62 protein-coding genes (2 of these 62 cut by a window edge) are annotated in these 57,671 nt (G+C 36.7%); 28 read left to right on the top strand and 34 right to left on the bottom strand.

The genetic code is table 11. The features are described 5' to 3' along the window. The 3 genes in view from EPR_RS04740 to EPR_RS04730 are tightly spaced (at most 9 nt apart) and all read right to left on the bottom strand, a layout consistent with a single transcriptional unit that may run on beyond the window. On the bottom strand, positions 1–310 hold the beginning of the coding sequence (locus EPR_RS04740) for a sensor histidine kinase (protein ID WP_200762119.1). It extends 842 nt beyond the left edge of the window; 310 of the gene's 1,152 nt are visible here — the first part of the coding sequence; its start codon is at positions 308–310; its stop codon lies beyond the left edge, outside the window. Continuing rightward, entirely contained in the window at positions 297–953 is a 657-nt protein-coding gene (locus EPR_RS04735; RefSeq protein ID WP_200762118.1) for a response regulator transcription factor, read from the bottom strand. Before EPR_RS04735 ends, EPR_RS04740 begins: the two co-directional genes overlap by 14 nt. 9 nt (positions 954–962) lie before the next feature. Next, the gene (locus EPR_RS04730; RefSeq protein ID WP_200762117.1) at positions 963–3,017 is read right to left on the bottom strand and encodes a copper-translocating P-type ATPase; all 2,055 of its coding nucleotides are present in this window, start codon (positions 3,015–3,017) and stop codon (positions 963–965) included. A 125-nt stretch (positions 3,018–3,142) separates the two neighbouring features. Here EPR_RS04730 and EPR_RS04725 point away from each other — a divergent pair, with 125 nt between their 5' ends. Continuing rightward, complete coding sequence (locus EPR_RS04725) at positions 3,143–4,204, top strand: SO_0444 family Cu/Zn efflux transporter (protein WP_200762116.1); 1,062 nt, start codon at positions 3,143–3,145, stop codon at positions 4,202–4,204. A gap of 11 nt (positions 4,205–4,215) precedes the next feature. On the opposite strand, the gene EPR_RS04720 is transcribed toward EPR_RS04725, so the two are convergent. The 4 genes from EPR_RS04720 to EPR_RS04705 all read right to left on the bottom strand — a co-directional run bounded on the left by EPR_RS04720 (position 4,216) and on the right by EPR_RS04705 (position 6,817). After that, positions 4,216–4,962 carry an OmpA/MotB family protein gene (locus EPR_RS04720; protein WP_200762115.1) on the bottom strand — a complete coding sequence of 249 codons (747 nt, stop codon included), beginning with the start codon at positions 4,960–4,962 and terminating at the stop codon, positions 4,216–4,218. 8 nt (positions 4,963–4,970) lie between these two features. Continuing rightward, positions 4,971–5,672, bottom strand: coding sequence for an OmpA/MotB family protein (locus EPR_RS04715; protein ID WP_200762114.1), 702 nt, complete (start codon positions 5,670–5,672; stop codon positions 4,971–4,973). Positions 5,673–5,681: 9 nt separating this feature from the next. Next, positions 5,682–6,434 carry a motility protein A gene (locus EPR_RS04710; RefSeq protein ID WP_200762113.1) on the bottom strand — a complete coding sequence of 251 codons (753 nt, stop codon included), beginning with the start codon at positions 6,432–6,434 and terminating at the stop codon, positions 5,682–5,684. Between the two features lie 107 nt (positions 6,435–6,541). Next, entirely contained in the window at positions 6,542–6,817 is a 276-nt protein-coding gene (locus tag EPR_RS04705) for a hypothetical protein (RefSeq protein ID WP_200762112.1), read from the bottom strand. An 85-nt stretch (positions 6,818–6,902) separates the two neighbouring features. On the opposite strand from EPR_RS04705, the gene EPR_RS04700 reads away from it, so the two are divergent. Next, the gene (locus tag EPR_RS04700; RefSeq protein ID WP_200764116.1) at positions 6,903–7,106 is read left to right on the top strand and encodes a hypothetical protein; all 204 of its coding nucleotides are present in this window, start codon (positions 6,903–6,905) and stop codon (positions 7,104–7,106) included. Here EPR_RS04700 and EPR_RS04695 read toward each other — a convergent pair. Together EPR_RS04695 and dksA are read right to left on the bottom strand one after the other, a co-directional pair. Continuing rightward, positions 7,090–7,605, bottom strand: coding sequence for a type 1 glutamine amidotransferase domain-containing protein (locus EPR_RS04695; protein WP_200764115.1), 516 nt, complete (start codon positions 7,603–7,605; stop codon positions 7,090–7,092). The genes EPR_RS04700 and EPR_RS04695 overlap by 17 nt on opposite strands. Beyond that, the gene (dksA, locus tag EPR_RS04690; protein ID WP_234697182.1) at positions 7,605–7,955 is read right to left on the bottom strand and encodes an RNA polymerase-binding protein DksA; all 351 of its coding nucleotides are present in this window, start codon (positions 7,953–7,955) and stop codon (positions 7,605–7,607) included. The genes EPR_RS04695 and dksA overlap by 1 nt, the downstream gene beginning before the upstream one ends. A 122-nt stretch (positions 7,956–8,077) precedes the next feature. Here dksA and EPR_RS04685 point away from each other — a divergent pair, with 122 nt between their 5' ends. After that, complete coding sequence (locus tag EPR_RS04685) at positions 8,078–8,524, top strand: GatB/YqeY domain-containing protein (RefSeq protein ID WP_234697181.1); 447 nt, start codon at positions 8,078–8,080, stop codon at positions 8,522–8,524. A 65-nt stretch (positions 8,525–8,589) separates the two neighbouring features. On the opposite strand, the gene trpC is transcribed toward EPR_RS04685, so the two are convergent. The 4 genes from trpC to EPR_RS04665 are packed head-to-tail and all read right to left on the bottom strand — an operon-like array spanning position 8,590 to position 11,733. Continuing rightward, complete coding sequence (trpC, locus tag EPR_RS04680) at positions 8,590–9,375, bottom strand: indole-3-glycerol phosphate synthase TrpC (protein WP_200764114.1); 786 nt, start codon at positions 9,373–9,375, stop codon at positions 8,590–8,592. 14 nt (positions 9,376–9,389) lie between these two features. Then, positions 9,390–10,670, bottom strand: coding sequence for a tetratricopeptide repeat protein (locus tag EPR_RS04675; protein WP_200764113.1), 1,281 nt, complete (start codon positions 10,668–10,670; stop codon positions 9,390–9,392). Then, entirely contained in the window at positions 10,670–11,053 is a 384-nt protein-coding gene (locus EPR_RS04670; RefSeq protein WP_200764112.1) for a YkgJ family cysteine cluster protein, read from the bottom strand. Before EPR_RS04670 ends, EPR_RS04675 begins: the two co-directional genes overlap by 1 nt. After that, entirely contained in the window at positions 11,041–11,733 is a 693-nt protein-coding gene (locus EPR_RS04665) for a tRNA1(Val) (adenine(37)-N6)-methyltransferase (protein WP_267905527.1), read from the bottom strand. The genes EPR_RS04670 and EPR_RS04665 overlap by 13 nt, the downstream gene beginning before the upstream one ends. Positions 11,734–11,816: 83 nt before the next feature. Between EPR_RS04665 and kdsB the strand changes: the two genes are divergently transcribed. Continuing rightward, on the top strand, positions 11,817–12,533 hold the full coding sequence (gene kdsB / locus EPR_RS04660; protein ID WP_200764110.1) for a 3-deoxy-manno-octulosonate cytidylyltransferase: 717 nt from the start codon (positions 11,817–11,819) through the stop codon (positions 12,531–12,533). 27 nt (positions 12,534–12,560) lie between these two features. Here the strand turns inward: kdsB and EPR_RS04655 are convergent, their stop codons facing one another. Genes EPR_RS04655 through rsmD form a run of 3 tightly spaced genes read right to left on the bottom strand, consistent with a single transcriptional unit; the run spans position 12,561 to position 14,827 of the window. Beyond that, positions 12,561–13,406 carry an aspartoacylase gene (locus tag EPR_RS04655; protein WP_200764109.1) on the bottom strand — a complete coding sequence of 282 codons (846 nt, stop codon included), beginning with the start codon at positions 13,404–13,406 and terminating at the stop codon, positions 12,561–12,563. Positions 13,407–13,416: 10 nt separating this feature from the next. Next, complete coding sequence (locus EPR_RS04650; protein ID WP_420827470.1) at positions 13,417–14,217, bottom strand: ABC transporter permease; 801 nt, start codon at positions 14,215–14,217, stop codon at positions 13,417–13,419. A gap of 28 nt (positions 14,218–14,245) precedes the next feature. After that, positions 14,246–14,827, bottom strand: coding sequence for a 16S rRNA (guanine(966)-N(2))-methyltransferase RsmD (gene rsmD / locus EPR_RS04645; RefSeq protein ID WP_200764107.1), 582 nt, complete (start codon positions 14,825–14,827; stop codon positions 14,246–14,248). A gap of 88 nt (positions 14,828–14,915) precedes the next feature. On the opposite strand from rsmD, the gene EPR_RS04640 reads away from it, so the two are divergent. After that, positions 14,916–16,130, top strand: a complete 1,215-nt coding sequence (locus EPR_RS04640) for an argininosuccinate synthase (protein WP_200764106.1) — start codon at positions 14,916–14,918, stop codon at positions 16,128–16,130. Positions 16,131–16,162: 32 nt separating this feature from the next. Here EPR_RS04640 and EPR_RS04635 read toward each other — a convergent pair whose 3' ends face one another. Beyond that, a complete protein-coding gene (locus tag EPR_RS04635) occupies positions 16,163–16,771 on the bottom strand; it encodes a DUF502 domain-containing protein (protein WP_200764105.1) in 609 nt (202 codons plus the stop codon). Positions 16,772–16,838: 67 nt separating this feature from the next. Between EPR_RS04635 and EPR_RS04630 the strand changes: the two genes are divergently transcribed. The 14 genes from EPR_RS04630 (at position 16,839) to EPR_RS04565 (ending at position 30,280) form a co-directional block, all read left to right on the top strand. Then, positions 16,839–17,570, top strand: coding sequence for a ferredoxin-thioredoxin reductase catalytic domain-containing protein (locus EPR_RS04630; protein ID WP_200764104.1), 732 nt, complete (start codon positions 16,839–16,841; stop codon positions 17,568–17,570). A gap of 18 nt (positions 17,571–17,588) precedes the next feature. Continuing rightward, entirely contained in the window at positions 17,589–18,035 is a 447-nt protein-coding gene (rplI, locus tag EPR_RS04625; protein WP_200764103.1) for a 50S ribosomal protein L9, read from the top strand. Continuing rightward, a complete protein-coding gene (gene hslV, locus EPR_RS04620; RefSeq protein ID WP_200764102.1) occupies positions 18,036–18,572 on the top strand; it encodes an ATP-dependent protease subunit HslV in 537 nt (178 codons plus the stop codon). Then, positions 18,572–19,903 carry an HslU--HslV peptidase ATPase subunit gene (gene hslU / locus EPR_RS04615; protein WP_200764101.1) on the top strand — a complete coding sequence of 444 codons (1,332 nt, stop codon included), beginning with the start codon at positions 18,572–18,574 and terminating at the stop codon, positions 19,901–19,903. Before hslV ends, hslU begins: the two co-directional genes overlap by 1 nt. Then, positions 19,900–20,808 carry a GTPase Era gene (gene era / locus EPR_RS04610; RefSeq protein WP_234697180.1) on the top strand — a complete coding sequence of 303 codons (909 nt, stop codon included), beginning with the start codon at positions 19,900–19,902 and terminating at the stop codon, positions 20,806–20,808. Before hslU ends, era begins: the two co-directional genes overlap by 4 nt. Positions 20,809–21,018: 210 nt before the next feature. Next, on the top strand, positions 21,019–22,548 hold the full coding sequence (locus EPR_RS04605; protein WP_200764100.1) for a hypothetical protein: 1,530 nt from the start codon (positions 21,019–21,021) through the stop codon (positions 22,546–22,548). Further along, positions 22,545–23,186, top strand: coding sequence for a type 4a pilus biogenesis protein PilO (gene pilO, locus EPR_RS04600; RefSeq protein ID WP_200764099.1), 642 nt, complete (start codon positions 22,545–22,547; stop codon positions 23,184–23,186). Before EPR_RS04605 ends, pilO begins: the two co-directional genes overlap by 4 nt. Further along, entirely contained in the window at positions 23,168–23,581 is a 414-nt protein-coding gene (locus EPR_RS04595) for a hypothetical protein (RefSeq protein ID WP_200764098.1), read from the top strand. Before pilO ends, EPR_RS04595 begins: the two co-directional genes overlap by 19 nt. 21 nt (positions 23,582–23,602) lie before the next feature. Further along, on the top strand, positions 23,603–25,069 hold the full coding sequence (gene mshL / locus EPR_RS04590) for a pilus (MSHA type) biogenesis protein MshL (RefSeq protein WP_200764097.1): 1,467 nt from the start codon (positions 23,603–23,605) through the stop codon (positions 25,067–25,069). Continuing rightward, positions 25,059–25,877 carry an ATP-binding protein gene (locus EPR_RS04585; protein WP_200764096.1) on the top strand — a complete coding sequence of 273 codons (819 nt, stop codon included), beginning with the start codon at positions 25,059–25,061 and terminating at the stop codon, positions 25,875–25,877. The genes mshL and EPR_RS04585 overlap by 11 nt, the downstream gene beginning before the upstream one ends. Beyond that, positions 25,870–26,724 carry a CDC27 family protein gene (locus tag EPR_RS04580; RefSeq protein ID WP_200764095.1) on the top strand — a complete coding sequence of 285 codons (855 nt, stop codon included), beginning with the start codon at positions 25,870–25,872 and terminating at the stop codon, positions 26,722–26,724. Before EPR_RS04585 ends, EPR_RS04580 begins: the two co-directional genes overlap by 8 nt. Continuing rightward, the gene (locus EPR_RS04575; protein WP_200764094.1) at positions 26,721–27,275 is read left to right on the top strand and encodes a hypothetical protein; all 555 of its coding nucleotides are present in this window, start codon (positions 26,721–26,723) and stop codon (positions 27,273–27,275) included. The genes EPR_RS04580 and EPR_RS04575 overlap by 4 nt, the downstream gene beginning before the upstream one ends. A 27-nt stretch (positions 27,276–27,302) precedes the next feature. Continuing rightward, positions 27,303–29,039, top strand: coding sequence for a GspE/PulE family protein (locus tag EPR_RS04570; protein ID WP_234697179.1), 1,737 nt, complete (start codon positions 27,303–27,305; stop codon positions 29,037–29,039). Then, the gene (locus tag EPR_RS04565; protein ID WP_200764093.1) at positions 29,036–30,280 is read left to right on the top strand and encodes a type II secretion system F family protein; all 1,245 of its coding nucleotides are present in this window, start codon (positions 29,036–29,038) and stop codon (positions 30,278–30,280) included. Before EPR_RS04570 ends, EPR_RS04565 begins: the two co-directional genes overlap by 4 nt. Positions 30,281–30,305: 25 nt before the next feature. Here EPR_RS04565 and EPR_RS04560 read toward each other — a convergent pair whose 3' ends face one another. Next, positions 30,306–32,324, bottom strand: a complete 2,019-nt coding sequence (locus tag EPR_RS04560) for an ATP-dependent helicase (protein ID WP_200764092.1) — start codon at positions 32,322–32,324, stop codon at positions 30,306–30,308. A 143-nt stretch (positions 32,325–32,467) separates the two neighbouring features. Here EPR_RS04560 and EPR_RS04555 point away from each other — a divergent pair, with 143 nt between their 5' ends. Next, positions 32,468–35,098 (top strand): valine--tRNA ligase, encoded by a 2,631-nt coding sequence (locus tag EPR_RS04555; RefSeq protein ID WP_200764091.1) that lies wholly within the window; start codon positions 32,468–32,470, stop codon positions 35,096–35,098. Between the two features lie 146 nt (positions 35,099–35,244). Then, the gene (locus EPR_RS04550; protein WP_200764090.1) at positions 35,245–36,723 is read left to right on the top strand and encodes a SulP family inorganic anion transporter; all 1,479 of its coding nucleotides are present in this window, start codon (positions 35,245–35,247) and stop codon (positions 36,721–36,723) included. A gap of 28 nt (positions 36,724–36,751) precedes the next feature. Here the strand turns inward: EPR_RS04550 and EPR_RS04545 are convergent, their stop codons facing one another. Beyond that, positions 36,752–38,293, bottom strand: coding sequence for an ATP-binding protein (locus EPR_RS04545; protein WP_200764089.1), 1,542 nt, complete (start codon positions 38,291–38,293; stop codon positions 36,752–36,754). 98 nt (positions 38,294–38,391) lie between these two features. On the opposite strand from EPR_RS04545, the gene EPR_RS04540 reads away from it, so the two are divergent. Then, on the top strand, positions 38,392–39,087 hold the full coding sequence (locus EPR_RS04540; RefSeq protein WP_200764088.1) for a dUTP diphosphatase: 696 nt from the start codon (positions 38,392–38,394) through the stop codon (positions 39,085–39,087). Between the two features lie 83 nt (positions 39,088–39,170). Here the strand turns inward: EPR_RS04540 and EPR_RS04535 are convergent, their stop codons facing one another. The 9 genes from EPR_RS04535 to EPR_RS04495 form a co-directional block, all read right to left on the bottom strand. Beyond that, on the bottom strand, positions 39,171–39,335 hold the full coding sequence (locus EPR_RS04535; protein WP_200764087.1) for a hypothetical protein: 165 nt from the start codon (positions 39,333–39,335) through the stop codon (positions 39,171–39,173). Between the two features lie 2 nt (positions 39,336–39,337). Further along, positions 39,338–39,538, bottom strand: a complete 201-nt coding sequence (locus EPR_RS04530; protein WP_200764086.1) for a hypothetical protein — start codon at positions 39,536–39,538, stop codon at positions 39,338–39,340. A 44-nt stretch (positions 39,539–39,582) separates the two neighbouring features. After that, positions 39,583–40,110 carry a molybdopterin adenylyltransferase gene (gene mog, locus EPR_RS04525; protein WP_200764085.1) on the bottom strand — a complete coding sequence of 176 codons (528 nt, stop codon included), beginning with the start codon at positions 40,108–40,110 and terminating at the stop codon, positions 39,583–39,585. Between the two features lie 21 nt (positions 40,111–40,131). Continuing rightward, complete coding sequence (gene bioV, locus EPR_RS04520; protein ID WP_200764084.1) at positions 40,132–40,650, bottom strand: pimelyl-ACP methyl ester esterase BioV; 519 nt, start codon at positions 40,648–40,650, stop codon at positions 40,132–40,134. Beyond that, complete coding sequence (locus EPR_RS04515) at positions 40,637–42,310, bottom strand: AAA family ATPase (RefSeq protein WP_200764083.1); 1,674 nt, start codon at positions 42,308–42,310, stop codon at positions 40,637–40,639. Before EPR_RS04515 ends, bioV begins: the two co-directional genes overlap by 14 nt. Beyond that, a complete protein-coding gene (mtaB, locus tag EPR_RS04510; RefSeq protein ID WP_200764082.1) occupies positions 42,273–43,511 on the bottom strand; it encodes a tRNA (N(6)-L-threonylcarbamoyladenosine(37)-C(2))-methylthiotransferase MtaB in 1,239 nt (412 codons plus the stop codon). The genes EPR_RS04515 and mtaB overlap by 38 nt, the downstream gene beginning before the upstream one ends. A 6-nt stretch (positions 43,512–43,517) precedes the next feature. Continuing rightward, a complete protein-coding gene (locus EPR_RS04505) occupies positions 43,518–45,155 on the bottom strand; it encodes a mechanosensitive ion channel domain-containing protein (protein ID WP_234697178.1) in 1,638 nt (545 codons plus the stop codon). Beyond that, positions 45,155–46,207 carry a 3-dehydroquinate synthase gene (gene aroB, locus EPR_RS04500; protein WP_200764081.1) on the bottom strand — a complete coding sequence of 351 codons (1,053 nt, stop codon included), beginning with the start codon at positions 46,205–46,207 and terminating at the stop codon, positions 45,155–45,157. Before aroB ends, EPR_RS04505 begins: the two co-directional genes overlap by 1 nt. Before the next feature lie 74 nt (positions 46,208–46,281). Continuing rightward, on the bottom strand, positions 46,282–47,688 hold the full coding sequence (locus EPR_RS04495; RefSeq protein WP_200764080.1) for a COG3400 family protein: 1,407 nt from the start codon (positions 47,686–47,688) through the stop codon (positions 46,282–46,284). A gap of 69 nt (positions 47,689–47,757) precedes the next feature. Here EPR_RS04495 and tgt point away from each other — a divergent pair, with 69 nt between their 5' ends. Further along, a complete protein-coding gene (gene tgt, locus EPR_RS04490) occupies positions 47,758–48,882 on the top strand; it encodes a tRNA guanosine(34) transglycosylase Tgt (protein ID WP_200764079.1) in 1,125 nt (374 codons plus the stop codon). A gap of 6 nt (positions 48,883–48,888) precedes the next feature. Here tgt and EPR_RS04485 read toward each other — a convergent pair whose 3' ends face one another. Then, positions 48,889–49,725 (bottom strand): GW dipeptide domain-containing protein, encoded by an 837-nt coding sequence (locus tag EPR_RS04485; RefSeq protein WP_200764078.1) that lies wholly within the window; start codon positions 49,723–49,725, stop codon positions 48,889–48,891. A gap of 218 nt (positions 49,726–49,943) precedes the next feature. Between EPR_RS04485 and EPR_RS04480 the strand changes: the two genes are divergently transcribed. Both EPR_RS04480 and pdxA read left to right on the top strand, forming a co-directional pair. Further along, positions 49,944–50,726, top strand: coding sequence for a pyridoxine 5'-phosphate synthase (locus EPR_RS04480; protein ID WP_200764077.1), 783 nt, complete (start codon positions 49,944–49,946; stop codon positions 50,724–50,726). A 74-nt stretch (positions 50,727–50,800) separates the two neighbouring features. Further along, positions 50,801–51,733 carry a 4-hydroxythreonine-4-phosphate dehydrogenase gene (gene pdxA / locus EPR_RS04475; RefSeq protein WP_200764076.1) on the top strand — a complete coding sequence of 311 codons (933 nt, stop codon included), beginning with the start codon at positions 50,801–50,803 and terminating at the stop codon, positions 51,731–51,733. Between the two features lie 34 nt (positions 51,734–51,767). Here the strand turns inward: pdxA and EPR_RS04470 are convergent, their stop codons facing one another. Next, positions 51,768–52,073, bottom strand: a complete 306-nt coding sequence (locus EPR_RS04470) for an MTH1187 family thiamine-binding protein (protein WP_200764075.1) — start codon at positions 52,071–52,073, stop codon at positions 51,768–51,770. 12 nt (positions 52,074–52,085) lie between these two features. Continuing rightward, a complete protein-coding gene (locus EPR_RS04465; RefSeq protein WP_200764074.1) occupies positions 52,086–52,919 on the bottom strand; it encodes a fructosamine kinase family protein in 834 nt (277 codons plus the stop codon). Positions 52,920–53,002: 83 nt separating this feature from the next. Between EPR_RS04465 and EPR_RS04460 the strand changes: the two genes are divergently transcribed. From EPR_RS04460 to EPR_RS04450, 3 genes are read left to right on the top strand one after another with little or no spacing between them, the layout of a single operon-like run. Beyond that, positions 53,003–54,133: an aminotransferase class I/II-fold pyridoxal phosphate-dependent enzyme gene (locus tag EPR_RS04460; protein ID WP_200764073.1), complete on the top strand. Its 1,131-nt coding sequence runs from the start codon at positions 53,003–53,005 to the stop codon at positions 54,131–54,133. Positions 54,134–54,191: 58 nt separating this feature from the next. Beyond that, positions 54,192–54,461, top strand: coding sequence for a hypothetical protein (locus EPR_RS04455; RefSeq protein ID WP_200764072.1), 270 nt, complete (start codon positions 54,192–54,194; stop codon positions 54,459–54,461). A gap of 53 nt (positions 54,462–54,514) precedes the next feature. Continuing rightward, positions 54,515–55,720, top strand: a complete 1,206-nt coding sequence (locus tag EPR_RS04450; RefSeq protein ID WP_200764071.1) for a hypothetical protein — start codon at positions 54,515–54,517, stop codon at positions 55,718–55,720. A 13-nt stretch (positions 55,721–55,733) separates the two neighbouring features. On the opposite strand, the gene EPR_RS04445 is transcribed toward EPR_RS04450, so the two are convergent. From EPR_RS04445 to EPR_RS04435, 3 genes are all read right to left on the bottom strand, one after another. Beyond that, entirely contained in the window at positions 55,734–56,528 is a 795-nt protein-coding gene (locus EPR_RS04445) for a hypothetical protein (RefSeq protein WP_200764070.1), read from the bottom strand. Positions 56,529–56,561: 33 nt separating this feature from the next. Further along, positions 56,562–57,059 (bottom strand): HIT family protein, encoded by a 498-nt coding sequence (locus tag EPR_RS04440; protein WP_200764069.1) that lies wholly within the window; start codon positions 57,057–57,059, stop codon positions 56,562–56,564. A 75-nt stretch (positions 57,060–57,134) separates the two neighbouring features. Further along, a protein-coding gene (locus tag EPR_RS04435; RefSeq protein WP_200764068.1) for a TRAP transporter large permease crosses the window boundary here: on the bottom strand, positions 57,135–57,671 show its final stretch. Its footprint extends 756 nt past the window's final position; the window shows 537 of its 1,293 coding nt (coding positions 757–1,293); the start codon falls outside the window, past its right edge — the gene reads right to left on this strand; the stop codon is at positions 57,135–57,137.

The following is a 57,671-nucleotide window of genomic DNA, read 5'->3' as shown; positions in this document are numbered from 1 at the left end:
ATAAATTTTTTGTAACATCAATTTCATCATATTTTTTGCCGTTTAATATGTCCTTTTTTTCACTGTCTAGCAGAAGAAGTTTGAAGTTTTTGTTTTCGGGAAGTTTCAGATGTTCGTTTTGCATCTGTGCTCTGATCACCGCAGATGCAGCCATAGAGGCAAAACTTCTCATATGAGCCTCTTTCAAAGATTTGAGCGTCTGCTCTTCGTATTTGTAAAAAAACCATGCCACAAGGCCCAAAAGCAATATGGTGGAGCCTACATATATGATAAGAAAATTCAGAAGAGACTTTTTTTCATATGCATTCAAACAGATATCCTGCTTTTTTTATCGTTTTTATTCTCTCTGGTCCCAATATCTTTCTCAGATTTTTTATATAGACTCTTATCGTTGCTTCGCTGGGAGCTTCATCGTAACCCCATATATTGTATGCCAACTCTTCATAAGAGATGGTTTTGCCGCGGTTTTTCGCAAAATATGAGAGTATCTGCGCCTCTTTCGGAGAGAGGTGATAGGAGCTTTTCTTTTTGATAATACTATTTGTTTCAGGATAAAAATATGTCTCTTCGCCGATTTTTATCTCTTCGTTTTTTTGATTTGTACCCAGATGGTAAGAGATTCTTGCGTCAAGCTCTTCAAGTTCGAAGGGTTTTTTTATATAGTCGTTTGCTCCTATTTCAAAAGCATATTTCAGTTCTTTGCTGCTTTGTAAAGATGTTATAAAAATTGCCGGTGTGCGATTTTTTATCTGCCTGAAAGTTTTTAGAAATTCAAAACCGCTGCAACCGGGCATATTCACATCCAGCAAAAAAAGGTCGAATGCCTCTTTTGAAGCGGCATCCACTGCTGTATCTCCGTCATAACAGACTTTGACAAAAAAACCTCTTTTTTTTAGATGTTCTTCAAGGATATCGGCAAGTATCACATCATCTTCTGCTATCAATACTTTCATAGTAAAATATTATACCAGTTTTGCCGCTGATTTTAATGTCTGAGTGTTGATTGCCACAATTATAGTACTAAGTGACATCAATATCGCTCCGAAAGCGGGAGTGATAACAATACCCCATGGCATTAGTATACCGGCTGCAAGCGGAATGGCCACTATGTTGTATCCCGCTGCCCACCATAGGTTTTGAACCATTTTCCTGTATGTTATTTTCGAAAGCGTTATGGCGTTGTAAACATCCAGAGGATTGCTTTTTACAAGTATGATATCTGCACTCTCTATCGCTACGTCAGTTCCTGCTCCTATGGCCATACCTACATCAGCCGCAGCCAAAGCGGGGGCGTCATTTATACCGTCACCCACCATTGCTATTTTATAACCCTCTTTTTTCAATGAATTTACAATTTTCGCTTTTTCATGGGGAAGGACCTGTGCATATACTTTGTCAATTTTTAGTATATTTGCCACATATTCCGCCGCTTCTTTGCTGTCTCCGGTTATCATGACTGTTTTTATTCCCAGGGCTTTGAGTTTTTCAATAGCTGTTTTAGCCTCCTCTCTTACATTGTCGCTCAATATAAAAGCACCTGCAAGCCTATCGTTTATAACAAAAAATATAACAGTTTTGCCGGCTTTCATCTCCTCTAAAGTCTCCAAGTCTTTGATTTCGATACCAAGTTCTTTCAGATATGAAGGACTGGCAGCAACGATATCTTCGCCATTTATGCGTGCTTTTGCTCCTTTTCCGGGAATCGCCTCAAACTGTTCGGCTTCGTATTTTTTTGCACCCTTTTCTGCACAATATTTTGTTATCGCTTTTGCGATAGAGTGTTCGGAGTTTCTTTCTAGGGCTTTGGCATATGAGAAAAGTTTTTCTTCCTCTATAAAAGATATCGCTTTTTCCACTTTTAATTTTCCTTCAGTCAATGTTCCTGTTTTGTCAAATACGACAAAATCAAGATCTTTTGCTTTTTCAAATGCCTCTTTATCTCTTATCAGAATCCCTTTTTTGGCAGAAATCGATGTGGAAAAAGCAACGACCAGCGGAACGGCAAGACCGAGTGCGTGAGGGCAAGCTATAACAAGTACCGTTACTGCCCTTTCAACTGCAACCGCAACGGAATCGATGGAAATCCATACCACAAAAGTTATAGCCGCGGCGGCAGTTGCAGCATAAAAGAGCAGACCTGCTGCTCTGTTTGCGAAATCCTGTGTTCTGGACCGGCTTTTTTGAGCCTCTTTAACAAGCTCTATCACCTGCGAAAGATATGTATCTTTCCCTGTCTTTTCGATCCTGACGACAATGGCTCCCTCCTGATTGACCGCACCGCCAACCACTTTGTCCCCTTCTTTTTTGAAAACCGGCTTTGATTCACCGGTCAGCATCGATTCGTCGAAAGTACTTGAGCCTTTTACGATAATGCCGTCACTTGGAATTTTTTCTCCCGGTTTTACCAGAACAAGGTCTCCCGGTCTGAGATCTTTGATATCAATTTCCACAATTTTTTCATCTTTTTCTATTTTATGAGCGCTCATCGGCATAATCTTTGCAAGTGCTTCAAGCGCTCTGGATGCGCCTATTATACTTTTCGCCTCTATCCAGTGCCCCAAAAGCATGATATCTACAAGAGTGGAGAGTTCCCAAAAAAAATCTTTGCCTCCAAGAAAAACAGAAGATATAAAGGAGTAAAAATATGCAACACTTGTTGCCATAGCTATAAGCAGCATCATTCCCGGCTCTTTTTTCTTTATCTCTGCAACAGCACCTGCCAAAAAAGGCCAGCCTCCGTAAAAATATATAATCGATGAAAAAAATATAATCGTCTCTTTTTGAAAAGGATAGACAAATTCAAACCCTAGCAGTTTTTGTATCATCTCTGAGGAGAGAAGTACAGGGATAGTTAATATCAAAGAGATCCAAAATCTTTTTTTGAACATCTCTATATGGGAAGTATGGTCGTGTGAATCGTGTCCTGTATCTCCTTTATGCTCTTCATGTTTGTGTTCTTTATGCATATCTTTGTGGTTATGTTTATGGATATGCTCATGATTTTTTTCCCTTTTCATACTCTCCTCCTTGAAAGATGTTATCTTCTTTCTTTTTCATATTTCATATTAACAGTGTAATGTGTATATAACGTGTAGAGATAAGGTTTGAAATTTTCTGTATAATTTAAAAAAGGTGACTTGTTATGCAATATCTAGAAAAATTTTTCGAAAATTTCATATCTCTTGCCGATGCCATGTCGATATATATTCTGGTAGGACTTTTTGCAGCAGGTATTTTGCATGAGTTGATTCCGGAAAATTTCGTAAAAAAACATCTAGGTTCAAAAGATACGGCTTCAGTCCTTAAAGCATCGCTTTTTGGGATTCCTCTGCCTCTTTGTTCTTGCAGTGTAATTCCTTTTATATCGGCTTTGAAAAAAGAGGGAGCATCAAAAGGGGCTATTCAAAGTTTTCTTATCTCTACCCCTATTACCGGTATTGATTCTATCCTGGCAACCTATGGAATTTTCGGATTTCTTTTTACAATATACAGAGTGATCACCTCTTTGATTGTTGCATTGGCTGCGGGTATTATTGATATTTTTATAGAAAAAGAAAATCCACAGCAATCTGAACAAAAACCTGTTTTTACTGTTGAAAAACCTACCAGTCAAAGCTGCTGCTCGGGATGTGAAGATACAAAAATCCAAAAAAAATTCTCTTTTGCCGATGCTTTCAAATACGGTTTCAAAACACTCTTTTCAGATATTGCAAAACCGCTTTTCTGGGGGCTGGTTTTGGGAGCTCTTATAGCCTCTTTCATACCTGAAAACCTGTCAGAATTTTTGAAAGAAAATATCATTCTCAGTTATATAGTAGCACTGATCATATCTCTTCCTATGTATGTCTGTGCGACAGCTTCACTTCCCATAGCCGCGTCTTTGATACTTGCAGGAGTAAGTCCGGGAGCGGCTTTCGTTTTTCTGAGCGCCGGCCCTGCAACAAACAGTGTCACTATCGGTGTAGTATATAAACTTCTCGGCAAAAAATCTCTTCTTGTTTATCTGGGAACTATAATAGCCGGAAGCATCGTTTTTGGCATAGTATTTGACTGGTTTTTCTATCAAAGCGGTATGAGTATTGAAAATTTTGTACATATGAATGAAGAAGCGGGACTTATGAGTCGTATAGCCACTGTAATTTTGCTTGTTATGATATTCAAAAGTTTTTTCAAAAAGAGCAAAGCTGCATGCTGCAGTAGCTAAATTTATCTATTTTACTTTTCAAATTTTTCGGTTTTATGAATTTTTTCTTTCATCTCTTCCTCAGAAGGGGGCTTGTCTGTCTTAACCTGGATATAAAGTTCTACCCTGTTGTTTCTTCTTTGAAGCATAGGATGTTTCCATTTGTACAAAGGTTTGCTGTTTCCGTATCCCATAACAGAAAACATTGAGGGATCGACGCCTTTTGAGATGAAATATTCGATAACTGCTGTTGCTCTTTTCAAGGAGAGTTCCCATGCATCCTTGACACCTGCGATTTTTTTTCCTTTTTCAGATATATCGCAATGACCTTCCACCCTTATTTCTATATTTTCTTTTTCTTCTTTCTCAATTGCTTTGAGTATTTGCGCTATCTGGTTCAATGCCTGTTTTGCTTTTGGAGTCAGTTTTACGGAATCGGGCTCGAAAACTATATCGTCAAAAAGTCTTATAAGGGCATACTCTTTAGTAGCAACTATCTGATATGCGGATACCGGTAGCAGTTTTTTTATCCTTTTCTTTATCTTTAAAACCATATCGGTAGTAAAAGGTACAATAGGACGTATTACAGATATCTGCTGAGGTGCGAATTTTGGATTTTCTCCCTGGAAATAAGAGAGAAATTTCATGGCTTTTGTAACATCGACAGTAGACATGGCATAAAGAAGAATAAAAAATGTAAGAAGGAGTGACATCAAGTCGCTGAAGCTTACAAGCCAGCCCGGTATGGTTTTACACTCTTCCTTTTTTCTTCTTGCCAAAACTGCTCCTATACTGAAAGATTGACTATAAACTCTATTCTTCTATTCTTTGCTCTTCCCTCTTTTGTATCGTTGGGCGCTATAGGGTCATATTCTGCCCTGCCCTTTGCCGCAAGAGCATTCGGATTATATCCGCATTTGATAAAAAGTCTAAGTATCTGTACTGCTCTTGCGGCAGAAAGCTCCCAGTTGTTTTTAAATCTTTTTGTATGAATAGGAATATTATCGGTGTGCCCTTCTATAATAACCGGAAGAGAGGTTTCTTTCATTTTTTCACAAAATGTCATGATATAAGGAATCACATCTTTGTACGGCATATCGCTACCTGGCGGAAATATTCTGTCGGAAAAGAGTCTAAGTCTGATTGATGAGCCATGAGAAACAACTTCAGCTTTCAGGCCTGCCCGCTCCAACATCTCTTTAATTTCGTTTAACTTTTTCTGTATTGCTTTTTTCTTTTTTATTTTGGGGTACATTTTAGGCAAATTGAGCTCTATCTTTTTACCTTTGATGATATTTTCTTCGTGTGTAAGAGTCCTGCCGCCAAAGGCTTCCGTGATACCCCGGATGGATTGATAGAATTTTTCAAGCGATATTGTACTCATAGAATAAAGAAGTATAAAAAAGGTAAGAAGAAGAGACATAAGGTCCCCGAAGCTCACAAGCCAGCCCGGTATAGACTTACACTCTTCTTTTTTTTTCCTAGCCATAATATTTCTTTACACTTCTACACCATACAAAGCAGCAAGTTTCTGCTGCAAAGAATTGGGATTTAATCCCTTTTCAATTGCCTGAGCCGTTATCAAATAGGACTCTTTGTACATAAGCTGGAGTTCTTTGTAATATTTAAGCTTTTTTACAATCGGTATACAAAGAATATTGGCCAAAATAGCTCCGTAAAGAGTCGTAATCATAGCAACAGCCATACCGGGTCCGAGTGCCGCAGGGTCACTAAGATTTTGAAGCATTTGAATAAGACCTATAAGTGTACCTATCATTCCCAGAGCCGGAAAGAGCTCTCCCAAAGCATCCCATACATTGACTTCTGTAGTGAGCTGCTGATCAATCTGCGCAAGGGCATTTTCGGCATTGGACTGAATCTCTTCAATATCCTGTCCGTCTATAAGCATTCTCATGATATCGCCTAAGAGCCTATCTTTTTCATAATATTTGTCTATTTCTGCTTCCAAAGAAAGTATACCCTCTTTTCGGGCTTTTTTCATAGTAGACACCAAGAACTCTATAGTTTCAAGGGGTTCTGGAAGTCCGGGTTTGAAAGCTTTGCCTATAGCCTTTACCCCGCTCATAAACTCCTTCATCGGAAAGCTTGCCAAAGCCGCAGCCAAACCTCCTCCTACAACGATTAGCAGAGACGGTGCGTTCACGAAAGCCATCGGACTTCCTCCGATAACTATCGAAATGGCTATCAATAAAAATGCACCGCCTATACCTATAAGAGTGGCTATATCCATATACCATCCTGTAGTTCAAGAATTAAAAAAAGATTTTGAGAAATAATAGAATATATTTCATAAAATATATCTTACTTACTGTATTATCGGTATTAGTGAAATTTTTTTTAGTTTTGGATATTTGATAATTTTTCAAATATCAGTTCCATATCATGTACCATCTCATCAAAGTTTTCATATCTTATATCAAGAGTGGGTTTTGATTCCGATTTAAAATAAAAAATAAGAGAAAAACCAGAAATTTCGACACTGTCAATGTGAGATTCTGCCCATTCTAATGAGATGGGAGATATTTCACCCTCTTCTGTTTTTACCAAAGCGGCGGGGTATACTCTTGAAATTTCTGAAACATCGATACTTTTGTCTTTAATTACTATCTTCATAATTTATATCGCTTTTTTACTGGGATTTTATCACAATTACAGGTAATCAAACATAAAATTAATAAAACTCATAAAAGGATTGCAAATGAGATTGCCTCTGATTATTACTTATGAACAAAGAGATCCTGTAAATCTCACCAGAGTAGAAAGTATCACTTTAAAAGGCGATACTATACTATTTCATTTTACGCAAAGAAGTATTGAATGGTTTTTCGAGTCTAAAGATGAAGCAGAAGCGATCTATAAAATTATTTTGGAAAGTTATGTAAAATCTATTGAGTACGAATAGCAATTGTTTTCAAAAAAGCTTTCATAAACTCAGGAAGAGCCGATGGCCCGGAGCCTGTAACAACATTTTTATCTATTTCTACAGGAACACCGGTATAAAATACACCGCTATTTATCATCTCTTTTTTAATGGTGTGATATCCGGTAGCTTTTCTGTTTTTTAAAATTCCTGCCGCGACAAGAACCAACGGGCCGTGGCATATTGCGCCGATAGGTTTATTGGCGCCGTCACATTTTACTATCAAATCTAATACATTTTTATCATTTCTAAGTTTTTCCGGTGCATAGCCTCCGGGGATAAATACAGCGTCGATCATATTTAATTTTACTTGGGATATTTTTAACTGGGTTTTTACACAAAAACCGTGTTTTGATGTATACTCTTTTTTTTCTTTGCCCGCAACAAGAACATTATATCCTTCCTCAAGAAACCTGTAAAAAGGATAGATGAACTCTCTTTCATCAAAAAGATCGTCTACGAGTATTGCTATTTTTGTCACTATTTTTTCGGCTCTTTTTCAACTATTTCTCTGCATACTATGCAATATTTTGCGTGAGGCTTGACTTTTAGTCTCAAGATTCTTATAGGTTCACCGCACATTTCGCAAGTTCCATAAGTGCCCTCTTTTATCTTTTTAAAACTTGCCTCAATCTCCTTGAGCTCTTCGTATTGCTGCTCATTTATCGCCTGGTCTATCATATTGTCCGTACACAAAGCAGCATAGTCGCCGTCATCGTTGACTTCCATATTTTTCAACTCTTCCAGCTCTGAAGCTGTCTCTTTTATATTCTTTTCGATCTGTTTTTTTCTCTCTTCGAGAAGTTTTTTAAAGTATTCCACTTCCAACATTTTCTACCCCGCATTTTTTCGGAAAATTCTACCATAATTTTCTTTTATATGTTGTAATCATATGTACAAATTTTATTCACATTTTGATATAATCTTCCTAATTTAAGTTTGAAGGAGAGGTTTTGAGCGAACTAAAAAAGAGGCTTCAGGAAGATTTGAAACAGGCAATGAGAGAAAAAGATCAGTTTAAAAGAGATACTATCAGATTTTTGATGAGTGCAATCAAACAGGTTGAAGTTGATGAAAGAAAGGAGCTGACAGACGAGGATATACAAAAAATTATTCAAAAGTCTATTAAACAGAGAGAGGATGCGGCCGGTCAGTATAAAGAAGCCGGAAGAATGGATCTGTATGAGAAAGAGACAAAAGAGGCTGAACTGCTCAAAAGCTATCTTCCGAAACAATTAAGTGACGAAGAGCTTGAAATTGAATTGAAAAGGATTATAGAAGAAGTCGGTGCAACATCAATCAAAGATATGGGGAAAATCATGGGAAAAGCTACTAAAGAGCTTGCAGGACGTGCCGACGGAAAAAGAATAAATGCAATAGTAAGAAAAATTTTGGGTTAGTTTTTTGTTAAAATAGCCAACACCTTCTAAACAGCAATGTGTGTTCAGAAGGTTCAATAGATAGATTATCCGTTTTTGATTTTTTTTACCGCTTCCGCAATGTCATCCTGTCTCATAAAATGTTCTCCGATCAAAAACGCATCAACACCTATTTTATGCAGCTCTTTAACCTGTTCATGAGTCTGAATACCGCTTTCAGCGACAATAATCTTACCTTTCGGTATAAGAGGTACAAGTTTTTCAGATAATGAGAGATCTATCTCGAAAGTTTCGAGATTTCTATGGTTGATTCCTATAATATTGGCTCCGGCAAAAATCGCTTTTATCAGATCTTTTTTATCATGTATCTCCACTAAAGCTTCCATACCCAAATGCCAGGTATATTCGAGTAGTTCTTTGAGCTCTTTTCTGCTCAGCGCCTTTGCTATAAGTAGGACAAAATCCGCTCCGTATACCAGAGCTTCTACAAGTTGGTATTTGTCTATTATAAAATCTTTTCTCAGAAGCGGCATAGGCACATACCTTCTTATCTGAGTAAGATATTCTATGTCTCCTTGAAAAAAATGCGGTTCAGTCAAAACAGATAGAGCATCAGCTCCGCCTTTTTCATACTCTTTTGCAATTGCAATCGGATCAAAATCCTCTCTTATAACACCTTTGCTGGGACTTGCTTTTTTTACTTCTGCAATAATTCTGTAAGGATTCTCTTCCGTTGATTTCAATGCCGGTTTTACGTCTCTTGGAGCAAAAGGATTATACGCAAGGCTGCGTCCGAGCCACTCTAAAGGATAATCTTTTTTTCTTTTTTCGAGATCCTCTCTGGTTTTTTTAATTATCTTATCAAGAATCAAATTCTGTCCTTTTGTTACTGTTTTTTAGTTATCTTATTAAGACACTCTTCTATTTTTTCCCAATGAATTTTTACCTCTTTATCCTTTAAACCAAGCTTATCAATAACTTTTTTCATCAACTCATATGCTTCTTTGCATCTGCCGAGCTTATAATACCCCCATGCAAGAGAATCAAGATAATAGGGTGATTCACTGTTTTGTTTCAACGCTTTTTTTACAAGCTCAATTCCTCGTTTGATATTTATATCGTGATCTATCAGAAGATATCCAAGATAGTTCAGATATAGACTATCTTCTCTCTTCTCCAAAACTTTTTCAAACTTTTTTATTACATTATTCAGAAGAGTAGGATCGTTTTTGTCTGAAGCTGATTCATATTCAAAAATTGCATTTTGTGCCAGATAGTCCAGATCCCCTGTCTTTTTATATAAAGTTTCTGAAAGCTTTGCCGCTTTTTTGTAATCTTTTTGTATTTTGTAAAGATCAAGGAGAAGTTCGTCATTAAATTTACTTTTTTCAAGAAATTCTATGGCATTTTTATAATCTCTTTTAAAAATATAGAGTTCAACAAGTTTTTTTGCTATATCATCTTCATTGTATCTTTCATACATTCTTTTGTATACTGAAATCATTCCATCCACATCATTTAAAGCACCGTAAAAACTTGCTAGTTTATTACATAACACAAAGGAGCAGCCGTACATTCTTGTATGTGTTTCAAGGTATGCAATGGCATCTTTTTTCTTGTTAAGATACAAGAACATAATAGTTGCCATTCTGTCTACAAGTTTCTCATCATGGTTTATGGCATAAGCGCTCTGATAATATTTAAGTGCGGCTTCATATTTTTTCTGTGACATATACATAGATGCGAGAAACTCATAATCTTGCGGATTGCTTTTCAGTTTTATCGCTTTTAAAATAGATTTTTCCGCATTTTTGTAATCTTTCAGATGAAAATAGACAAGAGATAAAAGACGAAACAGCTGTGCATTATCAGGAAAACTTTTTTGAAGCTTCAATATTTCCTCTTTTGCACTTTTATATTTTTTCATTGCAATAAGGAGTTTTATCTCTTCTATTTTATATTCAGGCCTTTCTGTTTTTTTATATAGTTCTTTAAACAGTTCCGCTGCATCTTGATAATAACCCTTTTGCTGAAAATATAGGGCTGACATAATATAGAAATCTTCTTTTTCAAACACTTTTTGACAACATTTTGTCTCTTTTGTATCGGGTTTTTTAATACTGCATCCCGATATAAATAAAAGAGGCAACAGTAAGAAAAAAAACATTAACTCTTTTTTAAAAAAATTCCGGGACATTCCTTTTTTACCTCTTTTGTGTTTTCTTTAAAATGATCCCAAAAGGGATATGTTCTGCACTGTTTTGGACGGACCGGATATATTTCACATCCTTTATCTTTATCAAAAAAGAGACATTGATAACTGCCATTTACAAATATCTCTTTAATGGAATATCTATATTTTACCTTTTTTAGACAGTTTTTCATAAAACTTTCTGTATCAATTTTCAAAAAATTGGAAATTTCGTTTATTTCATTACTCTGGACCCAGATATATCCGCTCTCTCCGGTACAGCAATTTCCTTCGCAAGTTTCACACGCATTGGGGTCAAAAACAAAATCAAAACCCTCTTTTTCAATCATATCAGACATTTTATACTGTGTACTCCCGCTTCTTTAAAGATTTTTTGTGCCTCATCGGAAAACTTCTCATCTTCAAACACATACAAAGGGGGTATTATTTTTGCGAAAGATTTTGAATTTTTCCTACACTTCATCATTACAAGAGTGGCATCTCTGCTACGTTTCGGATGCACAAACCTGAGAGCTTCAATCCGAAGTCTGTTTAATGAGAGATGATAAACAATGTCCTGCAACTGTTTCGCATCATAACAGAAAATAAAATAACCTTTCGGTTTTAGCAATGAGGCCACTTTTTTGAAAAGTTTATCTAAAGGAAGATGGTGCGAATATCTTGAGATATTTATTTCTGTTTTTTCGCTTTGTATCACATCGGGATGATAAAAGGGGGGATTGGATATTATAAAATCAAAACTTTTTTTCAAATCCATTTCTAAAAAATCTCCAACCATCAGATCTATATCGATATTATTTACCTCTGCATTTTTTTTACTGAAAAATGCCATTTTTTCCTGTTTTTCAACGGCCGTCAGTTTAACATCGAAATTACGTGCAATAAGAAGCCCTAAAACACCAGAACCGGATCCTATATCCAAACAACTGCCTTTTAGATAAAATCTCCTGATAAAATCATACAAAAATATAGTGTCACTGTTGTAACAGTAACCGTCGCTTGGTTGATATATGATCATAACTGCCTTTTTGGGAATAAACTTTTTCAAATTAAATATTTTGTTATAATTTTACCCTTAAATTGTTTATAACAAGGTTTAAAATGATTATAATTCCCGCTCGTTTAGCCTCAACAAGATTTCCTAACAAAGTTCTTGCCGAAATAGACGGCAAGCCTATGGTAATAAAAACTGCCGAAGCGGCTTCAACCATAGATGAAGTACTTATTGCGGCAGATGATGAAACGGTTGTAAAAATAGCAGAAGAGTTCGGATTCAATGCCGTACTTACAAGTAAAAGCCATAAAAGCGGAACAGATAGAATAAATGAAGCTGCTGCTAGAGCCGGACTGAGCGATGATGAGATAATCATAAATGTTCAGGCAGATGAACCTTTTATAGAAACAGATGTCATAAAAGCAGTATATGATCTGACAAAATCAAACTCTTTGAACAGCAATATACTGATGAACAGCGCCTACAAAATAATAGACATGGAAAATGCGCAAAATCCCAATATTGTAAAAGTTATAACGGACGCTTCCGAATTGGCATTATACTTTTCGAGAAGTCTTATCCCCTACCCCAGAGATACACATAACGAATATAAAGCACACCTTGGTATCTACGGTTTTACAAGAAAGGCTCTTTCGAAATTCTGCTCTTTTTCCCACGCGCCGCTGGAACACATAGAGAAACTCGAACAATTAAGAACCCTCTATCACGGATATAAAATAGCTATGGTAAGAGTAAAAAGCGAAAGTATAGGTATAGATACTCCAGAAGATCTTGAGAAAGCGAAAAAAAGGCTAAAAGGTTGAGAAAAAAACAACCTTTTAAACCAAAAACTAAATCAGATTTTTTTCACAAAGACAAAATGCAATCCCTTTTTCATAATAAGCAGCCTCATTTATAAAGACCGGATAAAATGTTTCTCCTTCATATGGTATCACTTTTCCATCAAACGTGACAAATATGGGATCGCCGCTATTTAAAGCTTTGTAGTCTCTGTCCTGCAATGAGGGATGTATAATCGCTTCAATTTCGCCTGCTGCAGTTCTGGGATAGTCAACAGTTTTTACTATATCGTATACTACGGTTTCCTTTGTTTCATATTGATTAATATCATTACTGATTATTTTTAAAGTCTCATAAACGATCTCTTCGCATCTTTGAAAGATATCGGCTCTTAAAACCCCTTGCGGAATCGGTCCTGCCTCAATAGTAAAACCGTGTGGAGTCAGTGTATTTATAAAATCTCCTTCATCGTTGGATAACCACCTGAGAATTTTTATATCATCAAATTTCTCAGCCAGAATAGCTGCAACTCTTTCTGAATACGGATCTTTTTTGGAAAGAACGAGAGTCATTCCCATATTTGCAGTTGTAGTGTGAAGGTCTATCAAAAAACTGTGACCGGAAATAAGCTCTTTTAAAACTTTTGCCCTGTTTGCCTCATATTCCGGCAGCGAATGGTCTTCAAGAACTCTTTTTGAAAAACTTCTGTTTAGATCTTGATCAACATATCTTCTATTGATTTCACAAGCTTTGGGATTGCCAAGAAAAACAGATATATCGAGACTCTGTTTTTTAAAAATTTCTGGGTTTTTTTGCCATTTTTTTACCAGATATGCACCCGTTAACTCGTTTCCATGTACGCCGCCTACAATTGCAACTTTTTTTATATTTTCCACTGTTTAATCCCTATATTGTCGATATCTCTTTTTGGTTTGTGATATTTTGCAGCCAATCAGATATATTAATAAGGCTAAAAGTTACCAAAAATATCATAAGACCGGGGAAAAAGCTAACCCACCATGCAATATCGATCACCTCTTTTCCTTCGCTTAAAATAGAACCCCAGCTCATCTGTGGAGGAGTAATTCCAAGCCCCAGGAAACTTAGCCCGGATTCCGCAAGTATAGCTCCCCCTACTCCGAATGTAAAACTTATAAAAAATATCGGGGCAATGAGCGGAGCAAAATATTTGAGTATTATTTTGATATTGGGAACTTTGGCAATCCTGAGAATTTTTATAAAAGGCTTTTTCGCTATGGCAAAACTTTCACTCCTTATCATTCTTGCCGTTGTCATCCATCCTGTTATCGATATAACCACTATCAAAACAAGACTTGAAGCCTCGATATAACTCACAAGCGCCAAAAGGAGAAAAAATGTGGGAAATGTTAGAAAAAGATCAACAGCTATAACAAAAGTTTTATCAACTTTTCCTCTGAAATATCCTGCACTGACACCTAGAACAAGTCCCGTGAAAGTTGCTATCAAAGCACTTCCCACTCCGATAATCAAAGATACTTTCCCTCCTTCGATAACCCGTGCCAGAATATCTCTGCCAAGCCTGTCCGTACCGAAAATATGTTCAATAGACGGCGGGAGCAGTATAGCTTCTTTATTTAGTTCAAATGCAGAGACTGGATAGAGCAGCTGCCCAAAAAATGAGAATAAAAATATAAAAACCAATATAAAAATACTGATATATGGAATTTGCTTTTTCAAACCGTTTTTCCTCTGCTTAAATATAGTAACTGAGACTGCTTTTGCCGAATTTCTTTGTTTTTTCAAGTTTATAATTTCCGAGCTTTTCAGGCATTTTCAATTTTGACATATGCTCAATAATAATCATTTCTACTATATTTTTCGGAATTTTCTTTATTGTTTCAAAAACTTTGTCATATATCTCTTCCATCCCCTCTCTTATAGAAAAGGGAGGATCAAAATAAAAGTATGCCTTCTCTTTTTTTCTTTTTAACTCCTCCACAATATCGAAAATCAGCTCGAAAGCATCACCCAGATATATTTTAGTACTCTTTTCATCGATATTTTTTGCATTTCTTCTAAGTATTTCATATGAGTTTCTCTCTTTTTCTATAAAATAGGCGTATTTTGCTCCACGGCTGAGTGCCTCAAGGCCCACAGACCCGCTACCGCCAAATACTTCAACAAAATTTGTGTCATATATTTCGTTTTGAAGCCTGTTGAAAAGAGACTCTCTGAGTATCGCTTTTGAGCTTCTTGTAACTTCCAGAGGAGGCAGAACAATTTTTTTACCTTTATATTTTCCCGCTATTATTTTTGTAGTAAACTCTTTTTTCAATACAATCGCCTTTTTCAAACATTTCGGAGATATTTTATCATAAACTTTTTTTGGATAAAATTGCGAAAACTTTTGCAAAAGGGATAAAATGAGCAAAAAAGAGATAAAAAAAGTTGTTTTGGCATACTCCGGCGGACTTGATACAAGTATCATTCTTAAATGGCTTCAAGATACTTATAACTGTGAAGTAGTTACTTTTACTGCAGATATAGGCCAGGGCGAAGAGGTGGAACCTGCGAGAGAAAAAGCTCTGAAACTTGGCATTAAACCGGAAAATATTTTTATTGAAGACCTGAAAGAGGAGTTTGTAAGAGACTTTGTATTTCCTATGTTCCGTGCAAACGCCATATATGAGGGCGAATATCTTCTAGGAACTTCCATAGCAAGACCTCTTATAGCAAAAAGACAGATCGAGATTGCAAAGCTTGTAGGTGCAGACGCTGTAGCGCACGGAGCCACCGGAAAAGGAAACGATCAGGTAAGGTTTGAGATAGGATATCTGGCACTCAATCCAGATATCAAAATCATAGCCCCATGGAGAGAATGGGATCTAAACTCACGAGAAAAGCTTCTCAGATTTGCCGAAGAACACGGTATACCGATAGAAAAGCACGGTAAAAAATCACCCTACTCTATGGATGCAAATCTACTTCATATATCTTATGAAGGCGGAATTCTTGAAGATCCGTGGGCAGAGCCTGAAGAGGATATGTGGAGATGGACAAATTCACCAGAAAAAGCCCCGGATGAGCCGGAATATATTGAGATAGATTATGAAAAAGGAGATCCGGTTGCTATAAACGGCAGGAAAATGTCTCCTGCCCAGATACTGGCAACACTCAACGAATACGGTAACAAACACGGCATTGGCAGAGTGGATATTGTCGAAAACAGATTTGTCGGAATGAAATCAAGAGGTTGTTATGAGACTCCTGGCGGAACGATAATGCTTAAAGCCCACAGGGCAATAGAGTCGATAACTTTAGACAGAGAAGAAGCACATCTTAAAGACGAACTTATGCCAAAATACGCAAAACTTATATATAACGGTTTCTGGTTTGCACCTGAACGCGAAATGCTTCAGGCGGCAATTGATAAAACCCAGGAAAACGTTAACGGTACCGTAAGAGTGAAACTTTACAAAGGAAATGTAACGGTTGTGGGCAGAAAATCGCCCAACTCTCTTTTTGCTCCCGAGTTTTCTACATTCGAAGAAGATGAAGTATACAACCAAAAAGATGCAGAAGGATTCATAAAACTTAATGCTTTGAGATTTATCATCGAAGGACATGTGAGAAAATAGTCGCTAGTTTTTAGCCGGCATTGTGCCGGCTATCATAAGAGTCTATTTTCAAGCGCTTTTTTAATTTCTTCTTTCATCTTTTCCGAAGAGACCGCACCTATGGATATAACCATTTTCATAGCTTCATCTATATCTATATCAAGAAACTCGATATCTTTTCTGTTTGCCATAACGGTGAAGCCTGAAGTTGGATTTGGACAGGTAGGAACGAAAACTATCATGAGCTCTTTACTTATTCTGTTTGTTATAAAACCTATCGAATAGAGTTTTGTATTCGGGTACGGAACGATAACAACTTCTCTGAAAACTTCTGACTCTTTTCCTGCAAAAACCATTTTGAGAAAATCTTTTACAAAGTTATAAATCGTCTTTAAAAGAGGAATATTTTGCATAAGTCTGTCTATAGCGGCAACAAAAATTGATTTTCCGTATCTTTCGATCGAATAGCCCACCAGAACCAAAAAAGATATAATAATACCCAATGTCACAATAACAATTATCCAGTTTCCGTCGGAAACTGCTATAAATCTCTTTATATATTCCACAAGAATTTTTTGAAACCAGAAGAAAATCTGCAAAACTATTACAAAAGGCAGGATAGACAGAGTCCCTATCCACAGATATCTAAAAAACTTTTTCACAAAACTCCTTTTATCGTAGATTTAACAGTTTATGTTATCATTTTATCAAAAATATATCGGAGTTACAATGAGTGAAACCATAAAAAAAATTGACCCCGAATCGCGGGAATTTCAGGAAGAACTCAAAAAAACAGTAATTTTTACAGATAAAGTAATCAAACAGTTTGGTTTTGCATACAACCCTGACCCTGAGATCAATCGCTCAATTCAGTTTGGACTTACAAGAAACAAACTAATCTACGGCAAAAGATACTGTCCATGTTTTTTTGTAACGGGAAATAAAGAAGAAGATAGAATATGCCCGTGCAAACCGGCCCTCGAAAATGAGATACCAAATGAGGGTCTTTGTCACTGCGGAATTTTCTGTACACCGGAATATGCCGAAAAACAGAAAATGGAAGAAGAGATAGAAGAAGTTGTACATCAGCACTCAAGAGGTCTTTCTAAAAAAGAGTGCGAGATACTTCTTGAAAAAGAGCAGCTTGACGGAGATGAACTTGAAGCTTTGATAGAAGCCCGAGAACTTAATATGATTGATTTCAACCTTGTTGATGTGAGAGAGTGGATGGAGTATAGAGCGGCTAGGATAAAGGGCACGGACTATCTTGTACCGACAACAACATTTTACGAGTCTGTAAAACAGATTGAAGACCAAAAAGAGAAGCCTCTCATAGTCTATTGCCATGTGGGGAGCAGAAGCGCATATTGCCAGCGAGTTTTAAAAGATATGGGGTTTAAAAGTGTGGGAAATCTCACTTACGGTATCGTGAGTTATCCCGGTGAAATCGAAAGAGGCTGATATAAAAAAGGAGTTTTAATGAAAGTTTTATTGATAAAAGATGTAAAAGGACTTGGAAAAGCAGGAGAGATAAAAGAGGTAAAAGACGGTTACGGAAGAAACTTTCTTATTGCCAGAGGCTTTGCAAAACATGCCACAGACGCGGTTATCAGACAGTGGCAGGCCGAACAGAAAAGAAGAGCTGAAAAAGAGGCGGCAGAGATAGAAAATCTAAAAAAACTGAAAGAAAAGATTGAGAGTATTAAACTTGTTATCAAGCACAAACTGGGTGCCAACGGAGCACTTTTCGGTTCTATTACCAACAAAGAGATATCTGAAGCTCTGAAAAAAGAGTACGGTATAGAAATTGATAAAAAACATATCGATGTTCATCCTCCTATAAAACAGACCGGGGATCACGAGATAGATATAAAACTTGGCCACGGTATACATGCAAAGCTGGAACTTGTCGTAGAGGGCGAATAGATGTTCGAAGCGACAACTATACTTGCATACAGAACTGACAGGCTTGCAGTCATTGGAGGCGATGGACAGGTAACATTTGGCCACACGGTCTTGAAAAATAATGCAACAAAAATCAGAACTCTCTACAACTCCAAAGTACTCGCAGGTTTTGCAGGAAGTACCGCTGATGCGTTCAACCTTTTTGATATGTTTGAAAATATTTTGGAAAACAGAAAAGGCGATCTTTTAAAATCTGTTATCGATTTTTCAAAAGAGTGGAGAAAAGATAAATATCTCAGACGTCTTGAGGCTATGATGATCGTTTTAAATACTAAACATATTTTTATCTTAAGCGGTACAGGAGACGTGGTGGAGCCCGAAGATGGAAAAATTGCCGCAATCGGAAGCGGCGGAAACTATGCTATATCTGCAGCTAGAGCACTGGACTCCCATGCTGATCTCAAGCCCGAAAAGCTTGTAGAAGAGAGTCTCAAAATTGCCGGAGATCTTTGCATATACACAAATAAAAATATCAAAATTCTGACTCTGGAGGAGTAATGTTTTTAACACCCAAACAGATAGTATCTTATCTGGATGAATATATAATAGGACAAAAAAATGCCAAAAAAACGATTGCAATAGCACTTAGAAACAGATATAGGAGAATGCAGCTTCCAAAAGAACTGCAAGATGAAATAATGCCCAAAAATATCCTTATGATAGGAAGTACCGGTGTGGGTAAAACGGAAATAGCAAGACGCCTTGCGAAATCTCTGGATCTGCCCTTTGTGAAAGTTGAAGCAAGCAAATACACAGAAGTGGGTTTCGTTGGACGTGATGTGGAATCTATGGTAAGAGATCTTGTGGCGGCTTCCATAACACTGGTAAAAGAGAAACACAAAGAGAAAAACAAAGAACTTATCGAGGAATATGTAACAAAAAAGATTCTTGAAAAACTTCTTCCTCCGCTTCCGAAAATGGCAAGCGAAACAAAAAAAGAGGAGTATAAAAAAAGTTTTGACAAAATGAAAGAGAAACTTTTAAAAGGCGAACTTGACAATCTCAAAATTGAAATCGAGATACCCAAAACCGGATTTGCCATAGATGACAGTTCGCTGCCTCCGGAACTTGCACGGGCACAGGAGTCTTTCGCAAAAATCTTCACAATCGGACTCAACAAGGAAGAGATAAAAAAAGAGGTAACGGTCAAAGAAGCCAAAGATCTTTTAAGAACGGAAGCCAGTGAAAAACTTCTCGATATGGAACAGATAAAGGCTGAAGCACTGCAAAAAGCACAGGAAGAAGGCATCATTTTTATAGATGAGATAGATAAAGTTGCAGTCAGTTTAAAAGACCACGGCAGAAGCGATCCGAGCAAAGAAGGAGTACAAAGAGACCTGCTTCCTATCGTAGAAGGCAGTACTGTTTCGACAAAATGGGGAACGGTTAAAACCGATCATATACTTTTTATAGCCGCAGGAGCTTTTCATGTAAGCAAACCAAGCGATCTGATACCAGAACTTCAGGGGCGTTTTCCTCTAAGAGTCGAACTCAACTCTTTGGATGAGGAGACTCTTTACAAGATACTTACTCAGACAAAAAATTCTCTTATAAAGCAGTATAAAGCACTTTTGAGTGTGGAAGGTGTAAATCTGGAATTTGAAGAAAGCGCATTGAAAGCGATTGCAAAACTCTCTTTTACGGCAAATGAGAAGATGGAAGATATTGGTGCGAGAAGACTTCATACCGTTATAGAAAAACTTTTGGAAGATATCAGTTTCGATGCGGAAGAGCATAAAGGCGAAACTATCACTATAACTGAAGATTTTGTTCACCAAAAACTTGATAATCTTGTAGAAAACGAAGATATCGCAAGATATATTCTGTGAGCAAAAAAGTGCAGGAAAACAGACAAGAGACAAAAGCCGGATTTGTAGCTCTTATAGGACGTCCAAATGCCGGCAAGAGCTCACTGCTCAACTGGCTTTTGGGCGAAAAGATAGCGATGGTTTCCCATAAAGCTCAGGCTACGAGAAAGAGACTCAATGCCATAGTAATGCATAAAAATGCCCAGATAATTTTTGTAGATACGCCTGGCATTCATGAAAAAGAGCGGCTTCTGAACAAATTTATGCTTGAAGAGGCCATAAAAGCCATAGGAGATTGCGATCTTATTTTGTACCTCCATCCTGTTACGGATTCGCTGGAAAATTACGAAAAATTTCTTGAATTAAACAAAAATAAGAGACCTCATATTGTAGTTCTTACCAAAATCGATACTGTGGACAACGCAAAACTTCTACAAAAAATAGCACAATTCAAACCTTTTCAGGATAGATTTTTGGAGCTTGTTCCTGTCTCCATAACAAAAAATATAGGAAAAGAGGAACTTCTTGATACTATCATCAAATATCTTCCCGAATCTCCCTATCTTTATGATCCGGAACTTCTGACTACTGAACATATAAGAGATATTTACAAAGAGCTTATCAGAGAGTCAATATTTGAAAATCTAAGTGATGAGATACCTTATGAGACAGATGTTATAATCGAAAAAATAGAAGAATCCGAAAGTCTGGACAGAGTTTTTGCAATGATTGTGGTCGAAAAACCGAGTCAAAAAGGGATAATAATAGGCAAAAAAGGATCTACTCTCAAAAGAATCGGAAAAGATGCAAGAATAAAGATGGAACAGTTCTCAGGTAAAAAAATTTTTCTCCAGCTTTTTGTCGTTGTAAAAAAAGGGTGGACAAGAAACAAAAAAGCTCTTGAAGATTTTGGCTACAAATTTTAACAGACTCTCTAAAATAAATCAGAAAAAAACCGATAATGTGAGCATCAAGGAAAATATTGAACAATTTTTCCTTTTTAAACTTAAATTATCAAAATAAATGTAAAATATGGGCAAAAGAGCCGCTAATACAAATAAAATTAAGAATAGTTGGGCTAAAATAGCTTTAATAGAAAAATTTTTTTGTTTCAGAATACGTAGACAGGAAGTTTTATGAAAAAAAGAAGAACATATAAAAGCATAATTTCAATCAATCCGTATTCAAAAACCTTCTATGAAGGTCGTGACAATAAAATAAGAAAGCTAACTCAGCTTAAATACAGCAGAAGCAGTTATTATGTCTCTTTTTTAAATGCTAAAAACTTCATTGTCTCTCAGATAAATATAAGCAAAAACATTCCACATGAAGATCTTAAAGATGCGATAGAGCTTAAAGCATACGAAGATCTGGGATTAGATCAGACAATAGAGTATAAAATAGAGTATCTTGAAATCCCCTCTCTTCCGACAGACAAGGACAGAAAGTTTAATGTTTTTGTAGCAGACCCTTCAGTAATAATAGAAGACTTTCAGGATATTGTTTCCCAGTCAAGATACATTGATCATATCTATCCTGCTCCTCTTTTGATGAAATATCTTTATACAAATGAGATAGTCGAAGATGTTGGTGTCCACTGCTACATATATTTCCAACAAAATGACGCTTTTCTTACTATCTATAAAGACGGGCAATATATCTATTCAAAATCGCTGAAATACTCTTTTGACGATATGAGCGAAAGGTTCAGTGAAATAATAGGCGAAAGAGTAGATGAAGCAGACTTCACCAAAATGCTTGCCGAAGAGGGTCTCAAAACCTCAAATATAGATTACCAGCAATATCTTATGAAACTTTTCGGTGAAATTTTTCTCCATATTAATGACGTACTGATATATGCAAAGAGATCAAATGAGATAGAAAAAATAGATAAAGTATTCATCGGCTCTGAATATGGATCTATCCTTGGTATAGATGAATATTCACAAACATATCTGGGTCTAAGCTCTCTTGAAATGGATTTTAATTTCGGTTTCGAAACTGACGAAAGATATATAGAACCACTCCATTACATGCTTCAACTTGCCGCAATGAAAAGCTTTGAGGCGGAAGAAGAAGAGGAGATATGTAATTTTACTCTTTTCAAAAGACCGCCGCCTATCACTCAAAGACCTAGCGGCTATCTTATCGGCGTTACAGCAGCTAGTATGCTGATAGCTTTCGCTTACCCGCTTTACAATACAGGTTATAATCTTTTGCTTCAATTCGATATTAAGAGTCTAAAAAAAGAGTATACACAAATACATGCAGAAAAAACTGCTCTTGAACAAAAGATAAACTCTTTGAAAAAAGAGAAGCAGAATATAAAAACAAAAATTGCAAAAGAGGAAGAGGAGTATAAAAAAAGACTCTCTATTCTTGAGGCCATTTATGAAAAGAAAGTCAACTATCCTATGAAAGCAAAGATTTTGACGGAGCTTTCTCAAGACCTAAACAGATTTAGAGTAAAAATAACCGAAGTGGAAAATAAAGAGAACAGTTTTGCTTTGAACGTTTTAGCAACCGATGAAAAACGGATAACAAATCTTATCAAACATATTTCAAATAAAAAAGGTGAACGATTTAAAGTCTCTACAGAAGAGATCAAAAAAGATGAGAAAAAAGAAAACAGATACATAAGTACGATAAAGGTTGATATAAAATGAGAAATCTGACTCTGCTTGAAAAAATTGACAATTACCTTTCATCTAAAAAGCCTGGCGAACAAAGAATCATTTATCTCTCAATATTTCTGATTTTCTTTGTTCTTTCATATCAGTATCTTTTTCCATACACTGAAAAAATGGTAAAAAAAAGCGAACAGGAAAGAAAAAACTGGATAAATAAAATAAATGCAGATAAAAGCTTTATAGATTCGATAACCGTTGACGGGGATAAACAGTTTTTTATAAAAAAATATCAAAAAGAGATAGCCGAACTGAAAGAAAAATTTGCCGAGACAAAACATAAAAATGAATATCTCGATTTTCAGATACACACACTCAAAGACCTGCTATATAATGAAAAAAACTGGGCAAAATTTCTTGACTCTATTGCAGGCAAAGCAAAAAAACACAATATCGACATCAGTTTTATAAAAAACGAATTTGTAAAAAACGGATCAAATTTCGGGCATGTTCTTGAGGTAGAGATAGGTTGCAGCGGTGACTATAGAAATATGATGAAATTTATCAACTCGATAGAACAGAGCAAACTTGTCGTTGATATATATGAGATGAATCTAATTAGTAAAGCAGATATAGAAGCCAACTTGAAGGTATCGGTATGGGGAATAAACTACTAATTGCTGTAATTGTATCAGTCATGTCTGTTTGCGTTTTTGCCGACAGCGAAATGACAAAAATCGATTCTCTTATTGAAAAAATCAAAAAAGAGCGTATGGGTCTTGAAGTAAATGAGCTTAAGAAAACCAAGGACCCTTTCTATTATGACAAAGAGTATGCCAAAGAGAGAATAAAAAAACTGAAAAAGAAAAGAAAAGGCCCATATTTCAGACTGTATGCCATACTCAATAATAAAGCAAAAATAAATAGAAAATGGTATAGACTTGGCGATAAGATAAGCGGATACAAGTTAGTAAAGATTTCGCAAACAAAAGTTAAACTAAGAAGAGGAAACAGAACTGTTACTCTTTTTATACCCAGAAAAAACAGAAAAATTAAAATCAGAACCAACTAAGAAAGATTGGAGGCAGGTCTTATGAGATTTAAAAAAACAGCTTTTGCTTTTTTGATAGCATTTTCGGTATTATCGTTTAAACTATTTGCTGATTGCAGCTATCAGGTATTCAATATTTCTACAGCACCTGGCACTAAAATATCAGAATTTATCAATCAGATAAGTGATGAGTGCTCTTTCAGTGTTATTGTAAAAGATGAAGAAGCAGAAAAAATAATGAAAAAAAGACTTAATAAACTCAATCTGAAAAATGCTACTCTAAATGAAGTTTTTGATGTAATTTTAACCGAAAACGATCTCTCATACGAAATCAAAAACAATATCCTGAAAATCTCTTACCTGGTAACCAAAACATACAAAATCAACTATGTTACTACAAAAAGAATAGGAGAATCCACAACGGATGCTTCCGTTGATGTAGGCGCCCAGACAAAATCCGGAGGAGGCGGAAGAAAACAGACAAGAGATGTAAATAAAATAGAAGCAAAAGATGAGTTTGACTTCTGGAAAAATACAAAAGAAGAGATTTACAATATTTTAAACAGACCTGAAGACAAGTACAAAGCACCTGAACCGATAGTAAATCCTGAAGCTGGCCTCGTTACAGTTACCGCTACAATGAAACAGCTAAAAAGAGTCGAAAAATATATAGAGCTTATAGAAAAGAGACTTCATAAAGAAGTTTTGATAGATGTCTCTATTTTAGCGGTATCTCTTGATGAATCTTATACAAAAGGAATTGACTGGTCCAAGTTTGAGTTATCTCTGAATCCAAACGATTCACTTATAAGTTACAGAAGACAAGGTAGCGGAAACAGTTTTACAGGGCTTGACTATACAAACAGCGCAAATGTTGTTATCGATACCGCATTTACTATGAGCGGTCTTATAGACTTTTTGGAGAGAAACGGCGATGTACATACACTTTCTAACCCTAAAATTCTGACTCTCAACAATCAGCCGGCACTTATAACGGTTGGAGAAACACTAAACTATAACGTACCTACTACTATCACGATAACACAGACCGGAAACCTTGGTACCCAATCATACACCCCTTCTTCCATATTTGTGGGAATACTTCTTAATATTACACCACAAATAACTGACGAAGGCGAGGTAATACTCAGAATAAATCCTTCCATATCCGAACTAAAAGATCCGGAAGCTGCTGCCCAAATCGGCGATAAAGGATTTAGAGAAATAGCACCTGACACTAAAGAGAAAAAGATATCATCAGTTGTAAAAGTTAGAGACGGTGCAACGATCATAATGGGTGGTCTGATTTCTGACAACAGAAGTTTGAGCATCAACGGAGTGCCTGTTTTAAAAGATCTTCCTATACTTGGAAAAGCATTTAAAAGCGAAAACAAAGTCAGACAAAAAGTCGAACTTGTTTTTGTTATCAGACCAAAAATTATTACGAACGGCTCAAAAAAGATAAATCTTAAAGAACTGGGTTATTCGAAACTGACATATGAACAGTAGTATAGAAATAGAATTTTCAAAGGCAAAAGATGTATTTGTCGATCATATAGACAGTAAAAATTTTATAAATCTTGATCAGTCGGTCTATTTCCTGGAAAAGCTAAAAAGTACTATTAAAAAGCCTCTGAAAATGATACTTCTCTACGGTCCTCCAGGGACCGGAAAGAGTATACTTCTGCACCGTCTTTACCATGATATCAAAAAAGAGATGAACATATATCTGCTTTCTCATCCAATACTTGACGAAAAAGAGTTTATTAACGTTCTTTATAGAAAAATTTTCAACAGACCTATAAACGAAAAAGTGGATTTCAATATATTTATTGATCTGGTAAACAGAAATCTAAATGAAAATAGTGCAACCATACTGCTCGATGAAGCACAGCTTTATAGTAAAACACAAATGGAAAAAATACGTTTGCTTGCAGATTCCAGAAAAATAAAATTTATAATGACTCTTCATAAAACTGAAGAAGAGGATTTGATAGCTAAAGGCCATTTTCAGACCAGAATATGGGAGAGTATCAAACTTACAAATCCTACCGAAAAAGAGCTAGAAATATATATAAGAAAAAAACTGCTTCAAAACAATATGTTCAATATTGCCAATATGTTTAGCAAAAAACATATCAAAATTATTCACGGATACACAAAAGGAAATTTCAGGGAAACAAATAAGTTTCTATATACCATGTTTGATATATATGAATATTATGAAAAAAACCGTCCCTCTAAAATAGATTATAAAAAAATAAGTTATAAGTTTTTGGAAATGACAGCAATAAAGTTAGGATACCTGAATGCATGAGATAGAAGAACTTGAAAAGAGATGGAGAAAATACAGATTTAAAAAAATGGTACCAAAACTGCTGTTTTTGGCTTTTGTCGTTTCAGTTGCTATTTTTGTTACAGTTGACCTTTCTCCTTTCAAGATATCATTGAAACCCGAAAAATCTTTGGTAACCGAATCGTATAAACCGAAAGAAAATCTACCTGCAAATACCGTATCTGAAAAATCTGTATCTGAAAAAAACGTTACTGCAAAAGTAACTCCTACTTACAAAAAAACAGAGGAGCTCAATAAAACAAAACAGTCCCCGACAAAAACAGTTTCTATTGAAAAGACCGAACAGAATATTTCAGTTAAAATTACTGAAGAAAAAAATGAAACTGAACAAAAGAGACTTTTTTTGAAACCTGCCGATGATTTTATACAACATATAACAATCTCCGAGAATACACAAAATGAGAAAAAAAAGATTGAAAAAAAACCGGTAAAAAAGAGCGTACAAAAGAGAAAAAAAGAGGTGCAAATATCAAAAATAGACAAAATAAAAATCAAAAAACAACCGCCATCCAAAACCATAGGATATATCATAAATAAATTTGAAAGAACAAAAGATCCGCAGCTTGCCGTTTTTTTATCAAAAAGTTACTATAAAGACGGAAAATATAAAGAAGCGCTCAGTTGGGCTATCAAAGCAAACGAAATCGACAGTTCAAATGAGGAGAGCTGGATCTTGTTTGCAAAAGCTTCCGTTAAATTAGGGAGAAAAAATGAGGCGATAAATGCTTTGAGAGCATATCTTTCCAGAAATGACTCTTCAAGTGTAAGAATAGTACTGGATCAGATTTTAAGCGGAGAGTTCAAATGAAAAAGTTTCTGTTTCTGATTTTTGCTATTTTTATCTCCGGATTTGCAAAAAAAATCACCATCAAAGATGTTGTCGATTACTACAATAAAGGATATTACCAAAAAGCCTGTCTTGAAGGAAATCAGATCTTCAATAAAATAAAAAAGAACGAAGATCTCGTCACACTTTATGCATTTTCTTGTCTGAAAGCGGATTATATAGACAGACTTGCCGTCCCTATTATCGCTCTTAGAAAAACGAAAAGAGCAAGAGCAAATGCCGCATATTTCTCGGCTATTTTAATGCAAAAAAAACTTCTTTACCATGCGCTGTTAGACAATATAGACATAAGCGGTCTAAAACTTCCGGAAACTGACTATATCTTATCAAAAATCTTTACAATGTTTACAAAAAAAGAGTATGATAAAAAAAACGGAATATATGTTTTTAAAGATCCAGATGATTCTGAAATTACATATAAAATGTATATAGACCAAGGTAGAAACCATAAAAAAATAGTTATTTTAAAGTTTAAAAAAGATAAACTAATAAAAAAATATCAATACTGGTAAGAGTAGCTAAATTTGGCAGGGGATGGAATGGAAAAAATTACGTCAATGCTGATAGAAAAATCTATTGTACCGAAAGATATTCTCAGAAAGATAAAAGAGGATTCCACAAAAGAGAAAAATCTTCTTCATAATCTTATTGCCAAAGGAATAGTTACAGAAAAATATGTCATAAAATTTTTCGGTGACCTTCTCAGGGAAGGTAGCCTCTCAATTGACGATATCGAAAATCTACCTGCTGATTTGAAAGAAAAAATTCTGAAATATCTTGCAAAAATACTAAATATAGAATTTATTGACTTAGATTCTATCGATATTGATTTCAGACTTGCATCCAAAATCCCTCTTCAGCAGCTAAAAAAGTTCGGTGCAATTCCAATCAAAGAGGAAGATATAAATATCTATGTATCTTTTCACGATCCGCTTGATATCAGCGCTCAGGAAGCAATGCAGCGCCTCTTTCCCAAAAAGCCTATAAAGAGTGCCATTTCTCCTTCCAAACAGATAGAGAGATACCTGAACAAACTGGAGCTTAGCGAAAGTGTAAAGGGACTCATCAGTGACATAAGAAAAGAGATAAGCTCAGGCACTACAAACGGCGCTGAGGAGTCGAGCGCCATACTAAAACTTATAGAAATAATTCTCAAAACAGCAATTATTTCAAGAGCAAGCGACATACATATCGAACCAACTGAAAACAACTGTGTTGTCAGAACCAGAATAGACGGTATTTTGACCGAATCTTTTATATTTGACAAAGATATTTACCCTCCTCTCTCCTCAAGACTGAAACTTCTGGCAAACCTGGATATCGCAGAAAAAAGAAAACCCCAGGATGGAAGATTTTCGGCGACCATTATGAAAAAAGAGTACGACTTCAGGGTATCATCGCTTCCCATTATGACAGGCGAGTCGATCGTTATGAGGATACTGGACAAATCAAAAGCGATGATAAAACTTGAAGATGCGGGAATGAGCGATTACAACTACAACAATTTTGTAAATGCTCTTAAAATTCCTTACGGAATCATACTTGTAACTGGCCCTACGGGAAGCGGTAAAACAACTACCCTCTACGGCGCTTTGAATATGCTTAGAAGTGTGGAAAAAAAGATAATTACAGTAGAAGACCCGATAGAGTATCAGATGAACCTGGTACAGCAGTCACAGGTTCAACCAAAAATAGGCTTTACATTTGCTTCCGCACTTCGTTCTATTTTGAGACAGGATCCGGATATTGTGATGGTTGGGGAGATCAGGGATCAGGAGACATTGAGAATCGCCGTACAGGCAGCTCTTACAGGACACCTAGTTCTTTCCACTCTGCATACAAACGATGCTATCAGCGCTATTACGAGAATAGCCGACATGGGTATAGAACCGTATATGATAAGTGGCGCTCTAATAGCGATAGAGGCCCAAAGACTTGTCAGAAAAATTTGTCCCTACTGCAAAGAAAAAACCACAATATTGCCAAATGTGGAAAGAGATATAAAAGAGTTTTTGCCTGAAAATTATCAGTTTTACAAAGGAAAAGGTTGCAAGCACTGCTCTATGACCGGTTATATGGGAAGAGAGATGATATGCGAAGTCCTAACTATAAGTGATACACTCTCAAGTATGATTGCAAGAGAAGCCAGCAAAGAGGAGATTACAAATCAGGCGCTGAAAGAAGGGTTTGTAACAATGTTCAAAGACGGTATAAACAAGGCTCTTGAAGGTGCAACAACAATAGATGAAGTTCTAAGGGTAACGAGATTGTCATGAAATATTACGAAATAGAAGTATTGCTCAAAGGCAAAAGGGAAGCTCTGCTTATAAAAGCGGAAAACAGACAGGAAGCTTTGCATCTGTGTAAGCTAAAAAAAGGCGGTGTTATTTTAAAAATAAAAGAGACTGCTCCTCCGCTTGAAGAGCGTATAAAAGAGTGGAAAGAGAAACTTCTAGTTTTTGTAAAACAGTCTAAGGTAAAACCGGACAGCCTTATCGCAGCAATCAGGCAGCTTGCTGTTATGACAAATGCTGGTATACCAATATATGATGCCTTAAAAGAGATTGCAAACTCCACTATGGACAGAAATCTAAAAGAGATTTTATTGAAAGTCTCAGAAGACATAAACTCGGGAATGAGCCTCTCTGAATCATTAGAAAACTTTACATATGAACTTGGTTCACTTACTATAACTCTTATAAGACTGGGTGAACAGACGGGTAATATGCCGGAGGCCCTATTTACCCTTGCAGATATTCTTGAAGAGATACGCGAAAATGTTATGAAATTCAAAAAAGCGATAAGATATCCTCTTATTACGCTTGGTGCTATGGCTATAGCTTTTGTTATTCTCATTATGTTTGTCGTACCCAAATTCAAATCTATTTTCGAGAGATTTAAAGCAGAACTTCCTCTTCCCACAAAAATACTTCTTTGGCTTGAACATACATTTTCCACATACGGGCTACAGGTGCTGGGAGGATTTATACTCATAATATCGCTGATAATCTATTTATATAGGAATAATGAGGATATTAAATATAAAATCGACAAATATCTTCTCAAAATCTATCTCATAAAAGATATTATATATTATGCTACTTTGAGTAGATTCACTCTTGTTTTTACCGAGCTCGTATCCTCAGGCATACCTGTTGCGGAAGCGTTGGACAGTTCTGTAGCGATGGTAGACAACAGCTATCTTAAAGAGAAACTTGAAATTGTGAAGGTTCTGGTCCAAAGAGGTGTATCTTTAACAGAAGCTTTCAAAGAGACCGGACTGTTCGAAAATATGATAATACAGATGATAGCTGCCGGAGAAAGCTCAGGACAGCTTGATGCTATGATGAGAAAAATCTCTGATTATTACAGGATGAAATTCAACTATATTCTTGATAATATGTCCTCTTATATAGAACCTATACTGCTTACCATTATTGCAGGTCTGGTACTTCTGCTTGCTCTTGGTATATTCCTGCCTATGTGGGATATGGCATCGGCAGTCAAAGGAAGATAAGGTTTATCGAGCGGGTTTTAACCCGCTAAACAAGTCCTGCCTCAAAAAGAAAGGGCGAAGGCAAAAACTCCTGTTTTTTTACTCGATCATATTTTGCGTACGAGAGATAGAGTCTGCTTTTTGCTCTAGTTACTGCGACATAAAAGAGTCTTCTCTCCTCTTCAAGACTTCCGCCTTTTGTTATAAGTTTTCTATTGGGAAATCTACCATCCATCAGATCTATTATATAGACCTCTTCGAATTCGAGCCCCTTGCTGGCATGTACAGTAAGCAGATTTACCCCCTCCCCTTCACTGAGCTCCGAAGAGCCGAGTATCATAGCATTGTAAAATCTGTTTATATCGCTGTAATGTTTGGCCAGCTCTTTTACAAGTAGATTTTTTCTTGTTATTCTCTCTTTAGCTTCGGTTTTTACTCTCTCATCTATACTTCCATCTCTGTTGGCAGCTCTTTTTGAACAAAGATGTTCTATTATCTCCCCGTACAGTTTCGAAGAGACTATTTTTGAAACTATGGTAACCGGATTTTTTGCCATTTTCAGCTCTTTGATAAGATTGTAAAGATAGTATAAAAACAGTGCTCCTTCACTGCTAAGTTTGGGATGTTTCAAAACTGGACTACTCATAAATTTTTCGCTGAAACCGAGATTTTTGAATCTTGTTTTGCTTCCAATATGCAGAAAATCGTCAAATAGTCCCAGTTGATGGTTTTTTATTCTCTTCTCAAAAGGGTTGTCCATCTCTTTGGGCTCATACAGTCCTTTTATAAAATCGCCTTCTCCGAGTCTGACCAGCGCATCATATATCTCTTTTGCGATTGCCGGCCCTACTCCCTTGGCATATTCAAACAGATGTATAAACGCCATCACATCTTTGGGATTTATCAAAAGAGCTATAACGTCAAACAGAGCTTTTATCTCTTTTGCATCAAAAAAACTGACTCCGCCTTTCCTTCTGCACCCAACCCCTAACTCTCTCAAACCAGCTTCTATGCCGTCAGCTGAAGAGTTGTTCCTGAAAATTACGGCAATCTCCTCCTTGGGAGTAAAAGAGTGTTTTATTTTATGAGCAATCGCTTTGTACTGCTCCATAAGCTCTTCGTAAACAAGAAGTTTGGGAGCTTCGCACTTACCGCTCTTTATGACTTCCAATTTCTTAGGGTATATCCTTTCGTTGTTTGAAATGACTTTTTGTGCAAGCGATAGTATATATTTTGTGGACCGATAGTTTTTAGAAAGATTGTATATATTAGCATCAGGATATTTTGTCTTAAAACCGGCGATTATGTTGATATTTGCTCCGTTAAACGCATAGATACTCTGGTCATAATCTCCTACGCAAAAAAGGGAACTGCAGTCAAGATTGTCAAGAAGAGCGGACTGCAGATTGTTGGTATCTTGATATTCATCAACCAAAATCTCTTTAAAACTTCCTATTTTATGTGCATTTTTTGCAGCTTCGATCAAAAGGTCGTTAAAACCGAGAAAACCGTACTCTTTTTTGAGACTTTCATAGTCATCAATGATTGCATCATAGATATCTCCAAACGCTTTATGCTCCTCTTTGTCTTTGCTAAGCCACTCGGAAAAACTCTTTTGGGGTGCAACATTTTGATAAAGAGAATAGATATCAAAAAGATAAGCGGCAGAATATGGTTTTGTTTCACTCTCTATATGGTGAAACACCCTCTTTTCATAAACACTTTTAAAAAGAGTCTTCAATTCTTTAGGCTGCTTCAATACAACTTTTTCATCAAGTTTTTTCAGCCATCTGTAAGAGACAGCGTGAAAAGTTCCGGCCTCTATTTTCGAAGCCTTGGATTTACCGAAATATCCGGATATTCTGCTTATCATCTCAGCCGAAGCTTTGTTGGTGAATGTAAGGAGCAGTATATCTTCGGGCCGGATTCCACTCTCTATAAGATAAGCGATCCTACCAACAATTGTAGACGTTTTTCCGGTTCCGGCAGAAGCTATTATAAGGTTTTGGCCAAAAGGTGCTGTAGCAGCTTCAAACTGTTCCGGGTTGAGTTTCGATAAGGGCATGCGTACCTTTTGATTTTTTGAACGAATTTTACACTCTCTTTTCTATTATACTGATAAAAAAGAGTTCTAACTTTTATCTTAAACGAGGTTTTACTACCCCTTTGATATAATTCAGCCAAAATTTAAATCAAGGAATCTTCGTAATGGCAATTGATAACAGGTACAATCCCAAAGAGATAGAAAAAAATTTTTATAAAATCTGGGAATCAAGAGGCTATTTTGAGATAGACGGAAACAGAGATATTCAAAAAGAGGGTAAAAATTTCTCTATCATGATGCCTCCTCCAAATGTTACCGGCAGACTCCACATCGGACATGCCCTCACTTTTACTCTTCAAGATATCATTGTCAGATACAAAAGAATGGACGGCTTTAAAACTCTTTGGCAACCGGGAACCGATCATGCGGGAATCGCTACACAAAATGTTGTAGAAAAACAGCTTCTTAAAGAAGGGATTACCAAAGAGGAACTTGGACGTGAAAAGTTTCTTGAAAAAGTATGGGAGTGGAAAGAGCACAGCGGTGGAGTGATAGTAAAACAGCTTAGAATCCTAGGGGTCTCTCCTGCATGGAGTAGAGAGCGTTTTACTATGGATGAGGGACTTAAAAATGCCGTAAGAAAGGCTTTTGTACAGCTATACAATGAGGGTCTCATTGTCAGAGGCAACTACATGGTCAACTGGTGTACACATGACGGCGCGCTTAGTGATATCGAAGTGGAATACAAAGAGCATGAGGGAAAACTATACTACATAAGATACTACATCGACGGAAGCGACGAATATATCGTAGTTGCCACTACACGTCCCGAAACCTATTTCGGAGATACTGCGGTTATGGTAAATCCCGATGACGAAAGATACAGAGATCTTATAGGCAAAAAAGTTGTCCTTCCTCTGATAGGTAGAAAAATCCCCATAATAGCAGATGAGCATGTTGATATGGAATTCGGAACCGGAGCGGTAAAAGTTACGCCTGCACACGACCCGAATGATTACGAAGTGGGAAAAAGACATAACCTTGAATTTATTACCATTTTCGACGAAAAGGGAATTCTCAACGAATATGCAGGCGAATTTGCCGGACTAGAGAGACTGGAAGCCAGAGAAAAAATAGTCAAGAAACTTCAAGATGAGGGATTTATTGAAAAAATAGAAGATTACAGGCATCAGGTCGGACACTGTTACAGATGCCACAATGTGGTTGAACCTTATATCTCTAAACAGTGGTTTGTAAAAAAAGAGATTGCCAAAAGTGCTGTGGAAAAAGTAAATAGAGGCGAAGCCAAGTTTTTCCCCAGCCACTGGATAAACAGTTTCAACGCCTGGATGAAGGATCTTAGAGACTGGTGTATATCCAGACAGCTGTGGTGGGGACACAGAATCCCTGTATTTTACTGCAAAGATTGCGGCCATGAATGGGCAGACGAGAATGAAAACCCGCAAGTTTGCCCAAAATGCGGCTCAAAAAATTTTACTCAGGATCCGGATGTTCTCGATACCTGGTTCAGCTCCGCTCTTTGGCCTTTCTCTACTCTCGGATGGGGCAACAAAGAGTGGGGCAAGGGTGTAAAATGGTTTGAAAAGGATCTAGAAGAGTTCTATCCGAACTCTTTGCTTATAACAGGTTTTGACATACTATTTTTCTGGGTTGCCAGAATGATAATGATGGGTAACCACTTTATGGGTGAACTTCCCTTTAGAGATATATATCTGCACGCTCTTGTCAGAGACGAGCATGGGCAGAAAATGAGTAAATCGAAAGGCAATGTTATAGATCCCATCGATACGATAAACGAATACAGCGCTGACGCTCTCAGGTTTACACTTGCCGTTCTGGCCGTTCAAGGGCGTGATATAAAACTCAGCCGTGAAAAACTGGAGCAGTCAAGAAACTTTACGAATAAACTCTTCAATGCTGCCAGATTTTTGATGCTAAACTATGATAATTTTGAAGACCTTGAAAATATAGAACTCTCAACACCGCTTGGAAGATATATGAAAAGCCGTCTCGGCTCAGCCGTAAAAGAGGTCAGGGAAAATCTTGAAACCTACAGATTTAATGACGCTGCTACGGCACTTTATAGATTTCTGTGGGGAGAATTCTGCGACTGGGGGATAGAGCTGAGCAAAGTGGACAAAGAGAGCATCAGGGAACTTGGTGCTGTATATAAAGAGGCCATGAAACTGCTACACCCTTTCATGCCGTTTATCAGCGAATATCTTTATCATATGCTCTCTGCAACTTCTCTTGAAAACGATGGATCCATTATGGTAAAAAAATATCCTGCAAACATTGAAAGAGATGAAGAGATAGAAAATATCTTCTCTATAATTACCGAATCCATCGTTTCTATCAGAAGAGCAAAAGCACTTATAGATATAGCCAATAAAAAGATTCCAAAAGCTTATGTAAAACTATCTGCAAAAATAGATGAAGAGCTTGCAAAGCCTTACATACAAAAGCTTGCAAAAGTAGAAGATATTGAATTTACCCAAAACAAGATCGAAAAAGCCGTAGCCGATGTCAGCGATAATCTTGAAGTTTTCATTCCTACCCAAAACGTTGTTCTCTCTCCTATCATAGAAAGGCTTGAAAAGCAGAAAGCGAAACTTGAAAAAGAGCTCGCAAAACTAGAAGGAATGCTGAACAACAAAAAGTTTGTAGAAAATGCGCCCAAAGAGGTTGTTGAACAAAACAAAAAATTAAAAGCCGAAACCGAAGAGAAACTTCTGAAAATCAGCAAAGAGCTGGACTCCTTGAAAAATCTCTAAAGCCCCCGGGCTTTGGAGAAAAGCTCCGACAAACTGAAGATTTTTCACTAATATTCTTTTCTTGTCGTTATATTTCCTATTTTTGGATATAATCGCCCGCATTTTTGAACCAAACAGATCATTTTAAATGGCAAAGGATATAAAAATTGTTCAATCTCAAAAACTATTCTACTGTAAATATAAAAAATGACGTTCTTTCAGGCTCCGTTGTAGCTATCGCTCTTGTACCCGAAGCGATAGCATTTTCCATCATAGCCGGTGTAAGTCCGCTGGTAGGTCTTTATACGGCATTTATATTAGGTCTCGTTACTGCTCTTATCGGAGGAAAACCTGGAATGATAAGCGGAGCGACAGGTGCAGTCGCCATAGTTCTTGTTGACCTTGTTATGCAGCACGGACTGGAATATATGCTATGGGCAACAATCCTTGCAGGTATAATCCAGATACTGGTGGGTCTGTTTAAACTGGGAAAGTTCATCCGTCTTGTTCCTCAACCGGCACTGTACGGTTTTGTAAACGGCCTGGCTATAGTTATTGCTATGGCACAGTTTCCTCTGTTCAAAAATGAGAACTGGATAATCTATCTTCTTGTTGCCTCTACTATGGCTATTATGTATTTCCTACCGAAATTTACAAAAGCCATCCCTGCATCTTTGGGTGCGATAGTTGCAATAACGGCAATTGTTCTCATTTTCAAACTCGATACAAAAACGATAGGAGACCTTGCAGATATCAGCGGCGGATTTCCGGCTTTTCATATCCCTTCTGCACCCCTGAATCTTGAAACACTTATGATAATACTCCCCTACTCTTTTATAATTGCAGCTGTAGGACTCATCGAATCACTTCTTACCCTTTCGGTTCTTGATGAGATGAGCGGAACCAGAGGCAGCGGAAACAGAGAATGTATAGCACAGGGCGTCGGGAACTGTACCTGCGGAATGTTTGGAGCAATGGCCGGATGTGCGATGATAGGCCAGTCAATCATCAACTTTACGTCGGGAGGACTCGGCAGACTTTCGGGTGTTGTGGCGGCACTGCTGCTTATATCTTTCGTCGTTGCACTTTCAGGGTATATATCCTATATTCCTGTTGCGGCTCTTGTGGGTATTATGTTCATGGTAAGTATTGCCACATTTGAATGGAGCAGCTTCGGTCATCTTAAATATATGCCAAAAGAAGACATTTTTGTTATGCTAACTACTACAATAATTACCGTTTATGCTGACCTTGCTATTGCTGTTATAACCGGTGTTATCATATCTGCTTTAGTATTTGCATGGAAGCACGCAAAAATATATTCCAGATCATCCATAGAAAAAGACGGAACAAAGGTTTATGAACTGGATGGACCTCTCTTTTTTGGATCAATTACATCTTTCAACGAACAGTTTGATGTGAGTAACGATCCAGAAAAAGTGGTTATCGACTTTAAAAATGCAAGAGTTATGGACCAGTCAGGCGTGGAGGCCGTTGATAAAATGACAAAAAAATATAAAGAAGCAGGAAAAAAACTGACCCTGAGACACCTTAGCGAAGATTGCAAAAAGATGCTAAAAGAGGCAGGACCCTTCTGTACATATGAAGAGGACGATCCTACCTACAAAGTAGCTGTGAACTACTAAACCCTCCAGACAGACTCGGAGGGTTCAATCAAATATCTCTTTCAAGGTGCTCTTTTATCATATTTTTCAGTTTTGAAATCCTTACAGGTTTCGGCATATAACCGTCAAAACCCATTTTCAGATACTCTTTGTGAGCATCTGTTGACTCAACAAAGCCTGTTACGGCAAAAACGGGCAGGTATTTATACTTCTCTTTTATTTTCTCCATTAGCTCCACACCGCTTATATTGGGTAATTTTATTTCACTCAGAACAATATCGATTTTCTCATTTTCAAGTATCTTCATAACCTCATCTACATCGTATGCATATCTTATCCTATAATCCCTCAATCCAATCGAAAGAAGCGCTTTATGAAGCTCATCTCTATCTATCAGCAAAACTGTATACGGGCTTTCGAGGCTTCCGCTTATATTAAACTCAGGATTAAAAGGCACAGTTTTTGACTTTTTGAAGTTCAAAGAAAAATAGAAGCGGCTTCCCTCTCCTTCTTTACTCTCAGCTTTAATTTTGCCGCCGTAAAGTTCGATTATTTTTTTAGATACATACAATCCTAAACCGGTTCCGGCGTAACTGTTTCTTACCGTTTCCACTCTTACAAATTCATCAAAAATAGCATCCAGTTTATCTTTTTGTATGCCTATACCCGTGTCTTCAATTTCAAAATATATCTTTATTTGCCCTTTATCTTCCTTCTCTTTTTTAACTTTAAATTTTATATGTCCTTTACGGGTATATTTAACGGCATTTCCAAGCAGATTGATAAGAACCTGTCTAAGCCTTTTCGCATCACCTAACAGTGCGGACTCAAAACTGTCAAATTCGCATATAAACTCCAGATTTTTCATATCTGCAAGGCTTTTAAGAGATGTATGAACATTTTTTATCAGTTCATTGATATCAAATTCCACATTTTCAAGCTCTACCATACCTTTTTCAAACTGCGAATAATCAAGAATGTCATCTACCAGTTCTCTTAATGTCTCCGCTGAAAATCTTATATTTTCAATAGACTCTTTTTTCTCCTTCTCTCCAAGTCTCTCATCTAAAATAAGATCAGAGTATCCTATAATTGCATTCAAAGGGGTTCTCAAATCGTGAGTAATAGAGGCAAATAAAAGCGATTTTGCCTCATTGGCTCTCATCGCTTTGGTTCTCTCTATCTCAGCCTCTTCTTTTGCTTTTATAAGCTCCATTTCCGTCAGTTTCAACTTGGTTATATTATTACTGACAAATACATACTCCATTATTTTACCGCTAGCATCTGTTACAGGCAAAACTCTTGTAAATACCCATATTTTGTTCCTGTCTTTTGAAAACAACTGTATTTCACCGAGCCACATCTCTTTTGAGTTGACAGTCTTCCAAAGATCATTGTCTATTTTGTCGGGAAAATCTGAATGATATATCCTGTAAATACTTTTCTTTTTAAGCTCTTCACTCTCATATCCGGTCATCCTGCAAAAGTGGCGATTGGCATATTTTATTATTCTATTTTCATCAAGAACCAAAAAGGCATTTGCCGCTTCTACAATAGGATTATTGTAATATATAGTACTGAACTCAAACATAATTTCATCTCCAAAATTAAAATATTATTCTTATAACATTGTATATGCTATAATCTGAAACTTTTATAATAGGAACAAATTTTTTCAAAAGGATAGCTATGCAGGAAAAAATTCTTGAAATGCTTCAACTTCAAAATCAGCTAAACAACGATACAAATGGACCAGAGTGGAGAAAAGACGTAACCAAAAACGATAAAGTAATAAACTGGAAAAGATGTATATATATGGAGTGTGCCGAACTTATCGACAGCTTTTCATGGAAACACTGGAAAAATATCGATTCCGGCATAGATACTGAAAATATCAAAATAGAACTTGTAGATATCTGGCATTTTGTAATGAGCTATCTTCTCAAATTTCATACCCCCACGGAGCTTGTCATATTTATCGAAAATCTTGTTGATACAAAATCGGACATAAAAATTCCAAAAGAGTGGACAAGTGAAAATAATAAAAATATAAATGAATATCTTGATGTGTTTGAAGAGCTTATGGCCCTGGCCCTTGTCAAAAACGACAGTGAACCATATCAGGAGTCTTTAACGGAACAGTTTTTCAGAGCCTGTGATGCATCCGGTCTCAATTTCGACGATTTATACAGACTCTATATCGGAAAAAATGTATTGAATCAGTTCAGACAGGATCATGGATATAAAGAGGGAGTTTATAAAAAAGTGTGGAATAAAAAAGAGGATAACGAAGTGATGCAGGAAATTTTGAGCAAAAACAGCGATATAGATTACCAGACGCTATATAATAAACTCTCGGAAATTTATAAAAAAGAGGTTAAATAGATAAGCTTATAAACTTTTTTTCATTTTCTCGTAATATCCTGAAAAAAGTGGAGATGTGTGGCTACATTCACACATCCACTTTCTCATTTACCGCTTTTTGTATCCCCTCTGTAAACAAACTCTCTTTCACTTTTTGGCTTTTTACTGTCTTCTTTTATTTTTTCAACTATAAAAAACGGAGAGAGTATTACAAACGCCATAGAACCTACAAGAAAAAATATCAAAAGATAGACAGGCAGATTTTTCATCCTCATCCCTTTTGACTCTCTTTATCCACCAGATTTAGAGCATCGATTGTATTTAGCAGTATCTTCTTTTTGGAAGCAAGAGGCTTTGTTGCAAGGTTCTTTGCCTTTTTATCCATCTTAGGATTGTTTATAATCTCCATAAATTCACGCTCGAGCTCTTTTATATATTCATATATACACTCTTCTATTTTTCTATTGGCCAATTTCTATCCTTGGTATATTTTTAGAGATTCAACCTGTAAGTTTTTCACTTCTTCGGTCTGAAAGCCTTGATAACATCTTCATTTGTTTCGATATACGGCCCTTCAAGCAGGTCTATACAGTAAGGAACAGCAGGAAATACTGCATCCAGACACTCTCTGATCGATTTTGGTTTTCCCGGCAGATTTATAATAAGTGTTTGATTTCTTATACCTGCAGTCTGTCTTGAAAGTATCGCTGTAGGTACATACTGAAGGCTTACCTGCCTCATAAGTTCTCCAAATCCCGGCATCATCTTGTCACAGACAGCTTCGGTTGCTTCTGGAGTAACATCTCTTTTTGCAGGTCCTGTCCCGCCTGTAGTTACAATCAGACAGCACCCTCTCTCATCAGCCATCTCTTTGAGGGTCTCTTCTATGATATTTTGTTCATCCGGAACGATTTTATATATGCTCTCCCATTCGCTTTTGAGATAATCATTCAATGTATCAATGATGGCTTTCCCCGAAATATCATCATATATTCCCTGACTTGCCCTGTCAGATACAGTCAATATTCCTATCTTTATCTCCATTTTTTTCCTTTGAATTATATATTATTTTAATATATGCCCTGCTTTTTTGAAAAAATATACAGTTGCATACTCTTTAAAAAAGAGGTATGCGCTTTTTACATCCGTTATTTTATCAATTTCACCTAAAAAAACCTCAATATTCACGCCTCTTTTGACAATTGAATCCAACTTTTTTCTATCCCAACAATAATAAAGCAGCTCTTTTAGATCTTCTTTATTACAGGAACTCCTGTATTTTTCTAGTGAAACGGAGGATGGATAGCTGCAGTTTTTTAAAAAATTTTCAATATAAGATTCCGGATTTTTGGAAAAAGAGATAAGCTGAACTCTTTTGAATTTCTCATCAAATGACTGAAAAAAAGCAGGAGATACAAGCAACACTCTGTCTACTCTTTTGCCCTCATTCAATTCTTTATATACATATTCAGCAGCCTTTATAGCTCCATAGCTGAAACCGGCCACTGAAAATTCGCTATTATCCAATATATCTTCAAAAAGCTTTTTCTCATTTTTCAGACAAAATCCGCTAAAGAATCTCATTAAAAATCTTTTTAATCTCCTCTTTGGATATAGACTCATTTTCAAGAAGATGTTCTTTTATCTTCTCTATATATCTTATCTGAGAAGAGATAAACTCTTTTACCTCTTCAAGCGTACTCTCCATGATAAAAGAGACATCGGTAACATCACCTATCAGTTTTTTACCCATCCCGTATCTTGTTGCCATATCTTCGGCAAGGATTTTTGCCCTTGCAAGGTCCTGGGCCGAATTTGAAAACTCTTCGTTGTAGATGACCTGCATTGCGGCATGCCCTGAGAGAAAAAGTTTTATTTTGGCTATAAATTCATGTTTTGAGACAATCTCTTTATCTATATCTTTAAAACCAGATCCCAGTAAAGATATTTTGTCAAAATCTATTTCAAACCAGTATGCGGTAACAGCCTTCGCAGCCTGATATACGGCTTGAATCTCCTTTTCTCGGGCTGAATATGCAAGTACCTTTCTTTTTCCGAAGAGCACTTTGTCTTTTACCTCTTCAAAATCTTCGAGTTCTACAATTTTTTTACCCTTTCTAAGAGCATGCAGAGCTGCCTCATTTACAAGACTCGACAGAGCAGCTCCGCTGAACCCGACAGTCATTTTAGCTATCTCTTTGGTATCAACAAAGTGCGGAATTTTGTTCAGATATACTTTGAGTATTGCTTCTCGCTCTTTGGCATTGGGCAAAGATACAAATATCCTTCTGTCAAATCTGCCCGGTCTAAGCAGCGCCTCGTCAAGCATCTCTATTTTGTTGGTCGCTGCCATAACGATAACGCCACTGTTGTCTTCAAATCCGTCCATTTCGGTAAGAAGCTGGTTGAGAGTTGCCTCTCTCTCATCGTTTCTCATGCCGCCTCTCGCTTTTCCTACGGCATCTATCTCGTCTATAAAGATAATCGAAGGCGCCATCTGCTTGGCTTTTGCAAAAAGCTCACGAACCCTTTTTGCTCCCATACCCACATATATCTGAACAAAACTCGATCCGCTCTGGTAAAAAAACGGGACCCCTGCTTCACCTGCGACCGCTTTGGCTATCATAGTCTTTCCAACACCGGGAGGTCCTATAAGGAGAACACCTTTTGGCATACGTACACCGAAATTTTTGAATTTTCCCGGATTTTTCAAAAACTCTATTATCTCTTCAAGTTCCTCTTTAGCCTCCTCTATACCGGCAACATCTTTGAACTTCACATCCGAAACTATAGGTTTTATTTTTGAAGAAAAATCATCAATCTCGGGGGCCGCTATATTTATCTGATGTTTTATGGGCGGCATTTCCTCTCTTTTTCTGGAAAAAAAGAGCATATATATAAGAAGTCCTGCGATAAAGAACAGAACAGCAACATCAATTGCTCTGCTGTAATTTTCTTTTACGCCGACAGGGATTTTCTCATAAAGTTCGTTTATATTGACTGCATCTTTGGGTATTTTAAAAACCTTGCCGCCGCTTTTTAGATAGATATATTTCTCCCCTATCTGGGCAGAATCTATCATATCGTTTTTCAGCATAGCTCTGTATGTAGAGTAGTCTATAACGGTACTGCTCTGTCTGACATATGCAAACAGCAGCAGCAAAGCTACGATGCCTGCAGATAAAGCAATAAGTACTTTGTTTTTCTTAGAAATCTGCGTAGTTTGAATCTTTTTTTGCTTCATATTTTTCTATCTCTATCCAGTTGCCTTTTATGTCTTTATCGCTATGGACGTTTATCTTGTTGAAAAACTGGTCCAAACCTGTATAAACACCTTCTTTTTCGGACTCTATCAAAACCTCCAGTTTCCTTTTTTGCTGTCTGAAACGGTAATTCTTCTCATCAATCACCTCTTTTATCTTTCTGTATCTTTCTTTGGCAATATTTCCCGGAACTTCCGGTTTCATACTGCTTGCCGGCGTACCGTCTCTTTTGCTGTATGTAAACAGATGTATATGTGTAAGAGGAAACTTTTTTATATTATCGTATGCTTCCTTGAATATCTCTTCACTCTCTCCTGGGTGCCCTATGATAAAATCTGTACCGAGAGCATAGCCAAATGCTGCCAGCTCTTCAAAAAGCTCAAGGTCAGAAGAGACTCTGTTTCTTCTATTCATTATATCTAGCATTCTCTGCGAGGTATGCTGCAGAGCGATATGAAGATGTTTTGCCATCCAGGGTTCATTCAAAAGCTCTTTAAACTCATCTGTAATCTGTACAGGCTCAAGTGAGCCTATTCTGATGCGCCTTACTCCCCTGATATATGATATTTTTTTCAAAAGTTTCGCCAGGCTTGAATTTTTATCTTTGCCATAGCTTCCCACATTTGTTCCGGTCAGGATAAACTCTCCGAAGCCGTTGTATGCAAGTCTTTTGATCTGTTCGATTATAATATCTTCCTCGTGGCTTCTAGCATTTCCTCTCACATAAGGAATTATACAGTAGCTGCATCTGAAATCGCACCCCTCCTGTATCTTTATGAATGCTCTACTTTTTCCTATAAACTGCTCTACCACACTTTTGTCTATATGTTCAAGATCACCCAGCTCAAACAGATTTTCCTCTTTCAAAAGTGTGTTTATTTTTGTTTTTTCAGAATGTCCGAAAACACCAATGACTTTTTTTGATTTAAAAAGGTCTTCTCCTTTTGTAAAGGCTCCGCATCCAGTAAGATAGACCTGCGCACCTGTTTCTCTTTTTATCCTGTTTATATAGTTTCTTACTCCGCTGTCGGCAGAATTTGTAACGGTGCATGAATTTACAACAACAATATCGGCTTCTTTTTCATTCTGCGTAATATTAAAATCTTTTAGTTTGGACATCATCACTTGAGTATCAAACTGGTTTGTCCTGCAGCCGAATGTTTTGAAAAAAACCTTTTTCACCTCTTCTTATCCTTCACTCAAATTTTCACTATTTATATTATTAAATTTTCCTTTTGTCAAGTATATTGATTGTGAAGGCAACGCTATTTTGATATCTTCTTCACGGTTGAATCTGTCAATAATTTCACCCGAAATGGTACTCCTCAGTGTAAGCGTAGCATAAGAGTTTGTCAAGTACCAGACGCTTATTCTAATACCGTAATCTTCAATAAAAGAGTAGACTCTGGGTTCAACATTCGTGTTTTTAAGATGATAACTGCTTCTTAGGCGATTTAGCTGTTTTCTTGTAATATCCGTATAGCCTTTTGCATATTTTCTTGTAATCTCTCTTGCTATATGCATCGCTTTTTTGTGATTTGAATCAAATGTTATATTTATATCTATCCCGTCCCAGACGGTTTTAAGCCCGCCATGTGTATAGTTGGCTATAAGATCGGTAAATATATAGTTGTTAGGAACAAATATAACTCTTCCCGCCCTTCTGTTTTCGTGATATGTTGTAAGAGTGATATCTTCCAAAATAGTAATTCTCAAAAGAGATATATCAACAACGTCACCAACATAAACAAGTCCGTTTCTCTTTACTTTTATTCGATCCCCTACATGGATGGTACCGCCGAAAACTATTACGATCCATCCCAGCAGACTCATAAACCAGTCCTTCATAGCGATCGCGATACCCGCAGATGCAAAACCCAGAATCGTAACTATATATGTTACATTTTCTATGTATGCAAAAAGGACAATCAAGATAATAACAGTCGCAAAACTGAAATTTATGATTTTATTTATCATATAAAATCGTTCATTGTCTTTAACATACCTTTTAGCTATCCATTTGATAAATAGATTGAATCCAAAAAGTACAAGTACAAGCCCCATGATTGCAGCGGCTTTTTCACTCTGTACCTTTATCTCTTCCGTTACTTTTAAAACAACTTCTTCTATTCTCTTTTCATAAACTCCAATGGTCTTTTCGGCAATCATAACGGCATTGCTAAAAGCGGTAACTTCTTCAATTGTATAACTGAGTTTTTTTCTTATCTCTTCACTTTTTTCGAGTTCATAAATCTCTTTTAAAAGTGCTTCTTTCTCTTTGAGCTTATTAAGAACGGATTTCAGTTCTGCCAGTTTTTGCCTGTAATACTCCTTTTTTTCGTTAATCTGTTTTATATACGATATTGCCGCAATTATTGCAACAGGATTTTTTACTTCAGGCGGTTCTGGAATCTCTTCGGGTTTGAGAAGTTCTATAAACGGTGATTCTTTGTATTCTTTGAGAAGCTCCAGTTGATTTAGCAGTGTCTCTTTTTTATTTTCAAGTTCTGAAAGATTTGCACTTTTTTTTCTTTTTGCAACTTTTATTTCACGCTCTGTCTTTATCAGTTCCTTTTCCAAAAAATGGTAAGTGATATAGTTTGAATACTTTTTTGTCCATATATTTCGGGAAAGCTCATCTTCTATCGCTTTTAGTCTGCTTTGAATATCTATTATTTTTTCTTTTTGGGTAGTATTTATATCCAAAACATCTTTTATAACAGCGGAGTTCTCTGTTTTTGTTTCATTGTCAAAAACATCGATTATATCAGTTCCTTGGGCATACAAAATCAGCGTGGAAAAAAGGAATATCAGAAGCTTTCTCACTATAACCCTTTTGAAAATTTTTCCAAAACTTTTTTCACTGTTTTTTCATCGATGTCATCTATTATTTTTACATCTCCGATTCCATTAGGCAAAACAAATTTTATTTTTTTATCCATACTTTTTTTATCAAGAAAAAAATGTTTATAAAAAGAGTCAACATCTTTTATATGATAATTCGTGGGTAGCGAATATCTTTCAAGAACTTTTTTTATTCTTTCGGCCTCTTTTGATGTCAAAAGCCCGGTTTCTATCGCCAATTCGTTTGCCATAACCATACCAATAGCTACTGCTTCTCCGTGAAGATATTTTTTGTATTTGGTCTCATTTTCTATTACATGTCCAAATGTATGGCCATAATTTAGAGCCGCTCTGATTCCACTCTCTTTTTCATCCTGCGCAACGACTCTGGCCTTTGTTTCCACAGATTTTTTTATGGCGATTTTAAGGTTCTCTTCATCGTAAAGATCGTTCTGTTCCAAAAATCCGAAAAAATCTTTATCAAATACCGCTGCCATTTTCACAATTTCTGCTACACCGGCGGCAAATTCTCTTTTTGGAAGAGTTTTTAAAAAAAATGTATCGATATAAACGACTTTGGGCTGATAAAAAGAGCCTACAAGATTTTTGCCGTACCTGTTATTTATCCCGGTCTTTCCGCCTACACTTGCATCAACCTGACTCAAAAGCGTAGTAGGTATCTGAATAAAATCTATTCCTCTTTGATAAATACTTGCGGCAAAACCCGTCATATCGCCAATAACCCCACCTCCAAAGGCAATGAGCATCGATTTTCTGTCCAATTGATGATCAAAAAGCCTGTCAAGTATAAAGTTGAGTGTTTCAAAATTTTTATACTCTTCGCCATCAGGTACAGTGACGATATAAAGCTCTTTTGCCTCAATCTTTTTCAAAAGATAATCAAGGTGCAAACCTGCAACTTTAGGATTTGTTACAATTGCAGCCTTTGTATCTATCTTTATGGATTTTAGTTCATCAATAAAAATCGGATAGCTTCTGTCTTCTTTTTTAACCAGTCTTATATCTACTCTCATAAATACCCTTAAACATCATAAATTAAGTGATAACCTTAATTTCAAATTATACTTAATACTTGCTTAACACTCTATCAAACCTGTACAGGAATGAATATCTGATGATATGAACTGAGTTTATAATAAAGACATTCCACATCAGTTGAAAAAAATCTTATTAGAGGTTTTTTCAGGATTTTTCTGTTAAATGGTAGAAATTGTAGAAAGTTGTCGATTTTCTGCATCTCTCTGATAGGGTTTTTATTCGCTTTTACAACTTTTATAGATTTTGAAAATATTGAAGCCAGGTTTTCAAAATGCTCTATTATTTCACTTTTATCACTCTCTTCCGGATCTATATCATATAGTATTAGATTCAGTTTAAGTTGTACGGAGACATCAAGGATAGGAGAGGAAATTTTCTCAAGCTCTTTGTTTTTGGAAAGCAGCAGTGCTGACTGCGAAATTTTTTCTATATCCTTGTCAGATATACTGAAAACGGGAAGTTTTGTTTGAAAAAGAGTTTCTCTGATTTCATATTTTTCGAAAAGGCTGTTTTTCACGATAATGAGACCAATATCAAACTTTCGACAATCTTCTATTATGATATCGGGCTCTTTGACAGAAGCGTATTTTATCTCAACATCTATATCTTTGGAATCCAACTGTTTTATCATATCAAGTACTTTAAAATCGGATGGATTTATCACTCTTATAATAAGCTTTTTGTCTTTTAAATTTTTATGAAGCCATACAGCGTCATGCAATACCTTCTCTATCTCTTCGGCTCTCTGTTTTTCCATATCGATAAACAGATAACTGTTTGTACCGTACGGAATAGGAAACTGCCCAACTTCTCTTTTTATAGATTTATATATGTTTTTCAAAACATTGGGCTCTCCAATGAGAAGAAGAAGATCATTTGGCCATATCATAATACTCGGTTCTGCAATCAAAAGTCTGTTGTTTCTGTAAATGGCCGCAATTTTCCATTTTTTCTGTTCAATTGAACCGATATGCCTATATACATAAGAACTTCCGAAAGGTACTAGAACCTCCATAATTTCGCCAATACCAAGACCGACATTTTGTGCTACGATGGGTATATTTGGCAGAAAATCTATCAGCCTGTTTGCAAGAATCTCATTTGCGTCAAGTTTTATAAGATTTTGGTCTTCTATTTCAAGATTCCATTTATCGAAAAGAACAATGTTTACCTGTTTGCTCAGCTTCCTTATATTGTTATATGATGCAATAGTATCGATTTTATTGGCCATAATAATATGAACCTGATGAAAATCCTCATCGAAAAGCTGAGAAAGTTTTACGTAGCTTGTAGGATCGAAAAAAAAGAATTTCATATTAGAGTTTCTGGATTTTGGTAAAACTTTTTCATTATAGTAGACCACATTATAGTTATTCTCAGTAGCGTAATTTTCAATAACTCTTTCTAAAAAATGTTTTGCTACAATACCGTCGGCAAGTATAAGAATGTTTTTCATATATTCCTCTAAAAAATGATAATTTTGTAATATTTTGTATTAATGATGAATTATATCATAAGGCAGACAATGAAATTTAAAATCGACCATACAGACGGTACGGCAAGAGCATGCAGTATAGAAACTGCACACAGCAGGATACTGACGCCGGTATTTATGCCCGTCGGCACAGCGGCAAGTGTAAAATCACTTGACAGCAACGACCTTTTAAACACACTAGACACAAAAATCATACTGGCAAATACATATCACCTCTATCTGCGCCCGGGTGACGAAATCGTAAAAGAGCTCGGCGGTCTTCACTCATTTACGAAATACAACAGAAGTTTTCTTACCGACAGCGGAGGTTTTCAGGCATTTAGCCTGAGCGATATATCAAAAGCAGATGAAAACGGAATAGAATTCAAAAGCCATATAGACGGTTCAAGACACTATTTTACACCCGAAAAGGTGCTCGATATCCAATACAATTTAGGCAGCGATATAATGATGATACTTGACGACCTTATAGCGTTGCCTGCAACAGAAAAGAGACTCGCACTCTCAGTAAAAAGAACGACAAAATGGGCAGAGGAATCGATAGAGTATCACAAAAGAGCCCGTGAAAAAGGTATAGGCCTCAATCAGAATATTTTTGCCATTATTCAGGGAGGTGTGGACCCAAAATATAGAAAAATTAGCGCCGAGGAGCTGACACAGCTCGATTTTGACGGTTTTGCCATAGGAGGGCTGAGCGTCGGTGAAGAGAACCAGGCCATGTATGACACAGTAGAGTTTACAACTCCCCTTATGCCCCGAAATAAACCGAGATATCTCATGGGAGTCGGAACTCCTGAAGATTTGATAGAGTGCATAGACAGAGGTGTTGATATGTTTGATTGTGTTATGCCTACACGAAATGCCAGAAACGGCACTCTTTTTACAAGTTTCGGTAAAATAAACATTAAATCCGCCAAATTCAGGCTTGATGAAGGTCCCATCGATAAAGAATGCAACTGCTACACATGCCAAAACTATTCAAGAGCGTATATCAACCATCTTTTCAGGGCAAAGGAACTTACATATTACAGGCTTGCATCGCTGCATAATCTACACTATTATCTAAATCTTATGAGTGAGGCCAGAGAGGCTATTTTACAGGAGAAATTCAAAAAATTCAAAAAAGAGTTTTATGAAAAAAGAAGCGGAAGGTAAAACCTTCTACTTCTCAAATTTCGCCTCTTCCATTATTACCGGATAGAAGTAGCCGTATCCAAAATCAACATCTGTTTTTAAAATACCCGTTGCCGTAACTACATCACCTACCTCAACATTTGCCGATGGAGAAGTGATTACAAGATCGCTTTCGCTACCATCTTCTATATGAACCCAGTCTTTGCCCATAATTGCTCTTGAAACTTTGGTTACTTTTCCTCTTACTTTCACTGTTTTATTTTTCAGTTCTTCTTTTTTTTGAAAAATTTCTGCTATTGTATACCCGCCTTCAGCTTTAGCTATCTTTTCACCTGAACCTTGCTTTTGTACCGAATCTTGGCTTGTTTGTGCAGTCACTGCCTGGTTTTTATGCGTATCGCAACTTTCACACGCATGGGCATTTGTACCTTTGAGAGGAGCTATAACTGCAACGAAAAGGATTTTATCAAAAGTTCTGTTTAGAGTTTTACTCTGAAAATTTTCCATCCACATCTGAGGAGCAAAAGAGATATTGTCTCCTGTTTTTATTTCTGTTTGAGGTCCGGCTATCCAGTATATATTTCCATTATCATCAATTTTGGCGTATGTATATCCGCCCGCATTCATCGTCTCTATAACAGTTCCCGTTTTGACACCGGGCTGCTGAGGAGGCTGCGGTTCGCTTTTTGCTTCATCGGCGCTTACGCCATAGAGCCCTTCTACAGACTCTGTCTGTTCGGTTGATACCTGTTTTTCAGTTTTTTCAGGCAGGACTTCCACTCTGTTTTTTTCCTCTTTTGGTTTTTCACCGCAACCTGACAACAGAAGTGCTGCAAGAGCAATACTAATATATGCTTTTTTCATAACACATTTCCTTTCTTATATTTCCCTCTATGCTTACGATTAATATAGATAGTAGTTTGGAGGGTTTTTGTTCTTGTAGTTTATACATTTTATTATTAGATATCATTTAAATTTATAACAAATAGATAAAAATTATTTATCCCTGTTTAAAAATAACACCCTTAGCAAACAACTGATATAATTTTGTTAACTGAACCTTCAAAAGCAAAGGAGCTGAAATGTTGCTGGGAGTAAATATCGACCATATAGCGGTACTCAGAGAGGCAAGAAAGATAAACGATCCGGATCCACTTGATGCTCTTGGCATAGTAAAACGTGCAGGAGGCGACCAAATAACGATACACCTGAGAGAAGATAGACGCCATATAGTAGACAGTGATGCAAAAAAAATTGTACAAAATTCGCAGCTTCCGGTAAATATGGAGTGTTCTATAAATCCGGAAATTATAGATATAATCTGTTCACTAAAACCGCATCGCGCCACTTTGGTACCGGAAAAACGTGAAGAGGTCACTACCGAAGGCGGACTTGACGTAATAAAGTATTTTACAGAGATAAATGATGCAGTAAAAAAACTCAAAGACAACGAAATAGATGTCTCACTGTTTGTCGATCCCGATTTTGAAATCATATCCGCATGCGCCGATACCGAAGCTGATATGATAGAACTTCATACAGGCGCATATGCAAACATATATGCGATGCTCTATACAAATCTGAGATTTACGCACCACTCCATTAAAGAACTGGAACTTTCAAGAAAAGAGCTGACCGAAAAACTCTCTACCGCTCTTGGAGAGATAGAAAACTCGGCAATATACGGCAAAAAAGCAGGACTCGAAGTTGCAGCCGGACACGGTCTTAACTATCAGAATGTTAAAGCAGTAGCCGATATTGAAGATATAATCGAACTCAATATTGGACAAAGCATCATCGCAAGAAGTGTCTGGGTAGGACTTGAAGAAGCTGTAAGAGAAATGGTAAAAATAATCAGGAGTTAGAAGTCAAAAAATCAAACCATGACCAATCACGAATTACGAATCACGAATTACGAATTAGGGCAAAAGGATTTTAGTTGAAGAAACCTGTTATCGGCATAAGTATAGGTGACATAAACGGTATAGGACCGGAAATTGCTCTCAGCGCACACGATACGATAAAAGAGTTTTGCACACCCCTCTACTTTACAAATTACCATATGCTTGAAAAGGCGGCAACACTTCTTAAGATGGATATTCCAAATGATTTTGAAACGGAGTATATAAAAGGCAATTTCAAAATCAAACCGGGAAAAATAAGCAAAAAAAGCGGAAAATATTCATTTGAATCTTTCAAAAAAGCGGTATTTTTTGCAAAAAAAGGTATAACAGACGCGGTCGTTACCTTGCCAATACACAAAAAAGCGTGGGAAAAAGCTGGCATAAAGTACAAAGGCCATACAGATGCACTGCGAAATTTTTTCAAAAAAGATGCCGTTATGATGCTAGGATGTGAAAAACTTTTTGTCGCTCTTTACACCGAACACATCCCCCTGAGAGAAGTGCCAAAAGAGATAAAAACCAAAAAGCTGGGAAACTTTCTTATAAATTTTTACAACTCTTTGCCAGCAATAAGCAACCAGGAGTCGTTAACCATTCCCGTTCTGGGACTCAACCCTCATGCCGGCGACGGGGGAGTTTTGGGAGAAGAAGAGAAAAAGATATCAAAAGCTATAAAAAAAGCAAATAAAAAAATAGGTCTAGACGTATTTATCGGCCCTGTGGTTCCAGATATCGTATTTACGCCGAACTTCAGGAAAAATTTCCGCTACTTTGCAGCCATCTATCACGACCAGGGCCTCGCACCTTTAAAAGCCCTCTATTTCGATGAGAGCATAAATGTAAGTCTAAATCTTCCAATCATCAGAACATCTGTCGATCACGGCACGGCATTTGACATAGCCTATAAAAAAAACAGAGAGTTAAATATTAAAAGCTATATAAACGCTGTCAAATATGCGGCACAGTAGCAGAAAATTTAGAGGTTAAACCTCTAAATTTTTTCTATACCTCTATATGTTTTTTTACCGATTCTATTTTCTGTTTAAGCCTGTTTTTTCTCGCAGGCCTTATGTCAAATTTCACTACGCTGTAGACGCGTCCTACTCCCATCTTTTCCAAAGCTTCATACATTTTAGGTATCAGGTCGCTCAGCTCTTTAACCGTATCTGCTTCTATAATGGTGGCCATAGGGGTCAATTGATACGGATATCCGCTCTCTTTGATAACTTTTAAAACTTCGCTCACATATCTGCTTTTTGACTCTCCCACATCCGTTGGAAACATAGCTATCTCCATTAAAACACTCATTCTCTCTCCTTTTTAAAATCCGAATTTTTTAAGAATTCTGTCAACTCCCTCCCAATAGCTTCTGCCGTATATATTGACATGTACAAGATAGGGATATAGAAGATATATATCTCTTCTTTGACTCCAAAATTCTTTCTCTAACGGCAAAATTTCAGAATATACATCGTAAAAAATTTTATCAAAAGTTCCAAACATTGTCGTAAAAGCTATCTCTACTTCATAATGTCCAAAATACACAGCCGGGTCTATGAAAACGGGACCGCTGTTAGAATATATTATATTCCCTTGCCATAGATCTCCATGTAAAAGTGAGGAAAATTCCGGTTCAATGAGAAAACTTCTCAAACTCTTGCAAAACTTTTTTATCCGCTCAATCTCTTTTTCACTCAAAAATCCCTTTTTGTATGCTCTTTCGGCAAATTCTAAAACTCTGTGCCTGCCGTAAAACTCTATCCAGCTCTTTAACTTTGGGTTTGGCTGAAGCAAAGGCCCTATGGCAGTATCATATTCAAAACCGAAAATATTCCTTTTTACATGATGAAGAAGAGCCAGACTTTTTGCAGCTCTTATCTGGTTTTTTTCGTCACAAGTATTACTCTTTTTTATATACTCCATTATAAGTATATCTTCATCGAAATAGTAGACTTTTGGCACCGGAAGAGAGTTTTCGGATAAAAATTGTAACATTTTCGCTTCAAGTGGCAATAATCCGCTTCCATTTTTACCTGTTTTTATAACAAACTTATCGTCGGCTACATATATATCTCCTGCCTGAGTACTGCTTAAATAGTCTAATTTTTCTATTTTGGTATTGAGAATTTTTTCTAAAAGCTCTTTTTTGGGCATCTTCTCTCCGCTAAATTGATAATATTATTTTATCAGATTGAAGGATATCTGATAAAATTTCATATGTATATAAAAGGAGAGTTATGAAAAGATTGAAAAACCTCTCATCGTTTATTGTTATGGATATTGTCAAAGAGGCTGCAAAGTATCCCGATGCCATCCATTTTGAGATAGGTCAGCCCGATATTGCACCTTCCCAAAGAGTAAAAAAAGCTATGCAAAAAGCTCTTGATAAAAACAGTTTTGCCTATACCGAAAGTTTGGGACTCGGAGTTCTGAGAGAAAAGATAGCAGCCTACTACAAATCAAAATACGGTATAGATGTGCCAAAAGAGCGCATAATAATCACCCCTGGAACAAGCGGGGCGTTTTTGGTGGCATACTCTCTTGCACTCGATTACAACGAAAGCATAGGCTTGCCTGATCCGGGATATCCCTGTTATAAAAATTTTGCGTATATTTTAGATATAAAACCTGTTTTTATAAATGTTTTTAAAAACAGCGGCTACAAGGTTACAACCGAACATTTGAAAAATCTGAAAATCAAAGCACTGCAAATCTCGTCTCCAGCGAATCCAACGGGAAATGTTTACGAAAAAAACGACCTGAAAGAGCTTATCGGATATTGTGAAAAAGAGAATATAAAATATATATCAGATGAGCTGTACCACGGCCTTGTATATGAGGGCAAAGAGCATACTGCTCTGGAATTTAGCGATGAGATTTTTGTAATAAACGGTTTTTCAAAATATTTCTGCCTGCCTGGTCTGCGGCTCGGCTGGATTGTCGTACCGCAAAGATATACAAAAGATGCGGAAAAAATTGTCCAAAACCTGTTTATATCACCCCCGACACTGAGCCAATATGGAGCTTTGGAAGCTTTTGACGAAGAGTATCTCTCAAAAGTCAAAAAAACTTTCAAAAAAAGAAGGGATTTTCTATACGAAGCTTTAAAAGATATATTTGAAATAGATGCAAAGCCACAGGGAGCTTTCTATATCTGGGCCGATATTTCCAAATATTCCGACGACAGTCTATCTTTTGCAAAAGAACTTCTTGAAAACTCCCATACAGCAGTAACTCCCGGACTGGATTTCGGAAAAAACGAGACAGAAAGATATATCCGGTTTGCATATACAACCGATATAGAAAAAATGAAAGAAGGAGTCGAAAGAATAAAAGAGTATCTTTCCAACAGATATCAATCATTTTGACACATAATAGACACACATTTTATGGTAGAATTTCGAAAAATTTCCATAAAAAGAGAATATGAGCCGTAAAAAGATAAAAATTTTACTATCCGTTCTACTGTTTGCAACAGCTTTATCCTCATTTTTTCATCACCATGATATAAGCGAAGCAAAAAGCGATTGTACAATATGCATACTTCAGCACAATATTGCGGCTGATATCCCCGATTCAGCACAATTGCCCGATTTTGAACCTGCAAAAGAAAATATTCAGACTCCTCTTGTATCTTTTTATGTATCTTCGATACCAAGTTCCAGGTTTTCAAGAGCACCTCCTAAAATCTCCTGATTTTACACAATTCAACTCTATTTAAACCATAAAAAACTTTATCAGGAGATGTAATGAAAAGGATATTTATTGCTTTTTTTGCTTTTCTTCCGCTGTTTGCACAGACAGATACCGAAGAGCTTAAAAAACTTATCGAAAAACAGAATATTATTATAAAAAAGCTCCAAAAAAGAGTCGAGTCACTGGAAAACGAGAAAAAACATCAGATGAAAGCAGAACTTAAAGCCCATTTGCACGAAGAAGAAAAAGAGAAGCATAACATTCCGCAGATTTCTCTTGTTTTAAATTCCAGTGCTCTATACAGAGATATTTCAAATGATCTTTATACAAACTATTCCATTCCCGGGTTTATCGAAGAGGGAACTGCCGAAATACCTTTTAATCCGGACAGAGGGTTTAACTTCAATTATGCAGAGTTTAACCTCCATTCCGAAGTTGACGGATATTTTGATGCAGATGCAATTTTTCATATTTCTAAAGACTCCATCGAAATTGGCGAAGCATACGTAACTACGACAAATCTGCCATACGATATGAGTTTGAAAGGCGGAAAATTCAAAAGCGGTTTCGGTTATATCAACGCCTATCATCAGCACAGATGGAATTTCAGCTATATTCCTCTTATTTATGAGGCAATCTTCGGTCCGGAGGGGCTTAATGAGCAAGGTATTCAATTCCAATGGAACTCTCACTCGTATCCTCTGAGTGTCGGTTTTGAAGCACTGCAGGGTAAAAACGATCGTAGTTTCGGTTACACATCAAGTAATTCACTATATACCTGCTATATGAAAACTCATAAAAAATTTGGCGTTTTTTCAATCAACGGGGAGCTTAGCCTCGCATCAGGCAAAAACGAAAGCGGACATAACACTACTGTCTATGGAGCGCACTTCATTGCAAAAAAGAGCCTTTCTGAACGCTCAGAGATACTTTGGCAAAACGAATATTTGTACAGAAATAAAAAAAATGATGCCCAGACTCTCAAACAGTCAGGCTTTTATACAGAAGCTGTCTATATGTACAATAATGAAATAGGAGGGGGACTCAGATACGGTGCAATACTCAAAAATGAGCCGGATTTTTCGGAAAATCTGGACAGATATTCGGCTATGCTTGTTTTCAAACCTACGGAGTTTTCAAGACTCAGACTGCAGTACAGCAAAGACCGGTCAAAATATATCGATAATGAAAGAAAAGAGATTGATGAAATCATGCTGGAACTCAATATCATTACAGGAACACATTATCATCAGAAATGATTTCGAAGAGAGCTTAAACGCTCTCTTCTTCAGCTTTCTCTATTGAGAGTCTCTCTGCAAAAACATAAACTGCCGCATTATATAGCATGATATAGTAAGCAATGACCATTACTACAGGAAAGAGTATGATGCTCATCGCCATAGCAAATACTACCAGACTCAACGCAAAGAGTATAAGTGACCATTTAACTATAAAAATTAAATATTCCTTGTTAAATGTTGTTTTCCATACTGTCGGACTGAAAAGAAGAAATATGGATCTAAATGCTTCCGCAAAACGATCTTTTTTTATGGCTAGTCCCATAACAGCAGGAAAAACATAAAACAAAAATGATGCAATTACAATAAGAAAAAACATGGATACACCCATACTCCCACTCATATAAACCATCATCTCTTCTCTGGTCATTGTCTGCATATCCTGCATAACTACAGCTCCGCCCCCCAAGGCAAAAATAAGATAGAAAATAATTCCCAAAACGATACCAATCGATAGATAAGCAGCCGTTACTCCTGCCGCCACATTGATAAAATTTCCTATAAGCTCACCTATTCTGGTATTTGCCGCTATCTTTTTTATGTCCTCTTCGTTTTCCAAAACTATTACTGCTTTTCCGAAAAAGACCTGAATGGAAAAAGTTACAACAAGACTTAAAATAGAAAATATCATCCCAGCAGCCGGTATAAGAGTCAAAAGTTCCACTATTATAATAATGGCAACCGCTGTAAAGGATAAAGCGTAGTTTCCTTTAAAAAAATTTGCTGCCAGCATAAGCGCAGATATGTTTGTAGGTTTTATTTTGTGCATATTATATCCTTTTGTACACGTTGGGCACCATAGTCACTCACCAAAATACTCCGTCGCATAACTTTTGAGTTTTTTATAAACTTTTTCAAAATCGATACTGTAAACTCTCGTGTGCCCTACGGAAGTGATAAAATTTGTATCCCGCTGCCACCTTGGAACAAGATGCATATGTATATGCTCTTCAATCCCGGCCCCGGCTGCCGCACCCAAATTCATTCCTATATTTACACCCTCCGCGCTAAATCTCTCTTTTAAAAGCTTTACTCCTCTTTGAGAAAGCTCACACATTCTAAGCCAGATATCTTTATCCAACTCTTCTAAAGCCTCAGTATGAAAATGCGGGATTATCATAAAGTGACCCGGAGTATACGGATATTTGTTCATTACAACAAAACAGTTTTTATCTCTGTAAAGAACATGATGTTTCTCATCCATTGCCGGATTTTTACTTATATGGCAAAAGACACACCCTTCTATCTTTTCACCCGTAACGTATTCAGTCCGCCAGGGTGCATATAGTATATCAAACATTTTTCACTCCGTTAAATCGTTATTAATAAATGGCAAAATCTTAATGGTAATATCCAACCTTGCTTATGAACTTTTTCACTCTACAAATACCCAGACAAGTTCCGGAAAAACTATAATTATAACCAACGCAATTATCTGTAAAGCTATAAAGGGAATAACTCCTTTATATATCTCTCCCGTTTTTACAAGTTTTCCTGCAGCTCCTTTGAGATAAAAGAGCGAAAAACCGAAAGGAGGTGTTAAAAACGAAGCCTGAAGATTCATAGCTATAAGTATGGCAAACCAGATAGGATCTATTCCGAACTCTTCTACAATAGGTACCAGTATAGGCACTACGATAAAACAGATCTCTACAAAATCGACAAAAAAACCGAGTATAAAGATAGCGGCCATAGCGGCAAATATAAATACCCAGACATCTCCTATATCTTCGCTGAAAAACTCCAGTACCAGATCGCCGCCGTCCGCTTCGTTGAAAACAAGGCTGAATGCAGTCGCCCCGATAAGAATCATAAATATCATGGATGTAAGTTTCACAGTTTCCAAAGAGGCATATTTGAGCATCTCCAGGCTGAAACTTCTGTTCAAAATACTGAGCAACAGTGCGCCTAT

This window comes from Nitrosophilus alvini, assembly GCF_015100395.1.
GTDB lineage: Bacteria > Campylobacterota > Campylobacteria > Campylobacterales > Nitratiruptoraceae > Nitrosophilus > Nitrosophilus alvini.
This window is presented reverse-complemented; position numbering and strand designations above follow the sequence as displayed.

Excerpts from the sequence above, each read along its gene's own strand:
- EPR_RS04495 (WP_200764080.1), bottom strand. The coding sequence starts at position 47,688 with ATGAAAAACATTCTTATACTTGCCGACGGTATTGTAGCAAAACATTTT.
- EPR_RS04460 (WP_200764073.1), top strand. The coding sequence starts at position 53,003 with ATGAAAAGATTGAAAAACCTCTCATCGTTTATTGTTATGGATATTGTC.
- EPR_RS04595 (WP_200764098.1), top strand. The coding sequence starts at position 23,168 with ATGGGGAATAAACTACTAATTGCTGTAATTGTATCAGTCATGTCTGTT.
- EPR_RS04585 (WP_200764096.1), top strand. The coding sequence starts at position 25,059 with ATGAACAGTAGTATAGAAATAGAATTTTCAAAGGCAAAAGATGTATTT.
- hslU (WP_200764101.1), top strand. The coding sequence starts at position 18,572 with ATGTTTTTAACACCCAAACAGATAGTATCTTATCTGGATGAATATATA.
- EPR_RS04630 (WP_200764104.1), top strand. The coding sequence starts at position 16,839 with ATGAGTGAAACCATAAAAAAAATTGACCCCGAATCGCGGGAATTTCAG.
- rplI (WP_200764103.1), top strand. The coding sequence starts at position 17,589 with ATGAAAGTTTTATTGATAAAAGATGTAAAAGGACTTGGAAAAGCAGGA.
- EPR_RS04535 (WP_200764087.1), bottom strand. The coding sequence starts at position 39,335 with ATGAAAAATCTGCCTGTCTATCTTTTGATATTTTTTCTTGTAGGTTCT.
- EPR_RS04670 (WP_200764112.1), bottom strand. The coding sequence starts at position 11,053 with ATGTCTGATATGATTGAAAAAGAGGGTTTTGATTTTGTTTTTGACCCC.
- EPR_RS04555 (WP_200764091.1), top strand. The coding sequence starts at position 32,468 with ATGGCAATTGATAACAGGTACAATCCCAAAGAGATAGAAAAAAATTTT.
- EPR_RS04735 (WP_200762118.1), bottom strand. The coding sequence starts at position 953 with ATGAAAGTATTGATAGCAGAAGATGATGTGATACTTGCCGATATCCTT.
- EPR_RS04540 (WP_200764088.1), top strand. The coding sequence starts at position 38,392 with ATGCAGGAAAAAATTCTTGAAATGCTTCAACTTCAAAATCAGCTAAAC.
- EPR_RS04515 (WP_200764083.1), bottom strand. The coding sequence starts at position 42,310 with ATGAAGCAAAAAAAGATTCAAACTACGCAGATTTCTAAGAAAAACAAA.
- tgt (WP_200764079.1), top strand. The coding sequence starts at position 47,758 with ATGAAATTTAAAATCGACCATACAGACGGTACGGCAAGAGCATGCAGT.
- EPR_RS04480 (WP_200764077.1), top strand. The coding sequence starts at position 49,944 with ATGTTGCTGGGAGTAAATATCGACCATATAGCGGTACTCAGAGAGGCA.
- aroB (WP_200764081.1), bottom strand. The coding sequence starts at position 46,207 with ATGAGAGTAGATATAAGACTGGTTAAAAAAGAAGACAGAAGCTATCCG.
- EPR_RS04710 (WP_200762113.1), bottom strand. The coding sequence starts at position 6,434 with ATGGATATAGCCACTCTTATAGGTATAGGCGGTGCATTTTTATTGATA.
- EPR_RS04715 (WP_200762114.1), bottom strand. The coding sequence starts at position 5,672 with ATGGCTAGGAAAAAAAAAGAAGAGTGTAAGTCTATACCGGGCTGGCTT.
- EPR_RS04675 (WP_200764113.1), bottom strand. The coding sequence starts at position 10,670 with ATGTTTTTTTTCTTACTGTTGCCTCTTTTATTTATATCGGGATGCAGT.
- EPR_RS04485 (WP_200764078.1), bottom strand. The coding sequence starts at position 49,725 with ATGAAAAAAGCATATATTAGTATTGCTCTTGCAGCACTTCTGTTGTCA.
- EPR_RS04575 (WP_200764094.1), top strand. The coding sequence starts at position 26,721 with ATGAAAAAGTTTCTGTTTCTGATTTTTGCTATTTTTATCTCCGGATTT.
- EPR_RS04455 (WP_200764072.1), top strand. The coding sequence starts at position 54,192 with ATGAGCCGTAAAAAGATAAAAATTTTACTATCCGTTCTACTGTTTGCA.
- dksA (WP_234697182.1), bottom strand. The coding sequence starts at position 7,955 with ATGTTGGAAGTGGAATACTTTAAAAAACTTCTCGAAGAGAGAAAAAAA.
- EPR_RS04725 (WP_200762116.1), top strand. The coding sequence starts at position 3,143 with ATGCAATATCTAGAAAAATTTTTCGAAAATTTCATATCTCTTGCCGAT.
- mshL (WP_200764097.1), top strand. The coding sequence starts at position 23,603 with ATGAGATTTAAAAAAACAGCTTTTGCTTTTTTGATAGCATTTTCGGTA.
- kdsB (WP_200764110.1), top strand. The coding sequence starts at position 11,817 with ATGATTATAATTCCCGCTCGTTTAGCCTCAACAAGATTTCCTAACAAA.
- EPR_RS04560 (WP_200764092.1), bottom strand. The coding sequence starts at position 32,324 with ATGCCCTTATCGAAACTCAACCCGGAACAGTTTGAAGCTGCTACAGCA.
- EPR_RS04605 (WP_200764100.1), top strand. The coding sequence starts at position 21,019 with ATGAAAAAAAGAAGAACATATAAAAGCATAATTTCAATCAATCCGTAT.
- EPR_RS04470 (WP_200764075.1), bottom strand. The coding sequence starts at position 52,073 with ATGAGTGTTTTAATGGAGATAGCTATGTTTCCAACGGATGTGGGAGAG.
- EPR_RS04565 (WP_200764093.1), top strand. The coding sequence starts at position 29,036 with ATGAAATATTACGAAATAGAAGTATTGCTCAAAGGCAAAAGGGAAGCT.
- bioV (WP_200764084.1), bottom strand. The coding sequence starts at position 40,650 with ATGAGATTCTTTAGCGGATTTTGTCTGAAAAATGAGAAAAAGCTTTTT.
- EPR_RS04640 (WP_200764106.1), top strand. The coding sequence starts at position 14,916 with ATGAGCAAAAAAGAGATAAAAAAAGTTGTTTTGGCATACTCCGGCGGA.
- EPR_RS04730 (WP_200762117.1), bottom strand. The coding sequence starts at position 3,017 with ATGAAAAGGGAAAAAAATCATGAGCATATCCATAAACATAACCACAAA.
- EPR_RS04665 (WP_267905527.1), bottom strand. The coding sequence starts at position 11,733 with ATGATCATATATCAACCAAGCGACGGTTACTGTTACAACAGTGACACT.
- mog (WP_200764085.1), bottom strand. The coding sequence starts at position 40,110 with ATGGAGATAAAGATAGGAATATTGACTGTATCTGACAGGGCAAGTCAG.
- EPR_RS04580 (WP_200764095.1), top strand. The coding sequence starts at position 25,870 with ATGCATGAGATAGAAGAACTTGAAAAGAGATGGAGAAAATACAGATTT.
- EPR_RS04450 (WP_200764071.1), top strand. The coding sequence starts at position 54,515 with ATGAAAAGGATATTTATTGCTTTTTTTGCTTTTCTTCCGCTGTTTGCA.
- EPR_RS04465 (WP_200764074.1), bottom strand. The coding sequence starts at position 52,919 with ATGCCCAAAAAAGAGCTTTTAGAAAAAATTCTCAATACCAAAATAGAA.
- hslV (WP_200764102.1), top strand. The coding sequence starts at position 18,036 with ATGTTCGAAGCGACAACTATACTTGCATACAGAACTGACAGGCTTGCA.
- EPR_RS04440 (WP_200764069.1), bottom strand. The coding sequence starts at position 57,059 with ATGTTTGATATACTATATGCACCCTGGCGGACTGAATACGTTACGGGT.
- pilO (WP_200764099.1), top strand. The coding sequence starts at position 22,545 with ATGAGAAATCTGACTCTGCTTGAAAAAATTGACAATTACCTTTCATCT.
- EPR_RS04445 (WP_200764070.1), bottom strand. The coding sequence starts at position 56,528 with ATGCACAAAATAAAACCTACAAACATATCTGCGCTTATGCTGGCAGCA.
- EPR_RS04705 (WP_200762112.1), bottom strand. The coding sequence starts at position 6,817 with ATGAAGATAGTAATTAAAGACAAAAGTATCGATGTTTCAGAAATTTCA.
- EPR_RS04700 (WP_200764116.1), top strand. The coding sequence starts at position 6,903 with ATGAGATTGCCTCTGATTATTACTTATGAACAAAGAGATCCTGTAAAT.
- EPR_RS04545 (WP_200764089.1), bottom strand. The coding sequence starts at position 38,293 with ATGTTTGAGTTCAGTACTATATATTACAATAATCCTATTGTAGAAGCG.
- EPR_RS04570 (WP_234697179.1), top strand. The coding sequence starts at position 27,303 with ATGGAAAAAATTACGTCAATGCTGATAGAAAAATCTATTGTACCGAAA.